Annotated in this window: 44 protein-coding genes, 1 pseudogene and 1 riboswitch (2 of these 46 only partly in view); of the genes and pseudogenes, 26 read left to right on the plus strand and 19 right to left on the minus strand. The window is 41.5% G+C overall.

What is annotated here, in order from left to right; translation table 11 throughout:
- Positions 1-1,296, plus strand: partial view of an amidohydrolase family protein gene (locus QTN47_RS13480; RefSeq protein WP_369329912.1) — the 3' portion only. The gene continues 123 nt to the left of window position 1, outside the view; only the last 1,296 of its 1,419 coding nucleotides appear in the window; the start codon falls outside the window, past its left edge; it ends in the stop codon at positions 1,294-1,296.
- A gap of 356 nt (positions 1,297-1,652) precedes the next feature.
- On the opposite strand, the gene QTN47_RS13485 is transcribed toward QTN47_RS13480, so the two are convergent.
- Complete coding sequence (locus QTN47_RS13485) at positions 1,653-3,437, minus strand: hypothetical protein (RefSeq protein ID WP_369329913.1); 1,785 nt, start codon at positions 3,435-3,437, stop codon at positions 1,653-1,655.
- Positions 3,438-3,854: 417 nt separating this feature from the next.
- Here QTN47_RS13485 and QTN47_RS13490 point away from each other — a divergent pair, with 417 nt between their 5' ends.
- From QTN47_RS13490 to QTN47_RS13510, 5 genes are all read left to right on the plus strand, one after another.
- Positions 3,855-6,461 (plus strand): glycoside hydrolase family 38 N-terminal domain-containing protein, encoded by a 2,607-nt coding sequence (locus QTN47_RS13490; RefSeq protein ID WP_369329914.1) that lies wholly within the window; start codon positions 3,855-3,857, stop codon positions 6,459-6,461.
- A 280-nt stretch (positions 6,462-6,741) separates the two neighbouring features.
- Positions 6,742-10,152 (plus strand): SusC/RagA family TonB-linked outer membrane protein, encoded by a 3,411-nt coding sequence (locus QTN47_RS13495; RefSeq protein ID WP_369329915.1) that lies wholly within the window; start codon positions 6,742-6,744, stop codon positions 10,150-10,152.
- Between the two features lie 71 nt (positions 10,153-10,223).
- Positions 10,224-11,819 (plus strand): SusD/RagB family nutrient-binding outer membrane lipoprotein, encoded by a 1,596-nt coding sequence (locus QTN47_RS13500; RefSeq protein WP_369329916.1) that lies wholly within the window; start codon positions 10,224-10,226, stop codon positions 11,817-11,819.
- A gap of 162 nt (positions 11,820-11,981) precedes the next feature.
- On the plus strand, positions 11,982-12,668 hold the full coding sequence (locus QTN47_RS13505) for a DJ-1/PfpI family protein (RefSeq protein WP_369329917.1): 687 nt from the start codon (positions 11,982-11,984) through the stop codon (positions 12,666-12,668).
- Between the two features lie 142 nt (positions 12,669-12,810).
- A complete protein-coding gene (locus QTN47_RS13510; protein WP_369329918.1) occupies positions 12,811-13,836 on the plus strand; it encodes a phosphotriesterase family protein in 1,026 nt (341 codons plus the stop codon).
- Positions 13,837-14,141: 305 nt separating this feature from the next.
- On the opposite strand, the gene QTN47_RS13515 is transcribed toward QTN47_RS13510, so the two are convergent.
- Positions 14,142-15,854 carry a tetratricopeptide repeat protein gene (locus QTN47_RS13515; protein WP_369329919.1) on the minus strand — a complete coding sequence of 571 codons (1,713 nt, stop codon included), beginning with the start codon at positions 15,852-15,854 and terminating at the stop codon, positions 14,142-14,144.
- A 266-nt stretch (positions 15,855-16,120) separates the two neighbouring features.
- Here QTN47_RS13515 and QTN47_RS13520 point away from each other — a divergent pair, with 266 nt between their 5' ends.
- Positions 16,121-16,600, plus strand: a complete 480-nt coding sequence (locus tag QTN47_RS13520; protein WP_369329920.1) for a group II truncated hemoglobin — start codon at positions 16,121-16,123, stop codon at positions 16,598-16,600.
- Between the two features lie 15 nt (positions 16,601-16,615).
- Here the strand turns inward: QTN47_RS13520 and QTN47_RS13525 are convergent, their stop codons facing one another.
- The 4 genes from QTN47_RS13525 to QTN47_RS13540 form a co-directional block, all read right to left on the minus strand.
- Positions 16,616-17,068: an ABA4-like family protein gene (locus tag QTN47_RS13525; protein ID WP_369329921.1), complete on the minus strand. Its 453-nt coding sequence runs from the start codon at positions 17,066-17,068 to the stop codon at positions 16,616-16,618.
- Between the two features lie 43 nt (positions 17,069-17,111).
- Positions 17,112-18,536 carry a Dyp-type peroxidase gene (locus tag QTN47_RS13530; RefSeq protein ID WP_369329922.1) on the minus strand — a complete coding sequence of 475 codons (1,425 nt, stop codon included), beginning with the start codon at positions 18,534-18,536 and terminating at the stop codon, positions 17,112-17,114.
- 53 nt (positions 18,537-18,589) lie between these two features.
- Positions 18,590-19,849: a hypothetical protein gene (locus QTN47_RS13535; RefSeq protein WP_369329923.1), complete on the minus strand. Its 1,260-nt coding sequence runs from the start codon at positions 19,847-19,849 to the stop codon at positions 18,590-18,592.
- A gap of 69 nt (positions 19,850-19,918) precedes the next feature.
- Positions 19,919-22,030 carry a cytochrome P450 gene (locus QTN47_RS13540; RefSeq protein ID WP_369329924.1) on the minus strand — a complete coding sequence of 704 codons (2,112 nt, stop codon included), beginning with the start codon at positions 22,028-22,030 and terminating at the stop codon, positions 19,919-19,921.
- A 269-nt stretch (positions 22,031-22,299) separates the two neighbouring features.
- Between QTN47_RS13540 and QTN47_RS13545 the strand changes: the two genes are divergently transcribed.
- Positions 22,300-22,695, plus strand: coding sequence for a YidH family protein (locus tag QTN47_RS13545; protein ID WP_369329925.1), 396 nt, complete (start codon positions 22,300-22,302; stop codon positions 22,693-22,695).
- Between the two features lie 779 nt (positions 22,696-23,474).
- Entirely contained in the window at positions 23,475-23,897 is a 423-nt protein-coding gene (locus tag QTN47_RS13550; RefSeq protein ID WP_369329926.1) for a hypothetical protein, read from the plus strand.
- Positions 23,898-23,912: 15 nt separating this feature from the next.
- Here the strand turns inward: QTN47_RS13550 and QTN47_RS13555 are convergent, their stop codons facing one another.
- Positions 23,913-24,659 carry a GNAT family N-acetyltransferase gene (locus tag QTN47_RS13555; protein WP_369329927.1) on the minus strand — a complete coding sequence of 249 codons (747 nt, stop codon included), beginning with the start codon at positions 24,657-24,659 and terminating at the stop codon, positions 23,913-23,915.
- 253 nt (positions 24,660-24,912) lie between these two features.
- Complete coding sequence (locus tag QTN47_RS13560; RefSeq protein ID WP_369329928.1) at positions 24,913-25,344, minus strand: hypothetical protein; 432 nt, start codon at positions 25,342-25,344, stop codon at positions 24,913-24,915.
- 147 nt (positions 25,345-25,491) lie between these two features.
- Here QTN47_RS13560 and QTN47_RS13565 point away from each other — a divergent pair, with 147 nt between their 5' ends.
- From QTN47_RS13565 to aspT, 5 genes are all read left to right on the plus strand, one after another.
- On the plus strand, positions 25,492-26,226 hold the full coding sequence (locus QTN47_RS13565) for a metallophosphoesterase family protein (RefSeq protein ID WP_369329929.1): 735 nt from the start codon (positions 25,492-25,494) through the stop codon (positions 26,224-26,226).
- 43 nt (positions 26,227-26,269) lie between these two features.
- Positions 26,270-27,016 carry an SDR family NAD(P)-dependent oxidoreductase gene (locus tag QTN47_RS13570; protein ID WP_369329930.1) on the plus strand — a complete coding sequence of 249 codons (747 nt, stop codon included), beginning with the start codon at positions 26,270-26,272 and terminating at the stop codon, positions 27,014-27,016.
- 382 nt (positions 27,017-27,398) lie between these two features.
- Entirely contained in the window at positions 27,399-28,388 is a 990-nt protein-coding gene (locus tag QTN47_RS13575; RefSeq protein WP_369329931.1) for a 3-hydroxyacyl-CoA dehydrogenase family protein, read from the plus strand.
- Between the two features lie 108 nt (positions 28,389-28,496).
- Positions 28,497-28,808, plus strand: a complete 312-nt coding sequence (locus QTN47_RS13580; RefSeq protein WP_369329932.1) for a GNAT family N-acetyltransferase — start codon at positions 28,497-28,499, stop codon at positions 28,806-28,808.
- Between the two features lie 116 nt (positions 28,809-28,924).
- Positions 28,925-30,607, plus strand: coding sequence for an aspartate-alanine antiporter (gene aspT / locus QTN47_RS13585; protein ID WP_369329933.1), 1,683 nt, complete (start codon positions 28,925-28,927; stop codon positions 30,605-30,607).
- A gap of 117 nt (positions 30,608-30,724) precedes the next feature.
- Here aspT and QTN47_RS13590 read toward each other — a convergent pair whose 3' ends face one another.
- A complete protein-coding gene (locus QTN47_RS13590) occupies positions 30,725-31,813 on the minus strand; it encodes a winged helix DNA-binding domain-containing protein (protein ID WP_369329934.1) in 1,089 nt (362 codons plus the stop codon).
- Positions 31,814-31,974: 161 nt separating this feature from the next.
- On the opposite strand from QTN47_RS13590, the gene QTN47_RS13595 reads away from it, so the two are divergent.
- From QTN47_RS13595 to QTN47_RS13625, 7 genes are all read left to right on the plus strand, one after another.
- On the plus strand, positions 31,975-32,382 hold the full coding sequence (locus QTN47_RS13595) for a hypothetical protein (RefSeq protein ID WP_369329935.1): 408 nt from the start codon (positions 31,975-31,977) through the stop codon (positions 32,380-32,382).
- Positions 32,379-32,717, plus strand: a complete 339-nt coding sequence (locus QTN47_RS13600) for an MmcQ/YjbR family DNA-binding protein (RefSeq protein ID WP_369329936.1) — start codon at positions 32,379-32,381, stop codon at positions 32,715-32,717. The genes QTN47_RS13595 and QTN47_RS13600 overlap by 4 nt, the downstream gene beginning before the upstream one ends.
- Positions 32,718-32,801: 84 nt before the next feature.
- Positions 32,802-33,872, plus strand: a complete 1,071-nt coding sequence (locus QTN47_RS13605; protein ID WP_369329937.1) for a sensor histidine kinase — start codon at positions 32,802-32,804, stop codon at positions 33,870-33,872.
- Between the two features lie 24 nt (positions 33,873-33,896).
- Positions 33,897-34,595: a LytR/AlgR family response regulator transcription factor gene (locus QTN47_RS13610; protein ID WP_369329938.1), complete on the plus strand. Its 699-nt coding sequence runs from the start codon at positions 33,897-33,899 to the stop codon at positions 34,593-34,595.
- Positions 34,596-34,768: 173 nt separating this feature from the next.
- Positions 34,769-37,399: a PKD domain-containing protein gene (locus tag QTN47_RS13615; protein WP_369329939.1), complete on the plus strand. Its 2,631-nt coding sequence runs from the start codon at positions 34,769-34,771 to the stop codon at positions 37,397-37,399.
- A gap of 651 nt (positions 37,400-38,050) precedes the next feature.
- Positions 38,051-38,785, plus strand: a complete 735-nt coding sequence (locus tag QTN47_RS13620; RefSeq protein ID WP_369329940.1) for an intradiol ring-cleavage dioxygenase — start codon at positions 38,051-38,053, stop codon at positions 38,783-38,785.
- 428 nt (positions 38,786-39,213) lie between these two features.
- The gene (locus tag QTN47_RS13625) at positions 39,214-40,242 is read left to right on the plus strand and encodes a substrate-binding domain-containing protein (protein ID WP_369329941.1); all 1,029 of its coding nucleotides are present in this window, start codon (positions 39,214-39,216) and stop codon (positions 40,240-40,242) included.
- A 307-nt stretch (positions 40,243-40,549) separates the two neighbouring features.
- On the opposite strand, the gene QTN47_RS13630 is transcribed toward QTN47_RS13625, so the two are convergent.
- From QTN47_RS13630 to uvrA, 3 genes are all read right to left on the minus strand, one after another.
- Positions 40,550-42,844 (minus strand): GH92 family glycosyl hydrolase, encoded by a 2,295-nt coding sequence (locus QTN47_RS13630; protein WP_369329942.1) that lies wholly within the window; start codon positions 42,842-42,844, stop codon positions 40,550-40,552.
- Between the two features lie 454 nt (positions 42,845-43,298).
- Positions 43,299-43,826: a 5' nucleotidase, NT5C type gene (locus QTN47_RS13635; RefSeq protein WP_369329943.1), complete on the minus strand. Its 528-nt coding sequence runs from the start codon at positions 43,824-43,826 to the stop codon at positions 43,299-43,301.
- 219 nt (positions 43,827-44,045) lie between these two features.
- Positions 44,046-46,982 carry an excinuclease ABC subunit UvrA gene (gene uvrA / locus QTN47_RS13640; RefSeq protein WP_369329944.1) on the minus strand — a complete coding sequence of 979 codons (2,937 nt, stop codon included), beginning with the start codon at positions 46,980-46,982 and terminating at the stop codon, positions 44,046-44,048.
- 339 nt (positions 46,983-47,321) lie between these two features.
- On the opposite strand from uvrA, the gene QTN47_RS13645 reads away from it, so the two are divergent.
- Positions 47,322-47,987, plus strand: coding sequence for a YiaD family glycine zipper/OmpA-like lipoprotein (locus QTN47_RS13645; RefSeq protein WP_369329945.1), 666 nt, complete (start codon positions 47,322-47,324; stop codon positions 47,985-47,987).
- A gap of 598 nt (positions 47,988-48,585) precedes the next feature.
- Here QTN47_RS13645 and bla read toward each other — a convergent pair.
- The 7 genes and pseudogenes from bla to QTN47_RS13680 form a co-directional block, all read right to left on the minus strand.
- Positions 48,586-49,311, minus strand: coding sequence for a BlaB/IND/MUS family subclass B1 metallo-beta-lactamase (gene bla, locus QTN47_RS13650; protein ID WP_369329946.1), 726 nt, complete (start codon positions 49,309-49,311; stop codon positions 48,586-48,588).
- 26 nt (positions 49,312-49,337) lie between these two features.
- Positions 49,338-49,634 carry a DNA-directed RNA polymerase subunit alpha C-terminal domain-containing protein gene (locus QTN47_RS13655; RefSeq protein ID WP_369329947.1) on the minus strand — a complete coding sequence of 99 codons (297 nt, stop codon included), beginning with the start codon at positions 49,632-49,634 and terminating at the stop codon, positions 49,338-49,340.
- Positions 49,631-50,023, minus strand: a complete 393-nt coding sequence (locus tag QTN47_RS13660; protein WP_369329948.1) for an iron chaperone — start codon at positions 50,021-50,023, stop codon at positions 49,631-49,633. The genes QTN47_RS13655 and QTN47_RS13660 overlap by 4 nt, the downstream gene beginning before the upstream one ends.
- Positions 50,024-50,116: 93 nt before the next feature.
- Positions 50,117-50,575 (minus strand): annotated as a pseudogene (locus QTN47_RS13665) (DinB family protein); the annotation flags it as partial.
- Positions 50,576-50,676: 101 nt separating this feature from the next.
- Positions 50,677-51,105: a hypothetical protein gene (locus tag QTN47_RS13670; protein ID WP_369329949.1), complete on the minus strand. Its 429-nt coding sequence runs from the start codon at positions 51,103-51,105 to the stop codon at positions 50,677-50,679.
- Between the two features lie 61 nt (positions 51,106-51,166).
- Entirely contained in the window at positions 51,167-52,249 is a 1,083-nt protein-coding gene (locus tag QTN47_RS13675) for a tetratricopeptide repeat protein (protein ID WP_369329950.1), read from the minus strand.
- Positions 52,250-52,298: 49 nt separating this feature from the next.
- On the minus strand, positions 52,299-52,601 hold the full coding sequence (locus QTN47_RS13680; protein ID WP_369329951.1) for a hypothetical protein: 303 nt from the start codon (positions 52,599-52,601) through the stop codon (positions 52,299-52,301).
- Between the two features lie 388 nt (positions 52,602-52,989).
- A riboswitch (SAM riboswitch) is annotated at positions 52,990-53,100 on the plus strand.
- Between the two features lie 247 nt (positions 53,101-53,347).
- Between QTN47_RS13680 and QTN47_RS13685 the strand changes: the two genes are divergently transcribed.
- The 4 genes from QTN47_RS13685 to QTN47_RS13700 all read left to right on the plus strand — a co-directional run.
- A complete protein-coding gene (locus QTN47_RS13685; protein WP_369329952.1) occupies positions 53,348-54,532 on the plus strand; it encodes a trans-sulfuration enzyme family protein in 1,185 nt (394 codons plus the stop codon).
- A 246-nt stretch (positions 54,533-54,778) separates the two neighbouring features.
- Positions 54,779-56,080 (plus strand): O-acetylhomoserine aminocarboxypropyltransferase/cysteine synthase family protein, encoded by a 1,302-nt coding sequence (locus QTN47_RS13690; RefSeq protein WP_369329953.1) that lies wholly within the window; start codon positions 54,779-54,781, stop codon positions 56,078-56,080.
- A 188-nt stretch (positions 56,081-56,268) separates the two neighbouring features.
- On the plus strand, positions 56,269-57,357 hold the full coding sequence (locus QTN47_RS13695) for a homoserine O-acetyltransferase family protein (RefSeq protein WP_369329954.1): 1,089 nt from the start codon (positions 56,269-56,271) through the stop codon (positions 57,355-57,357).
- 10 nt (positions 57,358-57,367) lie between these two features.
- Positions 57,368-57,671, plus strand: partial view of a homoserine dehydrogenase gene (locus tag QTN47_RS13700; RefSeq protein WP_369329955.1) — the 5' end (the start) only. 953 nt of this gene lie beyond the right edge of the window; only the first 304 of its 1,257 coding nucleotides appear in the window; it begins with the start codon at positions 57,368-57,370; its stop codon lies beyond the right edge, outside the window.

A 57,671-nucleotide genomic window follows, 5' to 3' on the forward strand; every position in this document is an offset into this window, starting at 1 on the left:
CAAATGCCTAAAGGCGGCGACCTGCACCACCATTACAGCGGATCTGTATACGCAGAAACATACATAGATTACATTGTTTCGAAGGATTATTATCTATCGCTCAATACGCTGAAGGTTGACAGTACTGCGAGTCTTGACAATGCCAAAATATCAACACTCATAAAGGCTGGCCAATGGCCCATGTATAAGGCAAAACTTCTTGAAAAATGGTCAGTAAAAGATTATGACGGAGTAAGTTATCCCAGTGACAAACAATTCTTTGATACATTCGGCTATTTTGATATTGCAAGCAGCCAGCAGTTGGATGTAGGTCTTCTCGAATTGAAGAACAGGGCCAAAGCTGAAAACGTAAGTTATATCGAAACTATGCTTAAAACTATACCACTTACGTCTGCGCTGAAAAACATCAATCGTTCTTACAATGAAAAATTGAGGCAGGCAGACTCATTGCAGGATGAAGTTCTATTAACAAAAATATTGGATTCATTGTACGCTACAATAATCGATAGCGGTGCAGTGGCCTGTGCCGACACTTTTAATCAAACAATCGAAGCATTGCACAAAAAAGCACTGATTGATGACGGTAGCTTTAAAATGCGTTACATGAACTATGCAACAAGGATAAAGCAACCACTGGACGTTTTTCGCAGCCTGGTATTATCATTTATTTCAGCAAGCCGAAGCAAATTGATCGTCGGAGTAAATATTGTCGCCCCCGAAAACGATAATGTTTCAATGCGGGATTACCGGTTGCATATGCTTATGTTCAAATATTGCCATAAGAAATATGATTCGGTGAAATATTCCATGCATGCAGGAGAACTGGTATTAGGCATGGTAAAGCCAGAAGAATTAAACTGGCACATCGATGCAGCGGTTCGTATGGCCGGAGCCAGTCGCATCGGGCATGGTGTTGACCTGCCTTATGAGCGGAATGCTTATGATCTGCTGCGATACATGGCTAGTAACAAAATTGCCGTTGAAATCAATTTATACAGCAATGAATTTATCCTGAAAGTAAAAGATGATCAACACCCTATCAGACTTTATTACACATCCAAAGTACCAATTGTGATTAGTACGGACGATGCAGGTGTGCTACGAACCAATCTGACCGAGCAGTTTGTCCTGCTTGCGAAGCGCTATCCTTATATCTCTTACCGAGATATAAAAAGTTTTGTTTACAACAGCATCGACTACAGCTTCATCAAAGAAGATGAAGTTAAAGAGCAGTTGAAGAAACAGCTGCAAAATTCCTTTACCGCCTTTGAGCGAAAAGTATTGGCAAACAAATAAACACTGCGTGCAGAGGGAACAGGTTCTACACATTGCTAAACAGCATCTACACTCTGGCAGCCTTTAAATGGCTGCCTGCCAGCGAAAAGCCGGAGGAGATGTTTTTAACATTTACCCGCCTTACTTATGTTGTTTTACCATTCGCATATTTTATTAAACAAATCAGGCTTATACCCCGCGTCAAAGAAGCACCGTGACGCAATCAGCGCCTTTATGTAGTATAATTTTCAGGAAGGGCGATTGCTATCCGTTAATATTTGGTCCTTTAGTTGCCAAATTAAGCAAGGTTTCCTGATACTATTTTGCATAATAACAATAGTATCTGCCGGGGCCGGACTTCTATGTCCGGCTCTTTTTTAGCCCAACGCAGCCAGTTGAAGTTCCAATTGTCGCAAATCCTCAGCAACATTAGTATGTTGAATATGTTGAATGATCGATTTGTAGTATGCAATTCCCTTATTCAGATTGGCTATAAATTTCCGGTAATAACGCGCGGAGCTCTCATTCAACAGATCTGCATCGTCTGCAATCTTTCTTTTGATATAGTCAATATACATTTTAAGCTCATTGATAAACATGTGCGGCCGGTATAGTGAATTGAGAATGTTTATACGACCGTAAATATGACCAACCATTTCTTTGAGTGAAAAAATACCCGAGAAATAGGCCAGGTTGGGCCCCGGACAAATTGCAACGGCTGTTAACTTATGCGGAAGCGATACTTCATTTTTTAGGCGGGCAGACGCTGTTAATCCCTCACATAAACAGTCCCGTTCTTTCATCCGGTCAAGTCTTGCCTGAAGAACGCTTTCAGAAAGTCCTGCTTCGCGTAGTTGCTTTTCTTTCAGGTGCTGGTATTGGCGGGATGCTGTACAAATCGGTATTTCGGTGAATTCTGTATCACTGCAAAGATATTTCAGGTAGCAAGGGCTACCGGCTCTGTTGTTTTCAATGCGGGTTTTACGCTGTGTTTCTGAACTACTGATTCTAAAATTATTGAATGGTACACCCAAAGGAGACGCATTACTCAGAAAATAATCATCCAGCTTTGCAGTAGCCATCTGTTGCAATGTACCTTTATCAACATTTGTTGCTTCAGGTACCAGCAGGAACGGGCTGCCCCAGCCAACACTGTCAAGTTGAAAATACTCGAGCAGAAAACCTTGCTCCTCTGTTGTGCCCACGCCGCCCTGAACTGATATTTTTTGAGACGGTAAGCTTGAAAAGACTGTTTTTCCTTTTGATTGAAGCGCATTGTTACAAAGCGCCAACAATTCCGCTGCAAGAACGGCCCTGTTAGTCTTAAACTCTTCCAATATCGGACCAAGCAACAGACCTTCGGTTGGGAAGGCATGCCCACCGCAATTTAATCCCGATTCTATTCTGAACTCGGATACCCAAAGACCTTTCTTTGCAAATATTTTTCCCTGAACCAAAGCCGAACGGTAATCGCTCACTTTCAGTATAATCTTCTTTTTAAGATCGCCTTGTCCATCAGGATAGAAATCATCAAAATGTTCTACATAGTTATATAATCGTGGATTATAGCCTGCAGAGAAAACTACGGATGCGGATAATTTGCTCTGCGCAAAACCGCGGAGTGCCGACAATGCATCAGAATATTCATCCGGCATTTTTTCACCGCTTGCTTTATACCGGTTATTATCAACCTTGGCCATAATATTTACATCAATAGAACCTGCGTGTACAAGTTCCCGCAGGCTGTTCTGTATTTGAATCTTTTCGTTCCCTTCTTCCATTGCACACATTTGCCGGAACAACATTTTTGCCCCGGATGTTTCGGGGAGCAGCTCAAAATATTTGTAAAGATCAGAACCGGGCGAAAAATGCATTCCCTTTAAGCCGGCCACCTGTTGCGCAACCAGGTAATGCAGAAGATTAAGATATGCTGTAATGCGCTTCGCGCGGAAGTCAGGTTCTTTTTCTGTGATAGCAACCCAGGACAAGTTGTTTTGCTTTGAATGAAGCACCCGCATATCTTCAATTAGCTCATCTTCCACAATAGAAACCACAGATGATATACCATACCGTGCTACTTTTAAAGGAGTATCAATACTAAACCCAAGCCCAAGTACAGGAATATGAAAAGAATGAACAGCTGAATGTTTTTCAGTATACATAGCAAATTATTAATGAGAAATGGGCAAAGGTGCGCTCATGCAAATCATCAAAACATGATGTTGATCATAAAAAAAATGCAGGATGTATATAAGACGTAGTATTTCAGGCTAACGATTGAGAAAAATCAACAGGATTGCGGAAACAGCTCCATCATTATCAAACAATTAACTCAGGCAACCGTCTGTTTAGCTTCTTCTTTCGCAAAAGCAATCATGCGTTAGTATTCCTATTATAAACTTCTCCCAAAAATTTGCACGACCTATTTCATTCAAACAATCAGGATAAAGCAATACATTTACAACTTATATATGTTCAGACATATGAACAATATAAATAAATAAAAACATTTTCTTCGCTGGTTTAATTAGCCCGGCGATTCTCTATTTAAATTTTCACTAAAAAGAAAGCTACGCCGCATGAATAAAAAGAAAGGCTTCACCCACTGCATAATTGCCTTACTAATCAGCACGAACTTATTTGCACAGGAAAATAATGGGATAGACACATCTGTTCAGGAAATTGTTGTTGTGTTCAAGTCACATTTTGATATTGGATATACCCACCTTGCAAGTGAAGTTGTACATGGATACCAGACAACTACCATTGACAATGCGCTGAAAGTTGTGGATGCAAACAAAAATCTTCCCAGGGAACAACAATTTGTATGGACGATACCCGGGTGGCCAATGAAAAAGATTATGGAAGACTGGCCAGGCCAAAATGCAGAAAGGAAATCAAAAATAGAACAGGCATTCCTCGACGGAAGATTTGCCGTACATGCACTGCCATTTACCATGCAGACAGAAATGCAGGCACCTGAGGCGCTGGTAAGAGGACTTGAATTTTCATCCGCCATCGCCCGCAAGGCAAACAAGCCAATACCAACCAGCGCAAAAATGACTGACGTACCAGAGCATTCGTGGATTATGCCCACACTGCTCAAACAAGCAGGCGTCAGATTTTTGCACCTTGGCTGTAATCCGGGCAGTACGCCTCCTGACGTTCCCGTTCTTTTCTGGTGGCAAGGTCCGGACGGATCGCGTGTTCTCACAATGTATTCGCGCTTGTATGGTTCAGCTATCTTCCCTCCTGCTGACTGGCATCACAAAACATGGTTGGCAATGATGATGCGTGGCGATAATGCAGGACCTCCTTCTCCTGAGGAAGTTAAAAATATCATGACCGAAATACGAAAGAAGCTGCCTAATGTAAAAATTACTGTAGGGCAACTGGATGACTTCGCGGACAGAATATTAAAAGAAGACTTGTCTTTGCCTGTTGTTGCAAGTGACATGCCTGATACATGGATCCACGGCATTATGTGCGACCCTGCAGGTGTGAAACTTTCACGCCAAACATTACCAGCCTTGTTTATGACAGAAGCTTTGAATACAACGCTTCAACACAATGGAGTTGCTGTCAAAAATATTTCTCAACCTATAGCTGACAGTTACGAAAATTCATTGCTTTATTACGAACATACCTGGGGTGGATCTATGGGATGGATCGCAGACTACCTGCAAACCAAAGATTATATGGGCCAGGTGTCTGACTGGAATTATGGTAAAAAATGGAAGCAGGATCTGGATGCCGGCCGTTTTAAAAGAAGTATCGCCTCATGGGAAGAGCACTCTGGTTATGCAAGAACCGCAAATAGCCTGGCATTGCCGTTACTCGGGGAACAGATGCAGCTTTTGGCCAATTCCGTTAATGCAAGCGGCAAAAGAACTGTTATTTATAACCCCCTACCGTGGCCACGCAATGGAATTCCTTCTATGGGTTACAAAACTTTCTCAGGCAACCAATTACCTTCCTCAGGTAAGGCTCCTGTGATCAATGCAGAAAAATATACGCTTGAAAACAAATACTTTAAAATCACGGCAGATCCTTCCAAAGGTTGTATAAGCTCAATTGTAGACAAAACCACCGGAAAAGAATTAGTAGATAATAAAGCAGCACAGGGTTTTGGACAATTCCTATACGAGCGGATGAGTGCAAATGAAGTACGTGAATATGACAGCAGCTATGTTCGCAAAGGCTCAGACAATTGGGCCTACATTGAAATAGGAAAACCCAACATGCCATCCGCATCTGAATTTCCATATAAAAGTTTCATGAACGGAAAAAGCACCGTTAGAGTGGCTAAGGATGGAAATAATGCATCACTGATACTGGACTACCTGCCACAAAGTGGAAAACTGAATTTCCCGGTTTCATTAAAGATCGGCCTGGATGGAGATTCCAAATACATCAATATGGATATAACGGTTGACAAGCCGGCAGATCCATGGCCAGAGGATGGATGGATCTGTTTCCCGTTCAACATACAGCAACCGCAATATCGTATTGGACGTAATGGCTCCGTAATAGATCCGGTGAAAGACATAAATGTGAGCGGCGTTAATCGTTATATGTATGCAGTGGAATCCGGTGTTGCCATATTCGGACAGGACCAGGAAGGCGCAGGTATTTGCAGTATGGATGCACCCCTGGTAAGCGTTGGCGTGCCAGGCGATTGGAAATTTGATAACACTTACGTTCCCACTAAACCAGTTTTCTATTTTAATTTATTCAACAATCACTGGAGCACAAACTACCGTTTTTGGAATGACGGCAAATGGAACTACCGCTTTAAAATCTGGGGCTTCTCAAAATACAACACGGCAGAAAGCCTTACAGAGCCGGCATTTGAGTCAAGATATCCGTTGCAGAGAGCAACAGCCGATGGCGCCGCAGGAAATCTTCCGCTCGAAAAAACGGGCATTCAGCTATCAAGAAAAGGAATTCTTGTAACTGCATTCGGCAAAGATCCTGATGGCAACGCAGGAACACTTCTAAGACTGTGGGAGCAATCAGGAACGTCAGGAAAACTGACCGTGACAATACCATCGGAACTAAATGCTAAAACTGCGACGCCAGTAAATTTAAGAGGAGAAAAAACAGGGAACGCAATTCCTGTATCATCAAATAAATTTGAATGTACGCTGAATGGCTTTGCGCCGGCAAGCTTTATTTTGGAATAGTACTCTTTTGGAATGTGTAGTATTTACTACGCATGTTTGTTTCTTTTCAGATATAGCAGTGAACCTGAAACAAAAGGCTGCCTCATCACATTTTGAGGTGGCCTTTTTGCATAGTAAAAATTGCCAACCGTATATTCATACATATCAACAAATTAAAAATCAATTAAATCCAATCAGTGTTCATTTTGTGGTATTAAACGACATTTTTCAGGTATTCAGCGCCAACCCCTCCCCAATATCTTTGGCCGCTATTTTTTCTTAAAACCAAAATTTTAATTGCATGAGATTACAAGCCAGAATTGTAATGGCTATGTGCTTGCTATTGCTACAAAGTGCAATATTGCTTGCTCAAGACAAAAGAACCGTATCCGGAAACGTAAAGGGGGCAGGAGACGCACCCCTTGAAGGGGTAAGTGTTACTGAAAAAGGCACTTCCAACAGAACTATCACGAATAACAAGGGAGCATTTGAGATCAGGGTTTCTCCCAAGGCAACAATCGTTTTTTCCTACATTGGTTATGCAAACCAGGAAGTAAGTGCAAACGCACCGGCTGAAGCATTTGAAATTTCTTTAAAAGAAGGCAATGCCGGCCTTAACGAAGTCGTAGTAACCGCGCTAGGCATTTCAAAGGATGCAAAAAAACTGGGTTACCAGGTTCAAAAAGTAAATGCTACAGATTTAATGAAAACCGCGCCACCAAACCTTTCGCAAGGTTTAATGGGTAAGGTGGCGGGTTTAAATGTAACCGTACCAAACGGTGTTGAAGGAAGTTCACAAAGAGTGGTTATCAGAGGTAACAACGTATTGTTTGGCAACAACCAGCCACTGTTTGTTGTTGATGGTGTTCAGCTTTCTGATGGACAAATGGGTACAAAACAAAGCAATGGCTCGGGCTTTGATGTAAAGACTGCTTCGTTTGGAACGCCTGATCTTGGCGGCACTCAAACAGATTGGGGCAGCCCGCTCAACTTCATCAACAGCGAAGACATTGAAGAGATTAACGTATTAAAAGGACCTACAGCCGCAGCTTTATATGGTGCCCGTGGTGCCAACGGTGTAGTATTAATCACTACTAAAAAAGGCAGCAAAAAAGGCGGCCTGGGCATTGAATACTCTTTGTCCAGTCGCTATACAACACCATACCTGTTCCAGAAATACCAGGATCAATACGGCAGCGGCGGAGCGATTGCCCTTTGGACAGCAGACGAAAGTCAAAAGCTTCCAAAAGATGCAGATGGCAATCTCCGTTATCCTGCAGAAGCACCATGGTCTGGTGCCGGCGTATCTGATAAATTTACGCAATTCGGTCCCTTACCAGGTGGTAAAAACTACTGGGATTATTTCAGCTGGCCAGGCGCAGGTTTATCATGGGGAGCTAAGATGACAGGACAGCCTGTTGTTTGGTGGGATGGCGTTACACGCCCATACAAAGCAGATCCCAGTGCTGCAAAATCATTCTTCAATACCGGTAATACCACTTCGCAGAACCTGGCATTTTCGACCGGAGGTGATTTCGGAAGTATGAGAGCTTCACTTAATCGCACAACCAACTCATCTATTATTCCAAACTCAGGTTTCAACCAGACTTCAGTAAATATTGGTTCTAACCTGAACATTAGTAAAAAGCTAAAAGCAGAAACGGTTGTAACCTACACTAAGTACAACCGCAAAAACACGCCGAGCCTTGGCGACAACAATAGCATCAGCAAATTTCTTACTTATGGATTCCCTGCGGACTATACACAAATTGAAAAGAATGTGTACAAGAATGCTGACGGATCTAAAAACAAGTTTGACAATGCTATGTATCCGCTTAGCTATCCTTACAGTAGCTACTCTAATATGTGGTGGCATATTTATGAGGAAAACACAACACTTGACAGAGATCAGTTAATCGGATCACTAAAACTAAGTGCAGATGTAACTCCATGGTTGAATGTAATGGGCAGAGCCGGACTTGATTATGCCGACAACAAGTTTGAAACAAAGAACACACCTATTGATGCGCAGGGTTACCAGGGAAGCTATGGTCTGGAAATGAACAAAAACAATACTTTCACAGGTGAGTTTCTGGCAACTGCACACAAGAGCAAATTATTCTCCGTGCTGGATGCAGGCCTTAGCGTAGGTACAAGTACATGGTACAACAAATTTGAAGGCTCTACAGCTACCAATAAAGGACCATTTGCTAACCCATACCTGTATTACCTGAACAACACAACTGCTACTGTTAACAACAGCTGGTTGCCAGAATATTACAGGCTGGAAAGCAAAATAAACTCAGTATACGGATTGATGAACCTTTCATACAAAAACTACTTGTTCCTTGAGTTAACAGGCCGTAATGACTGGTCTTCTACCCTCCCAATCAGCAACGCTTCTTATTTCTATCCTGCTGCAAGCTTAAGCTATGTATTTACAGAACATCTGAATTTGGGTAGCGCTGCAAGCTGGCTGGACTTTGGCAAAGTTAGATTTGCTTATGCAGGTAGTGCTAATGGTACAACGCCTTACAATACCACTGCCTTATATAACTCAGGAACTTTTGGCGGAGTTGTAACAAGATATCTCGAATCCAACCTGCGTCCAATTAACCTGGAACCGCAGCGCTCTAAATCAATTGAATTCGGAACGCAGCTTTCTTTCCTGCAAAACAGATTGTCCGTAGACTTTACTTATTACAAGATCAAGTCTACCAGCCAGATCCTGAGTGCTCCACTTGCGGTATCCTCAGGTTTTTCAAACAAAACGTTTAATACAGGGGCACTTGAGAACAACGGTATCGAATTTATCGTGAAAGGAACACCAATCAGAACAAAAGATTTTGAGTGGAACATTTCACTGAATGGTGCTCACAACTCAAACAAAGTATTGGCGTTATCTGAAGGTATTGACAAATACTATCTGGGTACAGTATTCGGTTCACGCACAGGTGCTGTGATGTATGCTAAAGTTGGCGACCAGTTTGGTACCATCTACGGTTTGGATTACCAATACAAGAACGGACAAAAAGTAGTAAGAAGATTAATGGACAATACAGGTACACAGGTAGTGGGCACACAATATGTAACCACTCCGGATGTAGTAGCTATCGGTAATGCAACTCCCTGGTTAACCGGTGGCCTTGGCAATGTATTCAAGTACAGAAACTTAAGTCTGTTCGTATTGACAGACTTTAAACTGGGTGGTGATATCTACTCATTTGACTATGCCAGCGCAATGGGTGAAGGTAAAGCACCTGAAACTGTTGTTGAACGTAACGGAGGCGGATTGCCGTACGTTTATCCTGATGGCAGCAAAGCTAATCATGGCGTAATACTGGATGGTGTGTTTGAAGATGGAACTAAAAACACAGATGTGGTAAACTATATGTTTAAATATGCGGGCCAATATGCAGCATGGTCAAATGTTGATATGCCACGCAGCAATGCTGTATTCGAAAACTCATGGATCAAATGCCGCGAAGTTTCTTTAACCTATGATCTTCCTGCAAAAATTACAAGAGGCTCTAAGTTTTTACAAGGCATGAGTGTCTCTATCATCGGAAGAGACCTCTTTTACTTCTACAAAACATTACCAGACAATCTGAATCCTGAAGGCGTATCCGGAACAGGTAACATACAAGGCTTTCAATGGGCATCTCTGCCAGGTACAAGATCCGTAGGATTTTCTGTAAGAGTGAAGCTATAAAATCCTGAGAACCAAGCCTCAGAAAGGCTTAGAAGTTCTATTCAATCAATTGCATTGTAAAACAAGAACAAATGAACAAAAGAATATTCGCAATATATATTTTAATCGCGCTGGCAGGAGGAATATTTATTTCTTCCTGCACCAAGGGGTTTGAAGACATGAACAAACCCTATAACAAACCAGGTTCCGCATCAATAGGAGACTTGTTCAACTATATGATCTCAACCTGCCAGAATACTTACCAGGAGCAGGCTACTTATCACTCCTTCGTTTATGAGATAACACAACAGGGTACACAATATGCCAGCTCCGGTTACAGGATGGAGAACGCATCTAATGAAATGTGGAGCTCCTATTATGCCATGCTTGTAAACTCAAGACAAATAGACACTTTAATTGCCACCGATGCCAATAAGGATAAAATGACCAACATTTTGGCGATGAATAAAGTGATCAGGGCATTCAGGACAATTAAAATGACTGAGAACTTTGGAAACATCCCTTATTTTGAAGCAGGCAGAGGTAAACAAGGCGCGGGCAATTATAAACCGGCCTATGACAAGCAGGAAGCCATCTACAAATCAAGCATTGCTGATCTTAAATGGGCAATAGACAATTTTTCAACAAGTGCCGACCAGGTTAGTCTGGGAAGCAGTGAAACATTGTTTAAAAACAACATTGCTTTATGGATAAAGTTTGCTAACTCCATTCGTCTGCGTGCAGCCATCACCATGTTTGATAAGGATAATGCATTTGCTGGTGCCCAGATTTCAGAAGCGCTCTCTCATCCATTAATCGCTGAAGGCGAAGATGTTGGCTTATGGCCAGCACAAATTCCCGGGCTTGTATTTGATATGCACGCATGGTCTTTTTCAGCTAACCAATACATCCGCTTAGGCACTACCATGTGGAGACAATTATCAGATAGCAACAGTGATGATGGCAGCGGAATTTTTGATCCTCGCTGCAAAATATTCTTTGAACCAAATAACGCCGGCAAATGGGCTGCATATCCGCAGAATCCAACTTCATCCACTCCGTCAGAAGGTGGCGATCCGTATAACCAGAACCGTTTCACAAGCTGGTCAGAAAAAGGTGCAGGTTGCATATATTCTCCTTTCAATTTCTATCATGAAGACAAAGTGTATATCCCTGAATTGTGGATGACGGCTGCACAGGTGCATTTCTACCTTGCAGAGGTTTACAACAGAGGACTTGGTGCTACAAAAGATGCAGCAAAAGCCAAAACACAATATGAAGCCGGCGTAAAAGCATCATGCAAATTCTGGGTTTCTATTGCGATGAACTGCAGCTCATGGACAAATAACAAACCTGCTCAATTACCGACGGATGCAGTATTAGATGCATTAATTGCAAATCCTAAAGTTGTATATAACACTGCGGATGAAGCAGGTGCTTTAAAACACATCTATACGCAGCTTTGGGTTGATGGATTGCGTCAGCCAAATGACATCTGGACCTTATTCAGAAGAACAGGTGGCAATCTTCCAAACGATCCAAGCAATGCTGCATACTGGCAAAACACTTATGGAATTTATCACCGCTATACTTATCCAACTTCAGAGCAGGATTACAACTTTGAAAGCTGGAGAACAGAAACGGGTGGAACAGATTCTTATGCTACTAAAACCTGGTTAGAGAAATAATAGCCGGATTGAAGTGCATAGAATATAGCGTAATAGTACAGATAGGAAAGCCGGGCTTCTGCCCGGTTTTTCTATTACAGCACATCAGGAATTGGGAAAAGGCCAACAAGATCCTTAAAAATTACACTTTGTAAGGATTCTTTAATTTTAAAATAAAAACACATGAGTACGCTTACAATTGGAATGCTGCTATTTCCTGAACTTACTATACAGGACTTTGTGGGGCCTTATGAAGTATTTACACGTGTTGAAAAATTCAGGGTATTGGTCGTTTCTGAAACTACCGGATTAATCAAAGCCGAGGGCGGTCTATCTGTACAAGCGGATTATAGTTTTGAAAACTGTCCGCAGATCGACATACTTTTTGTACCCGGTGGAAAGGGCATTACGCCATTGTTAGCAAATGATACGTATCTCGGTTTTCTGAACATGCAGGGAAAAAGCGCAAGCTATATAACTGCAGTATGCACTGGGTCAGTTTTACTTGGCGCGGCAGGCTTGTTAAACGGTTATAAAGCAACCACACACTGGCGATCACTTGACTTATTAAGAATGATGAATATTGAAGTGATTGAAGAGCGTGTTGTGATTGACAGAAACAGAGTTACCGGAGGTGGCATTACGGCAGGGATTGACTTTGGCTTAACACTTACGGCTTTGCTTGCCGGCGAAGATGTGGCAAAAGTGATTCAGTTAATGCTGGAATATGCACCGGAACCACCCTTTAATTCCGGATCTGCAAAAACAGCAGAGCCACATATCTTACAGAAAGCAAGAAATATAACACAACCGATGTTTGATGCAAGAGTAAAACAACTGCAAAGCCGTGGCTACCCAGCAAAGCCTTAAGAAAGGATTGAACATCCGCGAGTGTAATTTTGAACAGATTATTAAAACATCTTAGCCAGGTAATTGTCCAAACTTTTAATTAGCAGTGTGGATTGTCTGTCATTACTTTTTTGATTACATTGGTAATCCTTATCCATACGTAATGCTAACACGCAGAAAATTCATCCAACAAAGCGCCATCGCTACATTGACAGCCGGCATTGCTCCGTCACTTGCATCTACTAAAGAAGAAAACATTGTCATGACGGTGAACGGGCCCATACAACCCACACAGATGAAGTTCACTTTAACACATGAACACATCCTTGCAGATTTTATCGGAGCAGAACAATACAGTAAGGATCGCTACAATGCAGATGAAGTTTTTAATACTGCTTTACCCTTCTTGCTTGAAGTAAAAAAATTAGGCTGCACGACATTCATTGATTGCTCTCCGGCGTATTTGGGAAGAGATGTGCAACTGTTCAAAAGATTATCTAAAGCCAGTGGCTTAAACATCATCACCAATACGGGTTATTATGGCGCAGTAAATGAAAAATTCCTGCCCAAACATGTATACACAGAAACATCAGAGCAAATAGCCGCAAGGTGGATCAGTGAGTGGAAGAACGGCATTGACGGAACAGACATCAGACCAGGCTTTATGAAGACCAGTGTTGATAAAGCACCACTAACGCCGGCACAGCGTAAAATAATTGATGCAGCAGCGATCACACACCTGGCTACAGGACTAACCATTGGTGTACACACGGGCAACGGCGACGCAGCAAACGAACAACTGGAAATTTTGAAAGCGCGAAATGTGGCTCCTTCCGCACGTATCTGGATTCATGCGCAAAGTGAACCATCGGAAACCTATTACATAGAAACAGCAAAAAAAGGTGGCTGGGTTTCTTTTGATGGCGTCAATCCGGGTACGTTACAAGCAAATTTGAAGTACCTGCAACTGATGAAAAAGAACAACTTTCTCGATCTTGTTCTTGTATCACAGGATTCAGGCTGGTATCATGTAGGTGAACCCAAAGGCGGCGAGTACAAGAATTACAATTGCATCTTCACTGAATTCATCCCCCTGTTAAAACAAAATGGATTTACACAAAGTGAAATAGATAAGATCTTTATTACAAATCCGGCGAAAGCGTTTGAGATAAAAATAAGAACCCTGTGATGTACGATGTACGGTGTTAGATGTACGATGTTAGATGTACGATGTGATTTTGCCGTCAACGATCGTCAAGTACGGGTTACGAAGTACCCATGTTTAACAGCATTATTAATTGTTGAGTTCTTAAAAATCATAGACATCTATTCCAACTTCGAAAAACATGACAGATCTACATCGCAAACCTCTGTGTAGCTCTGTGTCTTCTCCTGCATTTCTCCGTGTAACAATAACTGCTGTTAAGTACCTGCAACAATTAGTTACACAGAGCTGCAGCAAAATATCCGAAGTATAACAGCCAAAGCTGACAGCTAGTATACAGACCCCGGCGGCACCTCGTCCGCCTCTGAAAACGAACGCATATAAAGTGGCTTCAACTGTTCCGCTTCTTTTGATTTATTTTGCGCACTGAGACTTTGGGCCAGCCCAAGCAATGACCATCCGTTACCCGGATTCCACACAAGATCTTCACGATACACTTTTTCAGCGTCGGCAGGCTTATCCATTTTTAACAGAAAAGCACCGAGGTATTGCCTTGCGGGCATCATCCAGTCCTTTGGCTCAACGTAGATCAAACTTTCTTCGGCGGAAATAGCTTTTTGTAAAGAGGTAACTGCGGGATCATATTCCTTCTTCATAAAATGAATAGTGGCTTCAAGTATATGCTCAGGAATGCGTGCTATGTCGACGGGACGATTGAATGGGATATTACGTTTGGACAATATACTGTCCTGCGCTTTTTGCTGCAGTTGTTCCAGGTAATTTTCGGCAATGGTTAGTTCTCCGGTGTGTGCATAAGCCATTCCCTTTGCAAAATAAAACAACACGAGCGCGTAAGGCCATTTACTATCCGGGGTTACCTTGTCGTTAATAATATCCTGCCACTTACCAAGTCGCACCCTTGCTATATCCGGCAACATGAACAGGTATTGATTGTACGTGTTCTCATAAACCGGTGTTACGCTACCCCTGCATCGAAAGGCAATAGGCATTCCCTTCTTGTACATGCCACCACTGAGTGCGCAATAAGTTTGCACGGCGAAATAATGCAGTGAGTGAGGAACAGGCGACAACCCTTTCACAAGAGAATCATATAACATCAGGTTTTGATCTGCTTTTTCGTTGACATCTACGCCTTTTGCATAAAGACCGTTCCGTTCGTATTCATGACTTGACATATGTACCATGTGCGCTACACCCGGCAAGAGATCTTTCAACACATCTGCGTTCGCAAGTCCTACTTCCGGGTGACGGGAAGCTTCCGTAAGATGGATATAATAATGCAATGCGCCCGGATGCATTTTATTGCTTTTGAGTACTTCTTCACACATAGCTACTACTTCCGGCGTCCATTCTTTAGGTGTTCCATCGTTATGCCAGAAATCCCACGCATGGATGAGCATAACGGCATCTATATAAAGTGTCTTGAGATCCACGTCATCAGGATGTGCCAAAGCAATCTTTCTCATTTGTTGAGCGTAAACTTTATTCAATTCCATCCGGCGACTGTCAGCACTGTCATTAATATCATAACGGACATTCATTGCCGCAATCAACTCCTTTTCTTTTTCTGATGCATTGGCAGCATGCGCATTCATTTCACGCAATGCTTCAGGAACCGGTTTGCGCATGGAGTAAGTATAGGTGAAATTATATCCTGGTCCCAAAGCAAGCGCCTGTCCCCAATAAGACATCGCTGAACTACTGTCAAATCTCGCTGATTCTTTAAAGGACAAAACAGCTTCTTTCCAGTGATAGCTGTAATAAAGCGTTAATCCCTGGTTGAAATAAAACTGTGCGCTGTCATTCTTTGTTGATATTCTATAAGAATAATCTCCCCACCCGGGCATCACCGTAATATTTTTTGCACCGGCCGGCACGTCAAGATCATCATAACTATCCGGACCACAGCCAACGATATTTTCGTGTTTAAGATTTCTTAAACCGGCATCATTGCTTACACCGGAAATAAATAATACCGGTACAAAAAAAGTAAAGGCGAGGTAAAAAGGATATTTTTTCATTTTCGCAGGTTGTTGATAGTTTACAGCATTGTTACTTAATGAAACTTACGGATCAGGCTTTATGCAGTTCTGTTAAGCAATTCCTCTTTTCTGCGGATCACAGTTAATATACCAAAAATTGTTGTTTTTGTAACTTAAAAGACTCTTAACACCTGGTACACCTGTAAATCGTGCTCATTTGCATTCAGTAATAGCCTTTTCCAATGCAAAACGGTCAGGCGGTTTTTAGTGCTATATTTATAGCAACAATCGCAACAATAATAATTATGGAACAGAAAACGCAAGTTCCCACGCTATATGACTGGGTGGGAGGACAGGCTACGCTTGAAAAGCTGACAGAGGTTTTCTATGACAAAGTTCTAAAAGATGAGCTATTATATCCTGTTTTCAAAAACATGGCAAGCGATCACAGCAGGCATGTTGCGCATTTTATTGGAGAAGTATTTGGCGGCCCGAAGGTTTATACTGAAAATGATAATGGTACCCACGCAATAATGGTTGCACATCACCTCGGAAAGATGCTGACTGAAACACAACGCAAAAGATGGATAGCATTGCTATTGGAAAGCGCAGATGAAATTGGTTTAGCAGACGATCCCGAATTCCGCTCTGCACTTGTAGGTTATCTTGAATGGGGAAGCCGCATTGCCGTGATCAACTCTACGACAACGGACAATCCCATTGATGAACATGCACCAATGCCCAAATGGGGCTGGGGAGAACCCGGAGGCCCTTACCAACCATAAACCGCTGTCGTGATGTTAGCTAGCAACAAAAGCGCTGCTTTGAGGAAAATACCTTCCCGTACAAAGCCACCTTGTTGCCATATAGATTAAAAAACCAAAGGGCCCAAGCAGGCATGTGAACACAAGCGCAGGAATAATCTTCCAATGACTAATACCGCGTTTAACTGAATCTCTTTTGATCCATACAGCCACCAGCAGATCGAAACATAAAATATGGCACCATGCCGCAGTGACTATTGGCCTGGATGAGAAAAGCTCCATTACACCATCTAACGATGAGAACTTCTGCATTAATTCAGTACGAAAATTAATTGCGTTAAGCGCGGTATACGAGGCCGCAATGATAACTGCAATAATGCCGCCTACTACTTTGTTATAATGCAGCCAAAAAGGACTTACGAACAGTAATATTATCCAGCCGATACCGGCGATCATTACTACCAGGTTGAAGAACTGATCAATATTCATCGGTTTAATTTAAGCTTGCTTGAATAGGTAGTTTTCCCTGGTACTAGATGGTGGTTAGGTAATTGATAGTTGTGATTGACGGAAAAAAGAAATACGCACCGCCCCTTACTGTTACAAAACTCTTCATGCCTGTTATATATTTATTCACAGGTTTGGCAGGTATTGTAAATGTTTGTTCTGTTCCCGGCGGGCACACTTCTCTTATTCCACTAACAGGATCAGGATCATTGTAGAGTTGCAAAAACTTTGGATAGTTGGCCCATGTATAGGAAATAAATTCAAACTGGCGCCCAATGTCAGCGTTAAAGCAGGTGAACATCAATCCTACTTCAGTTTCCGGCTTGTGATTGGTTGGCGAACCTGCAAAAGGTTGCCCATACAATCTTGCCCTGCGTATAATACGATGTCTCCTGGTAAGTTTGAATGATTTCTCCACGCCATTATCCTCGAACGCATCGCGTGGATTTGTGCGGCGTATATGTGAACCAAAAGGACATTTCAGACCTTCCTTGTCAGAATCCTGGTAGGTAAAATATGCTGTATAGTAATCAACTTCTTTATTGTCACCGGCAGGATCAGCATCAGGATAAAGCGATAATGGCGCGCCGCTTGGCCAGCGTCCCATCATCTTGCTTGCAAGCTTCACACTTTCCTGTACATTCATGCTTCCATCATCATTTTTTGTCTTTTCATTCATGAAGGTCCAGTAGCCGTCCACATCTTCCTGCAGTTGACGCATAACCATGTAGGAGCCATTGCGGCCAATGTCTTTTTTACCTGTGCCCATCGGATCATAGGGCAGGTCGGACATGTTACCCTGATCCTTTGTAAGAATGGGCGTATCAGGAAAGACATTGTATTCATTTTTATACCCCATAATAAACTCACCCGCATTCACATAATCCTGCTCAGGCCCCTTGCGGTCGCTGCCTTTAATAAGCGGCTGGGATATACCGTCCCTGAATCCAAAATGTTCTTTATTAAAAGGAAGCGTTTGACCATCCAGTTCAAAAACATTTTTGAGGCCTGCAGCAAGAAACTGTTGTTCAAGCTGTTTGTAATAATTGATTGCAGTGGCTTCATCAGCGCCAAACACCATTAACAGGATGTGCGCTTCTTCATTATTGGGACCACCCCAGCGCCATTTTTCAGGAGCACTGCTATCGTAGTCTGCCAGAATGCGCTGCCGGTGTGGTGTAGTCATTCCTTCATAAAATTCCCTGCGAAAATTGCTCAGGTTCTCTTCATTCATACCTAACGCCCGCAACCCTTGTGCCGTAAAGGCTATGTTGAGGCAATTGCTTTTGGGAAAATGGGTAACATTGGTTATGCTACCACTAATATCTTTTAAAAAGGTTTTGGCAGCCGCAGCATCTGTTACATGCAGCATAACATAACGCGAATACATCATGTGCTTATAGCCTCTTACTATATAACCCTGGATATCTGCTTCTTCAAGTTTTTCCATAAAATGAAGTTGATTTTTTATTGTACTGGTTTCAGTTGTGTTGAAGCATTTAATTAAAAGCGGTTTAAGAAACGTTGCGCTTCCGCTTCAGTAGTGTTCAGCATAAGTTCATTCCTGATATAGGTATTGTTCATTACATTCTTAATAGAAAGATTGGGATAAGCACAGTACCACACAGCGGTTGGTATTTGATAATAGCGGCTCCATGCAAGAAAATGTTCTTCGTCATACGCGCCGCCTGTAAACAGAAACCGGGTTGGCGGAAAGTTTACCGTATTGCTCCAGATGCCTGTTAATCCCCAACCGGACTTGTCTATAAAATCTCCGAGATACTGTTGCCAGCTTCCATCAAAATTGCTGAAGAAAAGCATACGCTTTTGATCATCCATCAACAACCACCGTGCGAAATGGATTGTTGGAATACCCATCAGCTTACCTTTTACAAACAGGTTTTTAACAAGCGACTTTGCAAACAACATTAAGCCCATCAACGTTATAAGCCGTATTTGCCCGGGCTTCATAATAAGAAGTTGTGTAAACTGGTTCTGATTATGAAAATCTTCATATTCTTCCAGCTTGCGGATATGTGCGCCATCTATCTGGCTGGAGGTAAGTCCCAGCGCTTTATCCTTGCGCTCATACAGAAAATGAATGACCAGTATCCATATAATAATAAACGGCAAAAGCACCAGCAGAATAAGCCCCAGCAATGCCATGCCAAGCCAGTTTTCCTTTGGCAGCTTTACACTCTCCCGCGCCCATTGAAACTCGGTTTTCGAAAGAACATCTGTTTTTATTGCGGCATGAATTTCTTTTGCAGATTGACTGCCCCATTTGCCGTTGCGAATTAAATTAAGGATGTATTCCCGTAGTTCGTTTTCCTTGCGGATCTGGACTAATGTACGTCCGGGGGCACCGGCAAAAAATGCTGACGCCTTTACGCGCCATTTTTCCAGGTATGCTTTTCTTGTTGCAGGATTTCTGTTAGCAGCATCAGGATAACCTTCGCAATTTTCATATAGCTTATCAATAAAATCACCGCAAGTAGTAGCAAGCGCTGTTAGCTGAGCATCTTCATCCCCATCGTAATCCGTACCCAACACGAATTTTGCGGGATAGCTGTTTCCTGATTCATCAGGCGGCTGGGCTTCCAGCAAAACAAGTCGCAGATAATGTATCGTGTCAACATTCTGAAAGGATTGCTGCACGCCGTTATCCAATCCCGATCTTATTTGCTTTAAAACTGTATCCAGGTTGTTGTAGGCCGAAGGAATTACTGGCGTAGCCAGTGTAAGCGGTTGTTGGCGAACCATGATATAATTGTTTACTGATTGTTTAGAAGGAACAGAAGGGTATACTTATAAAATGCGTTTACGAACGCCTTATTCATCGTCATCACTACCATCAAACGCCACAACAAAATTTGTAGGAAAAGGCCCCTGTTGTAAACCGGTCCTCATGCCCGCACGCCCGTCACCTCTTCTAACGTTCTTTAATCTTAAAACTGAAGCTACTAATTCAGAGATAGTGACAGCGTTAATGTATTTGCCATAGCACTCGTGCAAACCATAACCGTAGTTCATGTACACGGACGTTCTTTCCGGGTCAAATTTTTTGGGTTCGGGAAATGCAGCAGGATCGAACATGGCAGCAGCCGTTAACGCAAACACCTTTGTTTTGGCAGGGATGGTGTATGCCTTGTTTCCTTTGCCCCTGAGCTCCTGCTTTGTTTCTGAATAGCGTATAACACCGGGCTGTGCAGGATTAAAACGCAGCGCTTCGGAAACGTAACCATACATTTTCTTCATGTCCTTTGCGCGGGCTACTTCTTCTGCTCCCGGTAAAACGTCGGGACGGTTCAGCAGCTCATCCAGCACCAGCACAACAGCCTTATTTGTTGTTTCCAGAATACCTGTCAACAAGCCGCCAACGTTACGCTGCAATGTATCATCATCAAACCACTCGTTACCCGGTTGCTGCTGCATTAACAGCAGGCGGTTAAGAATATTATCGTCAAGTGTTTTTCCGTCTTTCAGCATTTGCTTGCGATCCTCAATCAGTTCCAGAATCCAGTCACGGCGCTGCAATGCTGCATCTACAGCAAGCTTGTGCTTGGCTGCATTACCCGTAAAATTGAGAAAGAGATCATAGAATAGTGCGCGGTGCCAAAGCTTCATTTTTTCTAAGGTTGGCGCCGGTACACCAAAATAAAAATCCAGCAGTTTAACCAGTACGGGATAGTTTAATGTATTTGGCACATCTATCCTTCCATAATCTTTTACGTTTGCGATTATTTCGTCAGCGGCATTTCTTACAAATCCTCTTATCAGTTCAAGATCATCTTTTTTTGTTGCTGCTCTTACAAAATTCCGTTCGCGATCAAACTGCGGGTTATCTCTATCCCAGCCAAGAAAAAACGCGCCGCGTTGATCGGCCATTTTTTTTGAGTTGATTTCCTCTACCGTAAAGTCAAGATCACGTTCCAGCAATTCTGTAACAAGATCATTCCTGTTTACAGTCATCAATTTCAACGGACCAAGCTTTAGAACGGGATATTTTTTTTGCAGGAAATAAAAGAGATTGGCTTTACTAATGTTCATGGATAGTTTCAGCCTGTCAACAATTGTTGCAAGCAGACCGGGCTCTTTCGGCATATCAGAAGGCAGACGCTTTGGCGGGCGGTCTTCCTGGTAAAGACGAAGCACAAACTGTCCTGCAGCGGTAGCTCTTAATTCATCTATTACAAGCCTGTAAGCATCCGGCACCTGGTTTATTTTAGGTGTAACACTGCCGCATTCTTCAGGCAATATTAATGGAGAAGAAATGGATGCAAAAGCAATATCAGCTAACGTAGGTGTATCGCCTGTAAGATATTTTCTGCCATCGGCCAGTAGTCCATTCACCCGGGCGAATGTTTTACGGATAAAGTCAAGTAACTGATCAGAGGAGCAACCAGACAGGTTATGATCACTCTTTAAAGCGGCGGAGATAGATCCGAATTTAAAACTATAATTCAGCCTTTCACCAATGGGTACATGGCGCGTGAATACAGCTTTTGCAAATGAGGCATTTGGCAGCATTTGCAGATAAACATATTTAGTTACAGCTTCTTCGTATTCGCCATTAAAAAGGTTATAAAGATCCAACACCTCTTTCTTCCTGCCTGTTTCAGCCGGAACCATTTTTTTCGAGCTCAGGCAATTCTGCTCGCAGTATTGTACAACGCTGTTGGTAGTATAAATAAGGCCATCATTCATCACTAAAACGGGATTGTTCCGTATGCCGTTATTATCAGTAAGTTTTTGTATTACCTTCTTATACAATCCTGGCGCATGCACCTCGTCTTTGTAAGGTATTCCGTTAAGATCCAGTATCCAGCGGGCTATTTCGTCCGTTCCCCCAATACTATTGCTTACAAATGTGGGAAATGTCTTGGAATAGTTGAATGACTTCCTGAAATAGATTTGATCAGGATCGTTGTATGGGTTAGTCATAAGTTTATGAACGGGGTGTTTAAATTATGGCAACAGAAGATTATCTTCTGTTGAAATCGTTTCAATATCAAAATAACAAATATTTTCGAGAAAAGAAAATGTGATTTACCGGATTACCGGGCGGATAAATCACAGCATAAAGCCAGCACCGTTGGGTTAACCAACAGCCTGAGCAAATAATCCTGGCAAACATGTTTGGACCATTAAACAAGGCCGCATTTACGATCGTTTTATCCGTTCTCACAGAAAAAAAAAGCAAAACGATTTTTATGACAGACTCCAATACCGATCAAAAGAATCTTGCTAAAGCAAGTGACCATCTGGCTAACGAGCGAACATTCCTGGCGTGGATACGTACCGCAATTGCCGCAATGGGATTTGGATTTGTGGTGGTAAAATTTTCGCTGTTTGTTAAACAGCTTTCGCTTGTGTTTACAGACAAGCCCATTGTTTCCACAAGCAAGGGTTATTCCGGAGCAATCGGTATTTCCCTCGTTTGCCTCGGCGCCCTGATTGCGGTTTTATCTTTCTTACGATATAAGCGAATTGAAAAAAGTCTCAAAAACAATGAGTTCTATCCTTCATCAAGATTGATTGTTATTTTGATGCTTGCGATATTGTTTGGAGGCTTCTTCCTGGTTCTGTATTTAGTGCCGAATATTTAGACACTGCACATCCAATCTCGTTTACTTGAGAAAGTATCTTCAACTTTGAGATGTCTTATCATTCCAATGACAGGTTTTATAACAGCAACAGATTTTCCCGTAGGGAATTAAGTTCAGTAGAAATGTTCGAATCGAGAACCTCATAGCCCGTTAGGGCTTTAACCAAATAAAAGGGATTAATGTCCTACGGACAAGAAAGGCCTTGTATGTTTTGTTTTCTATTGAGCTTAAAGTCCTACGGACTATCGATGAAAAATGTACTGTCGTCTCTTTTTGATTGTGGGCAACCAAATTTACTCCCCGACATGGCTATCCTGGCTTATCCTAAAAAGTAGTCACAGCAACACCAATAACGACTATATAATAATTTGGAAGTTTGCACCCGCATAGTCGCCTCGACTAGAGAATTTGGTCTGAACAGGCAAGACTGCGCAACTTTAGACCTCACAGCAATATTGCATTAAACTTTGAAAAACGCAAAGCCCACAATCGCCACCTGCTTAATTTCAGCTACTTTTAATTTCTTCACCTTGTCAACATCCTCCCAAACGCTAATCATGCCAATTAGCCGTTCACCCAAAAAGTATTCAGCAAATCAAAGAGCTTTGTAACTTAACAAAGACTTTCGCGACCCAACTGCGGAAAACCAGATCAACAGGCAGGTTTAAAATTCCCCAACAATTTACATTCCCGCCAAATAGCAGACTTACCATAAATTTTTATTGTAGCGCCATTTAATACGCTATGTGACTATTATATACACTTAAAAAATTAAACAGATGAAAAAGCATGCTATCCTCTTTTCTTTGCTGCTGATATGCGGCACAGCCACCTTTGCACAATGCGGTAAAAAACTCCTTCTTAATTCTGTGAAAACAGAATACCTGGATTCTACCAACACACTGCAACGATCTGTAGACGAAAACACATCTATTGAAATCAGCGACTCGGAAATTACTATCAAACCCGCGGACAACACAATAACGGGTGCCGTAAAGTCTCAAACCTGTAGCTGGAGCGTACCTTATAAAGAAGGGAAAAGTGTTATTAAAACATTACTGAAAACGCAAAATGACGAACGAAGCGCTACGCTTACGATTGAAGGCAAAAATGGAGTTGTGACCATGCTTGTGGAAATGGCAGAAGATCCAAACAAGAAAATCAGGGTTACACTTACCAGGTTCGAAGAGTTTCCGGGATAAAAGGGCACTCCATATTTATGAAAGATTCCCTTTCAGCATAAAGCCAACAATCTTCATTCCGGCTTTTATGAGGGTGGCTTTGGATGCTTTATTTTGCAGGTTACATCTTGCCGCCGGCACTTTGCCTGCCTGGTATGTAACTTTTTTCAACTCCTGTATTATATAAGCACCAAAGCCTTTTTTACGGCAGTTTTCTTTAACCTCCATGTACAGGTCTGCAAAAGGCGCGTTATAGTGCATTAGAAAGCCTCCTGTAGCAACTATTTCGTTATTCCATTCCACCACGTATTCGCCCTCGCCTTCAACATGATGCTCAAAAATTCTATCATCCGCTTTTTTTAGCCGGAAACTTGCACCAACGATGGAATGGTCAGTCAACATTCCATCTTCAAACAAAACAACCGTAGTTTTTATTTCGTGCGCAAATTCAAGCAGTGCAGCAGACGTGAAAGGATCATTACTTTGGCTTTCAATATACAGCGGGTGCGCAGTCTCGATAGCCGCCACAAAAAAGCGACTTGAAAAGCGATTATACTCCGGCAATACAAAAAACTCAAAAACAGTATCTTTTATATTCCGGTCATCTCCGCCACACAAAGCGATATAGCCTGCCGGCATATTATCATAGCGAAACATATAAACATCTGCCCAACCACGTTCGTGATATGCATTGTGAATGAACTGGCAATTGATCGCCCTTAAAAACAAATTCCGTAATGAAACTGTTTCGTGTTTGGTAGTTTTAGATACTTGCACTTTCATACTGAGGGACTTTACGTATTGTGGCTATTTTAGAGAATGTGAGTCGCGCTAAAGTACGATTTACGAAGCCTGCCCGTATGAAACATTCAGGCGGGTACGAAGTACTTAATTCCAAGACCCTACGGCTTTTTAACATACAATCGGATGTCATGCTTTCAATAAATATGAGTCCACACTAAGTACGATTTACAAAGGCTTGCTATTCTAACATCTGGTTAAAAGAGTAATATTGGAGATAGCCGGCAATCGCATGTCATGCCTTCAACAGCAATTTCTTAAACTTCTCCAGTTCTTTAACTTCGGTACTATTCAGCGTTTCGTTGTTATCGTATTTTGATTTTAAAAAAAGAACCCGCTTGTGCTGGGGATACTTCGCAAGGATTTCACTGATCAAAGAACCTGCATATTCATCTTTCACAAACATTGGAGCTGCTTCCACTACCTCCGATTTAAAACGGTTGGGCATCTTCAAAATGGTGGCTTCCAACGTGGCCAGCCAGTTCGGCGGCAGATCCTTTACTTTTTGTGCTTTTAAAAAAAGCCCCTGCAATTGCTTTTTACTCAGACTTCCACGTTCCTCGTACTGGTGCCATAGGCTTTGTATAAATATGGCATCCGGAAAAGCTTTATAGCATGCTTCCAGTATTTTATCAATTATGTCCAGGCCGGCCTTTTTCTTCTGCATCCCTTGTATTCGTTTACTTCACCCAAAGGTAAAAGCCCTCACTATCCATTGCAAATTGCAGCCAATAAAGTTTTACTGAATTAAATACAAAGTGAAAAATAGCATCTGCTTAATACCGATTTTTAGTTTAATAGCTTAAATTTATTCATGCCAACTACTTTTGTCATCGGCGATGTACACGGCGGGCTGAGGGCCCTGGAACAGGTGCTTAATATTGTTCCGGTATTCGAAGGAGATCTGTTGATATTCCTTGGCGATTATGTAGATGGATGGTCCCAATCTGCCCAAACAATCGATTATCTTATTCAACTTTCAACCACACACAATTGTGTATTTATTAAAGGTAATCATGATGTCTGGTGCGAAAAATGGCTGCTTGGCGAACCGCCCGATCCCAACTGGATGGCACACAATGGCGGGCTGACGATAAAAAGCTATCTTAATTATAGTAAAACGCAACAACAGGAGCATGCAGCTTTTTTTCAGCAAATGAAGCTTTACTATGTAGATGACAAGAACAGGCTGTTTGTTCATGCAGGATTTACTTCTATGCATGGCCCGGAAAAAGAAAGAGACCAGTCCAATTTTTATTGGGACAGAAGTCTTTGGGAAGTAGCGCTGGCAACCGGCAACTGTGTTCCTGAACAATCGAAGTATTATCCTAAAAGACTGTTGCTGTATGATGAGATCTTTATAGGGCACACACCAACAATTAACTATGATACGGATAAGCCCATCCACGCATCCAATCTCTGGAACATTGATACAGGTGCTGCTTTTTACGGCAAGCTGACAGTGATGGATGTAAATTCAAAAATTTATTGGCAGAGCGACACAGTAAGAGATCTGTATCCGGGTGAAACAGGAAGAAATGTGAGATAACATGCGTGAAACATTAACCAGTTAAACACATCCAAAAAACGATATGCTTATAGACTTCAACAACCAGGCAGGCATTATTACCGGCGCAGCATCTGGCCTGGGAACCGCCATTGCCGAACGACTGGCCACCTACAATATGCGACTCGCTTTGTTTGATAAAGACAAAGGAGCGCTACAGGCTTTGAAGAATGAACTTCCCTCCTGCTGCGAAGCATTTCCATTAGATATTACCAACGAAAAAGAAGTTCAGGAAGCAGTAAACGCTGCGGCCGGAATTTTTGGAAAAATTGATATACTCGTAAACAGTGCAGGCATCACCGGCAAAACAAATGTAAAGAGCCATGAAGTTGATACGGATAATCTTCAGCAAGTGTTCAACGTTAACTTCATGGGGAGCTACTATACGTCTAAATATGTGCTGCCGTGGATGCTGAAAAACAATTATGGCCGTATACTTCATATTGCTTCAATCGCAGGAAAGGAAGGCAATGTCGGCATGCTTGCGTATTCTGCATCTAAGGCTGCGGTTATCGGCATGACCAAAGTGCAGGGCAAAGAGTATGCAGAGACAGGCATTACCATCAACGCAATAGCGCCTGCCGTTATAAACACGCATCTTGTAGAAATGATGCCTGCTGAACAGGTGAAATATATGACGGACAAAATTCCCATGAAACGTTGTGGCACACTGGAAGAACTGGTTGATATGGCTTCTTATATTCTTTCTCCCAATAACAGTTTTACCACGGGCTTTACGTTTGATTTATCCGGAGGAAGAGCGACGTATTAGTGGAAAGTTGAAAATTGAGAATGTGCGAATATGCAAATGTGCAAATGTGCGGATTTGCAAATGAAAGGGCGAAGATTGGGAAGCTGACAAAAAATTAAAGAAATCAGTGATCAAAAAATCAGACATCAGACATAATAAAATCGATATGCAAATATGCGGATGAGAAAATGTGCAAAATGAAAAGCATAGTGTACCCAAAAGCTGACAAAAAATTAAAGAAATCAGAGATCAAAAAATCAGACATCAGACATAAATCGATATGCAAATGTGCGAATGAGAAAATGTGCAAATGAAAAGCACAGTGCACCGGAAAGCTGACAAAAAATTAAAGAAATCAGAGATCAAAAAATCAGACATCAGAGATCTGCTAAATTCTATTGCTATGAGTAACGAAACAAACGAAATAACTGTTGGCGTTGTGGGTTTGGGATTAATGGGTTGCAGTATTACTGCCTGTCTGCTGATGGCAGGGCATAATGTTGTGGCAGTGGCGCCTGTAAGTGCTGATCTTTTACATGCTGAAAACAGGATCAAAGAACATTTAAGAAAATCACAGGAAGAAGGGCTGACAATGAAGTCACCAGATTTCTATTTTAAGCATCTGGTAATAACAGAAGATTATTCAGCACTACACGATTGCAAGCTGGTAATTGAATGTACACTGGAAAATCTTGAGATTAAAAAAAACGTTTACGCAAAGGTCGAGTCCGTTATAAGTCCGCAAGCAATACTCGTAAGCAATACTTCTGCCATACCTATCAGCATATTGCAGCAACAAACAAAACATCCTGACAGATTTTTTGGATTACACTGGGCTGAGCCTTCACATACAACCAGGTTTCTGGAAGTTATTTGTGGCGAACAGAGTGATATTACAAAAGGAGAATACCTGTATGAATTGTCTCACAAATGGGGCAAGGAGCCTACGCTGGTTCGCAAAGACATCAGGGGATTTATTACCAACCGGCTTATGTATGCGTTATACAGAGAAGCCTTCTACCTGGTTGAAAACGGCTATGCAACTGTTGAAGATGTAGACAGGGCCTGCCGCAACAATGCAGGCTACTGGATGACACTCGTTGGTGCATTCAGGTGGATGGATTTAACAGGTGTACAAGCTTATCACAACGTAATGAAAGATCTTTTTCCTACACTTAGCAATTCAACCGATGTTCCAAAATTAATTGATGATATTGTTAAAGATGGAGGCCGCGGCGTGGCAAATGCAAAAGGATTTTACAATTACACGGAAGAAGAAGCCAGGCTTTGGGAACAGACTTTTACCGAATTTAGTTATGAGATAAGAAAACTCGCCTTAAAATATCCGGCGGATGTAGTAAAAAAGAAATTGGCTGAAAAAGAAAAGAGTTAACACGACCAACATCCGTTTACCAAATGAACCACTTTCTACCCGTGTAATTGTTAATGAAGGCAGCGTTTAATTATACTGCCGTATTTTTAATCATTCAATTCTGCGAACATGTCAAATAATTTACAACAAACGCCATTCTCCATTCTAAACAACAAAGAGAATATGCGTTTTGAAATACATGTAGAAGACGAGGTTGCTTACCTTGAATATCGCATGTACAAAAAGGATATCGCCTTTATGCACACTTTTGTTCCTGAAAAACTGGGTGGTAGAGGATTGGCATCTTCATTAGCCATATATGCCTTTGCTTATGCGAAAGAACACAATCTGCCGGTGATGGTTTATTGCCCCTATGTTGCCGGCTTCATAAAAAAATATCCCGAATACAAGGTTCAGTTAGATCCACAATATTATCATTGACCACCTTCGGCATTTTAATAGAGCAACAGCCCCTTTAAACAAAAAGCCAGTAACGGTTGTTTAGTCCTTTAATTGCTGCAATTCACTCATTTAATCACAATTGCACGAGGCTATCAATGGACTGGCTGATTCAAACACTTCGTCATTATCCTGAACTGGCAGTGTTCTTAACACTTGCAGTTGGTTTTGCTGTTGGCAAGCTGAACTTCGGCGGATTTCATCTTGGTCCCGTAACAGGGGTTCTTTTAGCGGGCATTTTGGTGGGTCAGTTAAACATAAAAGTCTCTGCAAATGTGGAGTCTGTTTTCTTTTTGCTTTTTCTATTCTCGGTTGGCTATGGAGTGGGTCCGCAATTTTTCGAGGGCCTTAAGAAAAATGGGCTGTCACAAGCATTGTTTTCTTTGATTTTATGTAGCCTCAGTTTAGCTACGGCTTACGTGCTCTCACTCATCCTGTCCTTCGATGCAGGAACAGGAGCCGGACTGCTTGCCGGCGCAAATACGAGCTCTACGATAATAGGCGTTTCTGTAGATACCATTGATCAGTTGAATTTGGCTGATGATCAAAAACAAATACTACTCAACCACGTACCTGTGGCTTACGCAGTCACTTATATTTTTGGTACAGCCGGAGTGGCCTGGTTTCTTGCTGTAGTAGCTCCTAAAATGCTTGGCGGCAATGTTAAAGAAAGATGTAAGGAGCTTGAAGCAAGCATGGAAGAAAAAGATGAGAATATTAAGTCAGCATACGATCGTGTTGCATTCAGGGCATTTCATGTAGAAAAAGAATGGTTTGCAGGAGGAAAAACAGCAAAAGAGTTGGAGCAATTCATGACTGAACGACACAAATATCTCCATGTGCTGAGCCTTCGACATGAAGGTGCAATTGTCGATGTAAACCCCGGAACAATTATCAAGCCCAATGATATTGTTGCTATGGGCGGCCAACGCAGCTTTATTATTGGAGCAGAAGAATTTATCGGCGATGAAATGGCGGATGCCGAGTTGCTCAATTTCCCGGTTGAATCACGTCGCGTGATCGTTACGAACAGCGCCCGTTCCGGACAAACCTTAATCTCAATAAGGCGGTTGGACTTTATCCATGGAATAAGCATCAGGAACCTGGAAAGAGGCGGGATTGACATGCCGTTGAAAGCTGCATTTCGTATTGAAAAAGGCGACATTCTTGAAATGGTCGGCTCAAAAAAAGAGCTTGATGTTGTTACTGACTATTTAGGTTTTGCAGAAAAAAAAGGAAACGAATCAGACATCATTTTCATAGCACTGGGCATTGTATTGGGCGGACTTCTTGGCGCATTAGCCGTTCGCATAAAGCATGTACCGTTAAGTCTGAGTACAAGTGGTGGCGCATTAATTTCCGGGTTATTACTCGGTTGGTTACGATCAAGAAAAAAACTCTTCGGCTATATACCTACGCCTTCGCAATGGCTCATGCGCACATTGGGACTGAATGTTTTTATCGCAGTTGTTGGTATAAGAGCAAGCCATGGGTTTGTTGAAGGATTAAAAGAACTCGGCCTTTCGTTATTTCTTGCAGGCATTGTTGTGAGTATGGTTCCCATGATCGTTGGCGTATTGCTCGGACGCTATGTGTTCAAATTTCACCCTGCTATTACTTTAGGCGCATGTGCAGGCGCACACAACGAATCTGCTGCATTGGGTGCGGTACAGGATGCTATGGATAGTAAAGTACCTGCTCTTGGTTATACAGTTACCTATGCCGTTGCTTGTATGTTGCTGGCAACATACGGCGTAATAATGGTGGCACTGTTACAATAAAAACGCCCAACGTTTTAACGGACATGGCTTTGCATGCCTCTGTGCAACTCAGTGCCTCTCCGTGAAGCTCTGTGTAATTGTATTTTTTTATTCCATGGACCGAAGACCAGCAGTTAATTATCCTTCACTAAAACTCGTCATTACCGGCATCTCCAAAAACTTACCAAACCGCTTTGATGCGGTTAAAATCTTCTTCTTTACAACTTCACTTGTATCACCGAACATGGCAAAATCAATATTCACTTTTTGCTTTTGAAAAGTCCGTTTCCAAACGCCGGCTACTTTACCATTTACAAGAACTGTATTATTAAAAATGCCGTTGCCCAATCCCATCACAGCTTTTACATGCTGCGGATGCAATACTGCACTTCTATCTTTATAAGCAACGATATATTCGTCAAATCCGGCCAAAAGAAATACTGCGGTTGATGTTTTGGGCAGTGCGGAATGCTCCTTCGGCATCCAATACAATTGTTCTTTTATTTTTACGCTTTGCAATTTTGAACCGCTCATTTCCAGGCCTCGTTTCACATCTGTTAATGTAAGTCCGGACCACCAGGCAAAATCCTGCATCGTGGCCGGACCGTGGCTGCCGAAATACCGCAGCGTCAATTTTTTTAAAGCCTCGTCATATTCCAATAACTCAGCCGGCTTAACCCATTCTTCTAATAACGTATGCGTATACTCTTTTCCCCGTCTTGGTCCAAAACAAATCAATCGCTCATAAGAAGCGTGCAATAACATAAAGGTTATCCGCATATCGTTCGTCGCAATCTTCTTCTTTTGCAAGGCAGTGGCAATTTCTTTTCTTGTCAGTTGCTTACCATCAATCAGCGTTTCTTCAATTATCTTCTTGCTTTTATTCAGGGTTTTCTTATCCAGTTCAAGTTTCCTGAAATGCGTTCCCATAATTCCTTCCAGTCTTGGGGAAAGAAAGCTCAACATCCAGTAAATATCACTTCGAGATAAGAAATGCAGCGTGCCCCGCATCGCCCAGGTTCTTATAATTTCTTTATCCGAAATAGCCTTTTCTATATCGGCATCGGTAGTTCCCGGCAGTCTTGAAGCAACGGACCATTTTGCGCCTGAATAATCCTGCGCCTGAACTGCGCCCAACCATTCAACCACTTCGCGCGGCTGCGTCATTTCAGTACTTGAAATTTGCTGATTATCCAGGCGTACGCTTATCAAGTCGGTTATAGTCATGAAAATTATTTAAGTCATTTGATTGATCATCGAAACAAAATAAACAAGCGATTGTGACAACGTTATGTCAGCAAGAAAAATACTATTTAATGCTGCAAGTCCCCAACAAAAAATATTAACTTGTACAAAACGAACAGGTTTCTAATCATACAAACATTGCTATGGCCGGTTATTCATCAACACCATTAGCCAAAAAGCTGGGCATAAAAGAGCACGATCACATTGCCGTAATTAACCAGCCGGAATATTATTTTTCCTTGTTTTCGGACCTGCCTTCAAGTATAGAACTCGTAACAGACAGCAAGGTCAGGAAGAACCTGATTCATTATTTTACTAATCAGACAAATAGCTATATAAAAGATCTGCCGAAGTTAAAAAAGCAAATCGAGCAGAATGGAATGATCTGGATCTCCTGGCCCAAAAAATCATCTAATATAGAGACTGATCTCAATGAAAATATTATCCGCAATTTTGCCCTGAAAAACGGATTGGTGGACGTAAAAGTTTGTGCAGTGGATGATATCTGGTCAGGACTTAAACTTGTGATTCCCGTAAAAGACAGAATATGATCTCGATAACCAAAGCAAGACAACTGGCACTCGCCTTCGAGGAAGCAGAAGAACTGCCGCACTTTGAGAAAGCTTCTTTCAGGGTTCGTAAAAAGATCTTTGCCACACTCGATGAAAAGAAGAATCAGTTAGTGATCAAACTGTCGCAGGTTGACCAGTCTGTGTTCCATGACTGGAACAGTGAAATAATCTTCCCTGTACCGGGCGGCTGGGGAAGACAGGGTTGGACAATTATTGATCTGAAAAAAGTGCCGGTCTCCGTGTTTAAAGATGCACTTTCTCTTTCCTATTGCCAAACAGCACCTGCCCAACTTGCAGCCAAATATTTAAAATGATTGCTGCCGGGGATTTCGTCTACTCATTAACCTGGTTCATCGGCAATCGGGCGGAATTGCAGGGTTAAAAATTTTTCTTTGCTCATGTTGAGATCCAAGACGTCAACCATAATTATACACCTGGCAGGCTGGCTCATATTTTTAAGCCTGCCGTTCCTGCTTTTTCCGGCACCACTCGGAAATCAAAATGTACTCAATTTACTTTCGTCGTTTAATTACTGGCTGTATTACTTTTTCTATGTCTTTCTGTTTTACTTCAACGCTTATTTTTTAATTCCCGCCATCTACTTTAAAAAGAAATACGCTTTATATGCGCTGGTCATCGCAGCATTATTTATCCTCGTTTACTTTTTAAAACAGCCAACGCATACGGAGCCGCCATTGCGCAGCTTTCGGCCAGAGCCCGGCATGGAAATGCGCGGACCGCCGCCAGGTTTTAACAGGGAAAGAAGGCCTCCGAGACCTTTTAGAGTGAATCTTGTGACAGTATTCCTGTTTACAATGGTATGGGCGTTAAGTACAGCCTTCCGTATTACACAGCAATGGACAGAAACTGAACGCAGGGCAGTGAAAGCCGAGGCTGATAAAGCCAATGCCGAACTCTCTTTTCTAAAGGCACAGATCAATCCTCATTTTCTTTTTAATACGCTGAACAATATTTACTTACTGGCAATTAAAAAGAATGAAAACACCCCTGCCAGCATTATGAAATTGTCCAATCTAATGCGGTACGTGACGGAGGATACCAATCAGCATTTTGTTCCGCTCGACGAAGAAATCAATTGTATAAGGGACTATATTGATTTACAACGATTAAGGCTAAGCAATAAGGTTAATCTGGATTTCCAGGTTGAGGGCAAGACGGAGAACAAAGTCGTTCCACCGCTACTCTTCATCACTTTTATTGAAAATGTTTTTAAATATGGCATCAGCAATCACGAGCTTTCCACTATTAATATTCACATTTATTCGGACGACAAAAGCATTACGTTTTACTGCAGGAATAGAATCTTTCAAACCAAACCTCAGGAACGGACCGGAATTGGAATTGAAAATACAAGAAAGCGCTTAGGCCACCTTTATGCCGGAAAACACGTATTAAATATAACCACGGAAAAAGATTATTTTACAGTAGAATTAATACTGCCCGTTTAAACCTCATTTGTAAAACCTGGAAACATGAGCTTTACGTGTATAGCTATTGATGATGAGCCGCTTGCCCTTGAACTGGTTGAGGAATACGTTGCAGCGTTTCCGCGATTGCAGCTTGCGCATACGTTTGATGATGCCATATCTACCGCGGAATTTTTACGTGTGAACCCCGTTGATATTCTGTTTGTTGATATTAATATGCCGGATATTACCGGGATTGAACTCATAAAATCCCTGGATTACAAACCGGCCGTAATTTTTACCACTGCCTACAAAAAATTTGCATTTGAAGGTTTTGAAGTGGAGGCAGTTGACTACCTGTTAAAGCCATTAAATTTTGATCGTTTTAGCAGAGCTGTAAATAAGGCCATTACACAGATAGAACAGAAGAGAAACAATAACAACGCAAAAGAAGAAAACCTGTTTGTGCGCTCCGAATACAGGTTGATAAAGATTAATATACAGGATATCGAATTCATTGAAAGTCTTGAAGACTATATCAAAATCCACCTCACAAATGAAAAGCCCATTCTTACTCTAATGCCTCTGAAAACCGTTTTGGAAAAATTACCACAGGACAAATTTAAAAGGATACACCGCAGCTATGTTGTTGCACTTAACAAAGTAAGGTCGGTGCTTAACCGTAAGGTTTTGCTGTTGTCTTCAACTGAATTGCCGGTAAGCGACAAATACGCAGGCTTTGTAGATGAATGGAAAAAGGGCTGACGAAAAAGGTGGCGATACATTCGCCCGCCTGAGCGAGAATTTGTGCATGGATGATTGCTTGCTTACTAGTTTTGAAGCAGAAAGTGCAATAATAATGAGGTTATGAAAGTTAGCTGTAGTCCCGGCTAAAGCCGGGGTTACAGCTTTCCCCTATATATCGATTATTGTACACAATGAAAAGACTGATTCCCCTTTTTCTGCTTCTGAGCATGGTTGTGGGCGCCTATGCGCGTCACGGCAAGGGAGGATCGTTAAGTTATACTTACCTCGGCGTCGGCTCATCGCCCAACACATCAAAATACAGTGTGGTTGTTCAGCATTACGTCAACTGTGATCTGATCGGAAATGAACTTTTCAATATTATTCTTGGTGTATATGATGCAGGATCTTCCATTCTTTTAAGAACCATTTCTGTTTCACGTTCCTCGGCGCAAACAATTCAAAAACAGCAGTTCAATGGCTGCATAAACCCGGTGCCCGTTATCTGTTTTTACCTGGCAACTTATTCTACAGTTATTGAATTGCCCGATAATAATGCAGGTTATGTTTTAACAGAACAGGAATGTTGCCGCGCGGCCGTAATCTTAAACATTAGTAATCCTACATCCGTCGGCTTTACTTATATGAATACCATTCCCGGTGTAATTAATGGTGTTGTATACCGCAACAACAGCAGCCCTATTCTTGCGCTAAAAGATACCGCCGTTATTTGCCACAATGCGCCTTTTATGATTGACTTTGGAGCGACAGATAAAGATCATGATTCACTCTCTTATTCTTTTTGCGAAGCCTTTGCTTCCGGTGTTCAACAACAACGCCAGGCAGACCCGCCGTTGCCGCCGCCGTATGCATCAGTGCCTTATAATGCAGGCTTTTCAGGATCATCACCCATGGGAAATAGTGTTCGTATCAATTCAAAAACAGGAATTATCTCCGGCACCGCGCCGGCAACTACAGGAGCTTACGTAATTGCCGTATGTATTGATGAATTCAGAAAGGGCGTGCAAATAGGTTCTACAAAAAAGGAAGTACTGATCACAGTTGCTGATTGCAGCCTTACCGCAGCAGCACTGGATCCACTTTATATAAACTGCAGTAACAGTACTTTCAATTTTGAAAATCAGTCGATGGCCAGCAACATTACTGCCTATTACTGGGATTTTGGCGTAAAAGCCAGCACAAGCGACACGTCCTCTGAACCTACACCAACTTATACTTATAAAGATACCGGCACTTATATATTGAAACTTAGAGTAAGCAGCTCGTCTGGCTGCAGTGACTCAACCACTTCTACCGTAAAAGTGTACCCCGGATTTACACCTGCATTCAGTTTTACGGGCAGTTGTTACCAGGCTCCTTTCAATTTTAGTGACAGGAGCTATGCTGCTTACGGATCTATTAACAGCTGGTTCTGGGATTTTGGAGATGAATCATCTTCGCTTAATACTGCCACCACCCAAAATGCAACGCACCAGTATACAGCGTCTGGCACCAGAACCGCTACACTGCAGGTAACCAGTACAAAAGGTTGCAGCGGGTCAGCCAGCAAAAACATAACGGTGAACGATAAACCGGAGATATTACTTCCTTTTAAAGACACACTGATCTGTGCCGACGACAAATTGCCCATAGTTGTTACAAGCACCGGCAACATTGCGACATGGACTCCCAACTATAACATCATCAATACTTCGTCGCTATCAACAGTAGTATATCCAACTGATACAACTGTTTATACGATAACGGTGAGAGAACTTGGCTGTGTAGACAGTGCATCTCTTAAGGTAAATGTGGTCGATCACATTACCGTTAAACTTTCACCAGACACTTCATTCTGCAAAGGCGATAGTTCATTCCTCCATCCTGTAAGTGACGCATTAGCATATAACTGGCAATCTTCTGATAACGGAGCATCCATTTATGACAGTCATGTAAAACAACCATTGATCTTTCCGTCGGCAACCACTACTTATCATGTCGCTGCCAGTCTTGGACATTGCAAAGACAGCGGCAGTATAACAGTAAATGTTTCGCCGTATCCATCTGTAATCGCGGGTAATGACACTACCATTTGTCATGGAACCGGCGCAGTCTTATCCGCAGTAACCAATGCTGCTTACTTTTCCTGGAACGAAGATCCATACCTGTTGCACAGGACATCTTTGACACCAGATGCGTATCCACAGGTTACAACGGCTTATATAGTCACTGTAAAAGATACTTTCTTTTGCCCAAAGCCTGTTAGTGATACAATGATCGTAACAGTCGTTCCTCCAATAGTTGTGAATGCCGGTAACGATACATCCGTGGTAATTAATCAGCCGCTGCAACTCAATGCAACATCCAGCACCAATTCTGTAAACTTTACCTGGACGCCGTCAGTCTTCTTAAATAATCCTCTCGTGGCAAACCCGGTTGCCGTTATTGGTTCTGACGAAGTTGAATGGGTGGAATATCATGTAACCGCTTCCACCAACGCCGGATGCAAAGGGTCGGACAGCATTCTTGTAAAGATATTTTCAACCCAGCCTGAATTATTTGTTCCTTCTGCATTTACGCCAAACGGCGACGGACGGAATGATCTGATCAAACCGATCCCTGCCGGAATTGCTCATTTTAACTATTTCAGAATTTACAACAGGTGGGGACAATTGATGTTTGCCACTACGCAACCCGGAGCTGGCTGGGACGGTACACTGAACGGCAGCAAACAACCTACTGCCACTTATATTTATGCTGCCGAAGGAACGGACTACAAAGGACGTGTTATTTCACGCAAAGGAACGATTGTACTGATACGTTAGCACACAACGGAACATTTATTAAGTACGATTTACGAGGCCCGCCCGCGCCGAATGCGCATTCGGACGGGTACGAAGTACTTAGAGCGATCAGGTTTTGTTTTATTCAACATCTTAATTAAGCAGTTAGCAAAGGGTTTCACGCAGAGAGCGCCAAGAAGCAGCGGCGCGACGAAAGCATTGTCAACAATTACCTGACTTTTGAATTCAAATAATTTGTTCGTCAACATTTGCTGCACTGAAGCGGAACGACAATATAAAAGTTACAAATAAAATATAAAACAGGCTTGCAATTTTCAATGGAAAAACCAACACTTTTCTAATCACAATCGCGTCTCTCTAGTCGGCCCTGAAGGGCGCTGGCATTAGCACAGGGCATCGCCCTGTGAATCAAAATCACATACAGAAAGCCGAAGGGGCGAAAGCCAACAGCCAAATTAATAGAGTGTGTATTTTCTGTTATAGCCAACACCAAACCAGACCACAAAATTTATCGGTACAAATATTCCAACGATCTATATTTTTTGAGATTGCCCTGGACAATAAGCAGCTTTATTGTACAGATGATTTCATCGTATCCATACTATTTATTACATCATTTAAATCAAGTGCTATAGCTGACTTCTACACATTCTTATTCTACAACAAAAAACTATGAAACACACCAGGGAGAAATTTTTAAAGCACTTGATAGTTGGGGCTTCATCGCTGCCAATATTAATCGAAGCATGTACTAAATCTTCAGATGCGCAGTCAACAAGTACAGATACCACATCATCCACAGGATCTGGCAAAGATTGTATTGTAAGTCCCGAAGAAACAGCAGGTCCATATCCATATGATCTCAGCAAAGATTCCAAGATGTTCCGCGTTGATATTACAGAGGGCAAAACAGGCATTCCGCTTGGACTAACTATCACCGTTGTAAATACCAACGACAACTGCAGTGCCGTTAGCAATGCGCGTGTTGATATATGGCACTGTGATAAGGATGGCTACTATTCTGAATTTGCTGAACCAGGATATCTTGGAACGCAGGATTATAGAGGAAAAACTTTTCTACGGGGTATTCAGCTCACTGATAGCAACGGACAAGTGAAATTCACCACAATTTATCCTGGCTGGTACAGCGGTAGAGTAACACACATACATGCAGAAGTATTCGTAAACAATGTACTTAAGAAAACAACACAGATGGCATTTCCGGATGACATAAACAGTGCTGTATACAAAACAGCTCTCTATTCCGCACATGGCCAAAACTCTTCTGTAGCAAACAATGCAGCAGATAACATATTCGCAGATTCATTGGATGATGAACTACTAACTCTTTCAGGAGATACAACCAGTGGTTTCACCGGCACCTTTACAATTGGTATTGAACCATAGCTAATTAGCTAACTCAAAATCGACGCTGCTATTTTATTGTCCCCTCAGTCAAACAAAAAGCCCTGACCGGCTTTATTAGCTGATCAGCGGCTTTATTGTATGTTTAATGCTGGTGAGCATTTCTTAAACAAGAATTTAAGGAAAATTTGATTCCGGAGGGAATTCATTTAGCGTTAAATTAATTGCCGGAATTTATCTTAAAACCCTTGTTTATCAGTCACTGTATTAGACTAGTGTACTCAAACGCTGCTATAAAACGATTCAGCAAAATTTAAGGTTTGTCATTTTAGCTAAAAATATTTTAGCAGTTTTCTTGAAAAATCCGCGAAATGCTTATCTTGATGCCTGAACCTGCTTTGAAAAAGTTTATAACCAGTGCGCTAAATAAGCCGTAACCTTTACAGTTTGTTTTTACAGCTATTATCGTCATGAAAAGAATTTCTATAAAAGACATTGCAAAAATTGCCGGCACTTCTCCTACCACAGTTTCTTTTGTATTGAATGGCAAAGCCAAAGAAATGCGTATAAGTGATGCCATCACGAAGAAAATATTGTCTACAACAAAAAAGTACGGATACAAGCCCAACCAGATTGCCGTCACATTGCGCACAGGACAATCAAAGATCATTGGGTTAATTGTTGAAAGTGTGGGCGGCGCTTTTTTCGGAGCCCTGGCAAAAGTGATAGAAGCAGAAGCACAGAAATATGGATACAGGGTAGTGTATTGTAGCACAGAGAATGATCCGGAGAAAGGAAAAGAAATGATCAAAATGCTAGCTCATCAGCAGGTTGACGGATACATTATTACGCCTGCAGCCGGAATGAAGGATGATATAGAAGACCTGATAAAGCAGGATAAACCGGTGGTATTAATGGATAGTTTTATTCCTTCTTTAAATGTTCCTTATGTACTTGTTGATAACTATCTCGGAGTAAAAGAAGGGATTGAATCGTTGATAAATGCCGGCTATAAAAACATCGGTTTCGTGACTGTTAATTTGGATTTGATCCAGATAAGCGAGCGTCTTCGCGGTTACAATGAAACGCTGAAGCAGCACAAAATAAAAGTTGACAAAAAAAATATCCTTCAACTCTCCTACCAGGATTCCAAAGAACAGATCGTACAAAAAATTACAGCTTTTCTTGAGAAGAATACACAACTGGATGCGATCTTCTTCGCTACAAACTATCTTGGCACAAGCGGTTTGCAGGCAATAAAGAAATTGCGCATGCGCATCCCCGAAGATATTGCTATGATCAGTTTTGACGAACATGAGATCTTCAGCCTTTATCCTCCCGGCATTTCTACAATACAGCAACCAGTGGAGGAAATAGGTAGTACGGCTATGAATTTACTGCTTACTCAAATGGGCAAGAAAGAAAAATCATCCAACGAGAATAAAATACAGATAGCTCCAACGTTGATAAACAGGGCATCTTCGCAAGCGCATAATTAATTGAAAGTTGATAATTGATAACAGAAAATGAGGAAGTCTTCCGCATCTTGCGATGAAACAAATACAGTTACATAGACCCACTGAGAAGACACTGAGTTTCACAGAGATTTCCAACTCACTATAACTTTATATTTTCTATATAAAAGGCCAGGCGTTTTCTGCGGCCTCTGTGAAAAAAACCCTGTGTTTTCTGTGGTTAAACCAAGCCTCCCCGTGGTAAAAAATCTGTGCTTCTGGGCTTCAGTGGCAATAAAAAAAGGAGGATAAAAATCCCCCCTGTTAACAAACCAAAAACTAAAAACATATTTTACTTGTGCTTAGCACTCATATAGTAGGTTATTTTTCCACCCTGCATAATCTCGTCATGCGTAATGTAATTGCGTTGTAGCGGTTTGCCATTCAACAACACTTTTTGTACATATACATTTTTTTCGCTCTGATTGACAGCTTCCACTTCAAACGTCTTCCCGTTTTCAAGTTTCAAGGTAGCAGCGTTTACTGCAGGACTTCCCAATGCATACTGATCAGAAGCCGGTGCTACAGGATAGAATCCTAATGTGGTGAAAATATACCAGGCACTCATCTGTCCGCAATCATCATTACCACCTAAGCCGTCGGGTCTTGATGCATACATTTTTGGAAGGATCATTCGCACTTTCTCCTGCGTCTTCCATGGCTGATCTGTCCAGTTGTATAAGTAAGCCACATGGTGCGAAGGTTCATTACCATGCACATAGTTTCCGATAATACCATCGCGCGTGATGTCTTCTGTCTCTGCAAAATATTTATCAGGCAGCTCCATATTAAATAACGAATCCAGGCGCTGAACAAATTTTTTCTTTCCACCCATCAACTCAACCAATGACGCTGGGTCTTGCGGAACAAAGAAGCTAAAGTTCCAGGAGTTACCTTCAATGAATCCCTGGTTGTGTGTACTAAGCACATCGAATTCTTTTTTGAAAGAACCGTCACTCAGCCTGGGACGCATGAAATTGATAGAAGGGTCAAATACGTTCTTATAATTCTGCGACCGCTTGATATAGGTATTATACACATCCATTCTTCCAAGCTTTTTTGCAGCCTGGGCAATGGCCCAGTCATCATAAGCATATTCAAGCGTGGTAGACACTGAGGTACCGTTCTTTTCAGCAGGAATAAAGCCCATATCCATATAATATCCCAGTCCATCAAAGCTCCTGTGTGTTGAAGTCGCAAGACAGGCATCCAATGCCTTGTTTGCATCAAAAGGAGCATTCCCTTTTACAATTGCGTCAGCAATAACGGACGCGCTGTGATAACCAGACATACACCAGTTTTCATTCGCGTAATGCGCCCAAACCGGAAGCATATGTTGCACGCTTTGATCGTAATGCGCCATCATTGACTGGATCATATCCGCATTGCGCTTTGGCTGAATCATATTGAACAGCGGGTGCAATGCACGATAAGTATCCCAAAGAGAAAATGTCGTATAATTTGTAAACCCGTTCGCTTTATGGATGTTCTGGTCGAGTCCGCGGTAAGACCCATCCACATCCATAAATGTTGTTGGATTGATAAACGCGTGATACATGGATGTATAGAAATTTTCCTTTTCCTCTTTGCTTTCAGACTGAATAACTATACGGGAAAGTTCTTTCTGCCATGCGTTCTGTGCCTGTTGCTTAACGTCTTCAAAATTCCATCCGGGAGCCTCTGTTCTTAAATTCAACAGCGCGCCCTCTGTACTTACAGGCGACAATGCAAATTTTATCCTGATCTTTTCCGCATCTTCCGTTTTGAAATTGAAATACATTCTGATCTGGCGACCGGCTATTTCAGGAAAATTATGGGCCTGGTCAAACTTGCCCCAGAAACCGCGATAAACCTGCTTTTTTGAAAGATTCGCGGTGCCGTAAGTCGTAATGGGTTTTGAAAAACTCATGGCAAAATAAACAAGACGTGTTCTTCCCCATCCGCTTGTCTGGCGATAACCTGTTACAAGCGTATCGTTTTCAACACGAACGAATGTCCACACGTTTTTATCTTCATAATTGTAGATGCCGTACATCAAATCAAGAATGATGTGTGCGCTATCCGTTTTTGGAAAGGTATACTGATGAAATCCAACCCTGTTTGTAGCGGTAAGCTCCGCCGTTACATTATACTTGTCCAGCTTTACTTTATAATAACCCGCTTCAGCAGTTTCGTTATCGTGTGAGAAAGAAGATCTGAATCCGGTTGATGGATCGCTTGCAACACCGGGATTTAGTTTTAAGGAACCAACGGTCGGCATGATCAAAAAATCTCCCAGATCAGAGTGTCCGGTACCGCTGAAATGTGTGTGGCTGAATCCTACAATCGTTTTGTCATCATACTGATAGCCAGCGCAATATTTATACATGTCTCCGTTGTATTTCCCATCCTTTTCGTATGACAGGGTATCAGTATCGGGGCTAAGCTGCACCATCCCAAACGGATAGGTAGCGCCCGGGTAAACGTGGCCCATGCGTTGTGTACCGATAATAGGTTTTACATATTGCACCAAATTCTCCCCGGATTGCTGAGCTGTAGCTTCAGCGCCGGTAGCAAGCAGTAGCAGTGCGGATAATAATTTTCTCATTAAAAACTAGCATTTATTATCCTTCAAAAGTAAAACGTTTTAGCAATATTGCCATAAGAAAAACATAAGATGCCTAATTTCCGGTATAAAAGGAATAAAAGCGTCATGGACTGTCCTGTGGGGGAAGAAGTGAATAGTGAATGGTCAATAGTGAAAGGTGGAGCGGGTTAAGTGGTTGGGTATCATCGTTTAGGTGCAGGAGTTCCGGCCGTAGATTATATGACCTGCATCTATCTTACAGATTAGGTGGGGAGTGAATAGTGAATGGTCAATAGTGCAGGGAGGAGCGGGTTAAGTGGTTCTGGTCCGGGAGTCCTGGTCGTAGATTATCTGTCCTACATCTTTGAGATGTAGGACAGATAATCTACGAAACGGCACCTGCAAATATTGACTTCCTACATTTCTAAAATGCAGGACACATAATTTTACGAAATGACATCCGGTTAAATTTTGGCTACACCAGGAATATTTTTGCTGCATCCTCCCAGCTGTTCAAGCGTTCATATTCTGTAACGTTCAAATTATGTGGTGTGGTAAAAATGTATGGCTTCCCTTTAAAATGCATTAGATTTTTAACATGATCATCGATCATATAATCGCCATGAATTAATCTTTTGTCGCCACACAACACTACCTGCTTCCATGTAAGGAAGGGAAAATTATCCTGCAGCCATTCCAGTTTTTCTTTTAATGAATTGGGGAATTCAGTTGCCGCTGACACAATAAAAACTTCATAACGATTGTTCAGTTCCCTGATCACATCCACTGCATCTTTCATAACCGGAAGATCCCTGAAAAAACCTGGAGCCAGCAATCTGTTCCAGATCATTTCCTGGTGATGTTCAGGAAAACCTTTTACCCAACCTGTTCCAAGCATGCGATTGTAATCAATAGGAAGCCCATGTTCTTTCTCATACCATTCAATCATTCCTCCCATCGTGTCGGACATCACTTCGTCCATGTCAATAATAATTCTTTCCATATCTTATTTTTTTCGCCACAAAGTCGCAAAGACAAAAAGTGGCACTAAGTTTTTTGAAAGTCGGAGCCTTTTTGATAAGGCAATTTTTGACGTATCTCAAGTACGATTTACGAAGTACGAAGTACGCAGCTTTAACCACGCTCAGAGTTTCAAACACGCAAGAAGCGAACCTGAAATATCAACTGTAGTCACACGTTGTCAACTGTCAATTTTCAATTGTCAATTATTGCTTCCGTTCATCTCTATCTTCAAATACTTCGCAGTATGACTGGTTTTATCTTTGATCATCTCCTCCGGCGTTCCTTCAAACAAAATGGTTCCGCCGCCATCACCGCCTTCAGGACCAAGATCAATGATATGATCAGCCACTTTTATTACATCAAGATTGTGCTCAATCACCAGCACACTATTGCCACGGTCAACAAGCTTATTCAGCACATCAAGCAAATGCTGAATATCCTGGAAATGCAATCCTGTTGTAGGTTCATCCAGGATATAAAATGTTTTGCCGGTGTCCTTCTTCGCCAGCTCTGTCGCCAATTTCACACGCTGTGCTTCACCACCGCTTAAGGTTACTGCAGACTGACCAAGTGTGATATAACCAAGACCAACATCCTGTAACACTTTTATTTTGCGATAGAGAAACGGTACAGGCTGAAAGAACTCGCATGCTTCATCAACAGTCATATCCAGCACATCACTGATTGATTTACCCTTATATCTTATCTCAAGCGTTTCGCGGTTATACCGTTTGCCGTTGCACTTTTCACAATGCACATACACATCCGGCAAAAAATTCATTTCTATAACACGCATGCCTCCGCCTTCACAAAGGTCGCATCTTCCATTCTTTACATTAAAAGAAAAACGGCCAGCATTATAACCACGGATCTTTGCTTCCGGTACTGACGCAAACAAGGTTCTGATTTCGGTAAAGAAACCACAATATGTCGCGGGATTGCTCCGGGGTGTTCTACCAATAGGGGACTGATCAATTTCAATCACTTTATCAATATGCTCCAATCCTTTCACTGTCTTATAATCCATCGGCGTTGTACGCGAATTATAAGCATGTTTGCTCAGTATCGGATAAAGTGTTTCATTGATCAACGTTGATTTACCGCTACCGCTAACGCCGGTAACAACGATCAGTTTGCCCAATGGAAATTTTACAGAAACATCTTTCAGGTTATTCCCTTTCGCACCTTTTAACTCCAATATCTTGCCATTGCCTTTCCTTCTTTCGCCCGGAACAGCAATTGCTTTTTTGCCGCTCAGGTAATGCGCTGTATCAGAATCAATTTTAAGGACTTCATCCGGAGTGCCTGCAGCGACAATCTCGCCACCGTGCTTACCTGCGCGGGGACCAATATCAACCAGGTGATCAGCCGCAAGCATAATATCTTTATCGTGTTCTACAACCAACACACTATTGCCAATGTCGCGCAAATTCTGCAAGGCAGTGATCAACCGATGGTTATCGCGTTGATGCAAACCAATAGAAGGTTCATCCAAAATATAAGTAATACCCTGCAATTGCGATCCTATTTGTGTTGCCAGTCTTATGCGTTGAGACTCGCCACCGCTTAATGTTCTGGAAGGGCGGTTCAGCGTGAGGTATGTTAACCCAACATCCAGCATAAATTGTAGCCGTTCACGAATTTCTTTCAACACATCTTTTGCTATAACATTCTGCTTATTGCTCAATCTCTTTTCAACATCACTGAACCAAACCATTAATTTGTCAAGATTCAAATCGCTCAGTTCAGATATATTTTTCTCATCAACTTTAAACCATAAGCTTTCAGTCTTCAATCTCGCGCCGTTACACGTGGGGCAGGTTTTCAGCTCCATAAATTTCTCCACCCACTCACGCATACTTTCTGTACTTCCCGACCCCGCGAACCATCTCTTCAACATCGGAATAATTCCTTCAAATGCACCTTCATACGGACTGGCATTTGCGTTGTCATCAAAATCTATATCGTCAACACTTCCACCATTTTCATTACCGTATAGCAAAATATTCAATGCTTTTTCAGGAAGATCTTTCAGCGGTTTATCGAGATTGATCTTATGCTTTCTCGCAAGCTGTTCAACACTGCGGTACATATAGGCTTCACGCTCCTCACCCAGTGGCGCAATACCACCTTCCTTAATGCTTTTTGTATTGTCAGGAATTACAGTATCCATGCTTACTGCATACACAACTCCAAGCCCTTTACAGGTAGGACATGCACCGTAAGGCGAGTTAAAAGAAAATGAATTTGGAGAAGGTTCTTCATAACTGATGCCTGTAACATCACACATTAATTGCTTGCTATATTGCACTACTTCCGATTCGCCGTTATCTTTCTTGCTGTTTTTACCCTTTGCATCACCCGCAGATTCAACAAGTAAGAACATCAGGTCCTTACCCATCTTCAATGTTTGCTGAACACTCTGGCTTATGCGTACTTTAAATTCATCTTCAACTTTCAGGCGATCAATCACAACTTCAATATCGTGAATCTTGTAACGGTCAACCTGCATACGTGGCGTTAAATCCAACACTTCACCGTCGACACGAACCTTTACAAAACCTTTTTTGCGAATATCTTCAAACAGCTCACGATAGTGACCTTTACGTCCGCGAACCAAAGGAGCCAGCAGCGTTATTTTTTTCCCATTGTATTTTTTGAAGATGTTGGTCACTATTTCCTCTTCGCTAAATTTCACCATTTTTCTTCCGGTGTTATAGCTGTATGCTTCACCGATACGTGCATATAACAAACGCAGAAAGTCATATATCTCCGTTATTGTACCAACCGTAGAACGGGGATTCTTGTTCGTTGTTTTTTGTTCAATGGAAATTACCGGAGAAAGCCCTGTGATCTTGTCAACATCAGGCCTTTCCATGTCGCCAATAAACTGACGTGCATAAGCACTAAAGCTCTCCATATAACGGCGTTGCCCTTCATTATAGATGGTATCAAATGCCAATGAAGATTTGCCGCTGCCACTAACACCGGTAAAAACAACCAACTTATTTTTTGGAATGGAAATATCGAAATTCTTCAGGTTATGTTCTCTTGCGCCAAAAATCTCTATGCGCTCATTTAAATCCTTTTCTACCAGATCCGTAACTCCGTTTGTTTCACGAATTTTCTTTGCCATAATAATTACTCTTCCTCTGAGTTTTAGCACAAGCCATCAGAACATAAATGAAGTAAGTGGTGCTCCTGTGTCTGCCTGTTTGCGGTGCAGAATTGAGACTAACATTGCACATTTTTGACTGAACAGGTTTGAAGAACAAACACAACCGCTTACGGTGCCGGGCTTATGCAAATTATCTTCAAATGTAACGATAGTTTCGCTTTTTTAAACTAAATATTTTAGTACACAATTAACATCGAAACAATATTCACAATTCACAAATCACTAATATTGCACCCCATTTGGCATAGCTTTTGGCTTTTTACATATTAAGCAATTATAAATTAAAACATAAGATGTATGAAAAAAGGATTATTGATGAGCATCGCAGCAGTAGCAATTATGATAAGCAGTTGCAAAACATGGAACAATACACAGAAAGGTTCTGCAATTGGTGCTGGTAGTGGTGCTGTAGTGGGTGGCGTTGTTGGGAAAATGGCAGGCAATACTGCGCTGGGAGCGATTATCGGTGCAACTGTGGGTGGTGCAACGGGCGCAATCATCGGAAAGAAAATGGACAAACAGGCGGCGGAAATTAAACAGGAAATACCCGGTGCAAAAGTAGAACGTGTGGAAGAAGGCATTGTAGTTGAGTTTAATAACAAAATTTTATTTGGATTTGATAGCTACGCTTTATCAAGTGCTTCCACAACATCATTAAATGATCTGATCACTATTCTAAATAAATATCCGGATACAAATATTGAAGTACAGGGGCATACAGATAATACAGGTACCGATGCGTATAATCAGACCTTGTCTGAAAAAAGAGCTGGTTCAGTAGCTACTTACCTTAAATCACATGGTATTAGTTCTTCAAGAGTTACTACCAAAGGATTTGGCAAAACCGCGCCGAAGTATGATAACAATACAGAGGAAGGACGCTCACAAAACAGACGCGTAGAGTTCCTGATTTCAGCGAACGAAAAAATGAAAGCGGATGCAAAGCAACAGAGCCAGCAGTAACAATAAAACAGGCTGAGTTTTAATAAAAAGCGGATAACAATTGAATTGTTATCCGCTTTTTGTTTGCAATATTTAAACCATATAAGTAAGGAGTTGGCCACGCCAACGTTTCACAGTAAACAACTTATAAGGCTTAAAGCAGACCTAAGCGAAGTTTTTTAAACCATATAAGGCATATAAGAGCACATAAGAATTTTGCCTGCGATAATAATTGCACTTAATGACTTTACATTTACTTAGTCAGACCGGCTCTCACCATTGACTATTGACTATTCACCAGTTGTATAGAAGTAAGGTGTCGGCCGCGCCAACGTTTCTTTGTTAACAACTGATTAAGCTTAAAGCCCAAAGCCTAAAGCCTAAAGCTGACCGAAGCGAAGTTTTTTAAACCATATAAGGCATATAAGAGCAAATAAGAGCTTTTGCCCAGGATAATAGTAACACTTAAACGACAATATATTTACTTAACCAGCTCGGACCTTCACCATTGACCATTCACTATTCACTAGTTGTATAGAAGGCTATAAGGATATTGAAGAGCTTGAAATAAAACTTATATTTTCTTATATGTCTTATATGGTTAAAAACCTGGCTTCACTTATTTATTATTAGCTTTCAACAAATCCAATGTATGCTCTAGAGATGCCTTATTTTTCCAATCATCATGCCCAGGAATAACATAAGCCGGATCAGGAAATGCCTTCTGCAATTTTTTTATGGAAGCCGGCCAGTCGTTTACTTTGGCTTCACCTACATAACCCAGGTCTGTTGCTTCAGTACTTTTAATAAAGCAGCCGCCATACAACACTTTATCTTTAGGGAACCACACAACAATATTATCTACAGTATGTCCGGGGCCGGGATAAAAAGTTTGAAAAGAATATTGACCAATTTTGAATGCAGTGTCTTTCATCATTAAAAATTCAGCGCGCTTTTCATGACTGACCTTGCTGATTTGATCTGTTTGAACGGTACTGTAAGTCTTTACACCATGCTTTGTGTAAAACTCCAGCCCGGCTGTTCTGTCAGCGTGCGAGTGCGTCGCGATATACATTACCACTTTCTTGTGATGTTTTATCCGAATACTGTCCAGCAAAGGCTGAAACTGAGTTGAATCCCACGGACAATCAATCATTACAACCCCTTCGTTCGTCACCAAATAAAGTGCATTAGCCGGAACAGGAGTGCCCTTAAAGAAATTGTAGGTTGTATAAACATAAAAATCACCGGTAAGATGTTTTATTTCAAGAGGCTTTGTTTGTGCTTGCGCAGAATAAATTGCATTAAAAGAAAATGCAAGTAGCAGCATTAAAACTGTTCTCATGTGCTGAATGTATTTCAACAAAAGTATCAATCATTTTTAAATGACAGTCCTTTGCTATGCAAAGCATCTTTCAGCTTTGGAATTGAAGTCTTGCCCATGCCGTGAAGTTGCAAAATTTCTTTCTCACTATGCTTCGACAGATCTTTCAGGGTTTTGATATTGATGCTTTCTAAAGCCCGCCGCGCAGGAGCCGACAACACAGCGAAAAAAGCCGCTGTCGGTTCGCGTTCTCTTTCGCAAACAGGACAGGTAGGACAAACACTGCTTTTATAAAACTTGTGCCCTTTGCTACATGTCTTCAATATCTTTTTTAAAACCGTCATTTGGCTTTCTTTTTTGGAGATTTTTCTTTGGCCTTCTCCAGGTTCTCCCTCACCCTGAACTTTACAATTTTTGTGATCAATGATAACGGCATTGGCTGGTCTAGCGGAAACTGTGCTGAGCCTTTTCCGGACTTATAAACTGACAATTCTTTTTGAAAAGAATCTGTTCCCGAAGGTGTGGGATAAAAACCAATGTGATTTTTAAAAGCGGCAAAGTACACGAGGTTCCCTTCCAGGTAAAACGTGGGCATTTGGTAGCTGATCTTCTCCGTTGCTTTGGGTGCAGCTTTTTGAATGGTTGTTCTTACAGATTGCAAAACTTCCTGAACATCCTGTGGAAAGCCGGCGATGTACTCATCGACGGTAGCGGCAGGGGATTTTTTGTCCATTGTCGTATAGTTGAACTTAGGATTTATTGATGTAACCTAAAAGTATGACTAAAGTTTTATTCTTACAATGGGCTACAGGTTAACACATCGTGCTTAGCCTCTCTTCAAACCAAAATCAAATCGCTCATCCACTACTCTTTTAATCAGCCCGATTTGCCCGCAATGCCACATTGTGTGCTTAATATTCCAGTCCAAGGCTTCGAGCTTATTTTTTGCTATGGGATGTGGCGTGGGCGAAGGCATCAGCTCTTTTGCGAGAACATCTTCCACCAAATTATCAATCACTTCCAGTGACTTCTGCTGCATTATTTGCAGATGTTCAAACAAAACCTTAGGATCAATCTTGGCAACAGTATCCCGCGGCGCAGTGTCTGTAAAAAGTGCATCATATTCACGCAACGGAACTTTTTGCAGGATATCTTTTTGATGTCCTGCAATAACCATAATTGAATGAAAGTAAAAACTCATGATCAGATGGCCTACCTGCCAGCTGATGCTTGATTCTACAATGTCCGGAACAAGATCCCACTTTTCAACAGGAACAGAATTAAGAAGTTTGTTTGTCTAGGAATAAGCATTATCTGTTTGCCAGCGTAAAAGTTCGAGTTGAGTCATATCAATATTGCTTTAAATTCAAATCCTAATTTCAGTAGCTATACCGCAAATGACTGCTTTAATAACAAAACAATTATTACTCCGCCTCCAAGCAACATCATTAATCTACCTAAGCGTCTTGTTTCTTCATCGTACGCGAAATATTCTTTGTTGTCATCGGTTCTGATTTTTGACTGACTGTATACATATCCTGCGTAAATACCCAACAAACCTCCGGCCAGAGCTAATATAAAACAAAAGAAAATGAAAAGCGGGCTGCCTTTTTTACCTTTTTCAAGTTGCCTTAGTTCAACATGGCTTATTGTCTGGCGGACCTGCTTGCTTTTGTCCAAATTTATATTTCGCTTAGTAAGTTCAAGCTCTGCCAGGGCTACAAGGTCGGGATTGTAATCTTTAGGATGGATGAATATTTCCATTAGTTCCTGGTTAGTCTTCTGCCTGACAGTTTCGGTGAAATCAAACTTCATAGTTTAAGTAGTTGAAAAATTTTAAGGATTTCATTTATTGATTAGACGCTCGTTCTAAGACCTAATATTGTGCCCTATAAAATTTGTGATTATCATCAAGTGCAAGCTTGTTCTCGTCAAACCAGTTTATAAATTCCATCCACCTGGCCTTATTTTCATCCTGCCATTTTAGAAAACCAGCTTCATCGCCTTTCATTAATATCCAATGATTGTAAGCATCCAGAAATCCTGCGTTCTTTATCTTTTGCTGATAATCAAATAACACATTCGGATATTTTGAAAATTTGTTACCGTTAAAGTAAAATGTAACAAACCCGGTGCGAATAGAATCGAGCGTATTTAAGTCCACTGACTTAAACCCTGCAACAGCCATTATTGTAACCATCTCATAGCATCCGGTTCCAAATGGAAGTTTAAAATTACCGCTGAGCAAATCACTTGCATTGATAGTGTTGTTTTTGCTGAAGCTAACACTAATAGAAGTGTCAGACTTAAGCACAATTGCCTTTTGATAGGTGTCAAATAACAATTTGCTGATTTCTGCAGTACGTTTCGAGTTTCGCTCCAGGTTCATAAATATCTCGCCGTAAATCATTCCCCAAACTCTTTCTGATGAGCCGCAAAATATTTTAGCTGCCCAATAATAGTTAGAGGGATATGCAGGATCTACTTCAATTCCTTTTTCATAATACGTTAAAGCCTTATTGTAGTCCTGTGCACTAACGTTCATATTACCAAGCTCGAGGTACAGCTCTCCGGCATCGGGAAATTTCTTCAAGCCATCTTCATAAGCCTGCATTGCTTTTTTGGGTTTGCCTGAATAATCATATGCATTACCCAGTGCATGATAAATTTGCGCATACACATCTTTATGTTTCAAAAGCTTTTCCAGGATATCGATTGCTTTCTTGTAGTCCTTTTTCCCCTGGTAAGCGTAGGACAACTCGTATGGATAAGTTATACTTTCAGGATCGAGATTCTGCGCTTCTTGCAATAATTCTATTGCAGCGTCAAAACGTCCTTCTTCATCTTCAATTCGGATAGCTTCTTTAGCTTTTGCTTCAGCCAGCTCCTTATTGCTTTGCGCGTAGGAAATATTGGCAGCAAAAAGGCACAGGATAAAAAACTTGATTGTCTTTTTCATGTTTATGTTATAAGGTGTATAAATTTGGTTGTAAAAAAAATTCGAGGGTTTATTCATTCATTCCGATTGAGGATACTTCTGCGAAATTCTTCTCTTCCGCAAGTTTTTTAGATCGTTTGTCTATCCAATAGATAAGCGCTAATGCTACAATATTTATGGTTACAATATGATTTTCCGGTTCGTTATTTATGCTCAAATCGTATTTTGATATACCCAAACCAAAATTCACTTCAAATGAATCAGAAATATCCAATCCCACAGATAAATATAATCCTGCGACATAGCTAAAAGCAAATCCGGAAAATGCAACACCGATAAGCTGGAGAAACTGGTTAACAAATGAGAGTTTCATTGCTAACCGATGATCTTTTAAACAAAGTATCCCGCATAAAATAGAATACCCGAATAAGGCTGCGATAAAACTTAACAAGGCCAAAGACTGCCAGACCAAATTTGAAATTATAAAAACAGTGTAAAGAATTACTGTAAGTCCGATGACTGCGCCGATAATTTGATATAAACCAAGGTAAAGTAGGTCAGATCGAAATTGTTTCATGGGATTGAGGTGCGTTCAGAGTTTTTTTAAAAAAATTTAGGTTGATTGTTAAGCAAACAAAATTATCAGTTTATTGGTCTCACAAACATAATTAGCAAACTTATGGCAGTTCGCCAAAAACGAAATCAAAAAAAAATTTTGCTCATTTAAATTTCCCGCACCTATCTTTGCGCCAGTTCTTTACATCTTATCAAGAAAGGCAGAGGGATTTGGCCCGATGAAGCCTTGGCAACCTCACCTACGGGTGGAAGGTGCCAACTCCAACTGTACCATAACAGGTGCAGACAGATAAGTCAGCGTAATGGTTTGATTTAAAAGCGATAACATCGCCTAATAATATTCAGCCCGCCTGGCTTACAGGTGGGCTTTTTTATTTTCTGGTTCAGCCGGCGAAACAGAAAAAACAACTTATCTTCTTTCTTCTTATAAGCTGTCAAAAACATTGTCTAATCAAATTTTATCATTCCCGAAAAAGGATGATTGCAGAAAGCAAAAAGTAATCTTCTGTTTAAGTCATCCGGGAAAACAAAAAATGTCTAATCATGAGCACAGCAACTCAAATCATTCACAGCATCCCGGTTGATGCACAAACAGGCTCAATAGCCGTTCCAATTTATCAGACCAGCACTTTTGTTCAGGAAGCACCCGGCGTTAATAAAGGTTATGATTATTCAAGAACCAATAACCCTACAAGAGCAACGCTGGAAAGCATTATTGCAGAACTGGAACAAGGCGCAACAGGCGTAGCTTTTGCCAGCGGTCTTGCAGCTATTGATGCCGTAGTTAAATTACTTGAAAGCGGCGACGAGATACTTGCCGTAGATGATATTTATGGCGGTGCATTTCGCCTTTTCACACATGTCTACCAGAAGTTTGGTATCACTGTCAACTACGTTGATACGACTAATGTTGAAAATGTTTTTAATGCAGTAACGCCTAAAACAAAATTGATCTGGATTGAAACACCAACCAATCCTACATTAAAGATCTCAGACATAGAAGCAATCGCGAAAATTGCCAAAGCGAATAACTGTTTGCTTTGTGTGGACAATACCTTTGCATCACCAGTGTTGCAAAAGCCATTGACGCTTGGTGCTGATATCGTTGTTCATTCAGCGACAAAATATCTTGGTGGTCATAGTGATCTCATTGCAGGTGTTGTTGTAGCTAAAGATGCCGAACTTGGCGCGAAACTGAAATTTATTCAAAACGCCAGCGGTGCTGTACTTGCGCCGTTTGACAGCTGGCTGATCATTCGCGGAATTGAAACTTTACAGCTACGTGTTAAACAGCATAGCATAAATGCACAGACCGTTGCTGAGTTTTTGGAGCAGCATCCACAGGTTGAAAAAGTTTATTATCCTGGTCTTCCATCTCACCCAAATCACCTTATTGCAAAAAAACAGGCAAAAGGCTTTGGCGGAGTGGTGTCCTTCACATTAAAAAATGACACGGAAGAAGTAGCCATTGCTTTTGTAACCAACACCAAATTATTTAAACTGGCGGAAAGCCTGGGCGGCGTTAAAAGTTTATTGTGCCACCCGGCAAATATGACGCATAAATCTATTCCTGCTGAAAAGCGCAGAAGTGCAGGTGTTGCAGACAGCTTAATTCGCCTGTCTGTAGGACTGGAAGACGCAGAAGATTTGATAAATGACCTGAAACAAGTGTTTGATCACCTTAAAAGCATAAAGCCGGCAACGGTTAGCGAGGTGACTGAAAATTAAATTGTTATAAAGAAGTAAAAAAATGCACAACAACAGCAATTGTCTATTAAATTTGTGGAATACCCGGTATGAGTATCATCACACATACATACACATTGCATCTGTTGATTGCCCGTTACACAGGCTGTTGTTGTATGTTGTAAAGCATACTCAACGCATTTCCCATTGCGCAATTTCAAGCGCAGTACTTCTTTCGGCCATTACATTTTTCAACATATTAAATCATTTATCAAACACAATTTTACCATGAGCCTACACTTTGAAACGCTGCAATTACATGCAGGCCAACAAATCGACCCAACTACAAAATCACGCGCCGTACCTATTTACCAGACTACATCTTATGGCTTTGATAGTGCAGAACACGCTGCTAACCTGTTTGGCTTAAAGCAGTTCGGCAACATCTACACAAGAATTATGAACCCCACCACCGACGTTTTCGAACAACGCCTTGCGGCTTTGGAAGGTGGTGTGGCAGCACTTGCAACAAGTAGCGGACAATCCGCTCAATTCCTCGCTATCAGTAATATTCTGCAGGCGGGAGATAATTTTGTAAGTACATCTTACTTATATGGCGGCACTTACAATCAATTTAAAGTGTCTTTTAAAAGATTAGGAATTGATGCAAGATTTGCAGAAGGAGATGATGTGGAAAGCTTCAGATCGCTGATTGATGGTAAAACAAAAGCTATTTACCTTGAAACTATTGGTAACCCAAGGTTGAATATTCCGGATTTTGAAAAATTCGCTGCGCTGGCGAAAGAATTTGATCTGCCTTTGATCGTTGACAATACTTTTGGCGCCGGTGGCTACCTTTGCGCCCCGATTAAATGGGGAGCAAATATCGTAGTTGAATCTGCAACAAAATGGATCGGCGGTCACGGGACCAGCATTGGCGGCGTTATTGTTGACGGCGGTAACTATAACTGGGGCAATGGTAAATTTCCACAGTTTACAGAACCTTCTGAAGGTTATCACGGACTGAAATTCTGGGAAGTTTTTGGTGAAGGTAACCCACTGGGCTTGCCAAACATTGCTTTCATTATCAGAGCACGGGTAGAAGGCCTGAGGGATTTTGGCGCAGCGCTTAGTCCATTTAATTCATTCCTGTTGTTACAGGGCGTTGAAACCTTATCGCTGCGTGCGGAGCGCCATTCACAGAATGCGCTGGCATTAGCACAATGGTTGGAAAAACACCCTTCAGTTGATTTCGTTTGGTATCCGGGATTGGAAAGCAGTCCGTACAATGCTTTGGCTAAAAAATACCTGCCGAACGGATTTGGCGGCGTATTACAGTTTGGCGTTAAAGGCGGAAAAGAAAAAGCAGCTCAATTGATCAATGAATTAAAACTGGCGAGTCACCTGGCGAATGTTGGTGATGCAAAAACACTGGTAATTCATCCGGCATCAACAACACACGAACAGCTAAGTGAAGAAGAACAAATTGCCAGCGGTGTATTACCTAACGTAGTACGCATTAGTGCAGGCATTGAACATATAAACGATATTAAAGCTGATTTTGAACAAGCATTTGAAAAAATAAAATAGAGAGAAGTCAAAATTCAAAAGTCAAAATTCAAAAATGCAGGACGACAAAGAATTCGCGACCTCTCATCTAACCAGAAATATTAGACAGGAAATTACATAAGATAAAAGTCTTAAGAGATGATCGAGCCTTAGCAGGCTTTCGGACATCGAAGTTTTGACTTTTGAATTTTTGACTTTTGAATTTTATTATGCATCCGAAGGTTTTTACATACAACAACACATTTACACTGGAAAGTGGCAGAACACTTTCGCAACTACATCTTGCGTACACAACAATCGGCGAACTAAACGCTGATAAAAGCAATGTAGTCTGGATTTTTCACGCGCTAACCGCAAACAGCAATCCCGTTGAATGGTGGGCAGGGTTAGTAGGCGAAGGAAAACTCTTCAACGAGGAAGAACATTTTGTTATTTGCGTTAACATGCCGGGAAGTTGTTACGGCAGTCTATGCCCGTTAGATAATGATCCCGAGACCGGTAGCCCTTATTATCATAACTTCCCTCTCTTTACCACAAGGGATATGGTTCGCGCCTATCGTCTTCTAAAAAAAGATTTAGGAATTGAAAAAATTTTTATTGGCGTCGGCGGTTCCATGGGTGGCCAGCAACTGCTGGAGTGGGCAATTGAAGAGCCTGAATTATTTGAATATATATTCCCTATTGCAACCAATGCAGAACATTCATCGTGGGGCGTAGCATTTAATGCATCGCAACGCTGGTGTATTGAAAGTGATGCTACATGGAAAGAAAAGCATGCCGAAGCAGGCATCGAGGGTATGAAAGCTGCGAGATCCATTGCACTTATCTCCTACAGGCACTACGAAACCTATTTTAAATCGCAACACGGCTTTACAACTGAAACAGAGGGCGCAAGCATAGATAAGCAGGTATTTAAAGCTGAATCATACCAACGTTACCAGGGCGAAAAGCTGGCCAAACGTTTTAATGCATTCAGCTATTACTTTTTAAGCCAGGGCATGGACAAGCACAATGTGGGACGGGGCAGGGATTCGGTTCGTGCCGCATTGCAGAGCATAAAGGCTAAGACGTTGGTTATAAGTATTTCATCAGATATCCTGTTCCCCACAAGCGAGCAGGAATTGATTGCTGCTTATATTCCTAACGCACAGCTATCTGTAATAGATTCTTACTATGGTCATGATGGTTTTTTACTGGAGTTTGAAACAATTGAAACGCTTGTAAAAGAATTTATTGATCAGCAAAAAAAAGACAACAACAAGGCTTCGCTGGCTAACACTGAAGCTTCAAAATATTAATACACACAATATGAGTACGGATAAAAAACTGGTTATTGGTTTGTTTGGATTTGGCGTGGTTGGAGAAGGTTTATACCATGTATTACACCAGACCCCTTCATTAAAAGCAGAGATAAGAAGAGTTTGTATTAAACATCCCGGGAAAAAAAGAAACGCCCCTGCAGAACTTTTTACAACCGATAAAGATGAATTACTTTTCGACAAAGAGATCAATGTAATCGTTGAAGTAATTGACGATTCTGTTGCTGCTTTCGACATCGTTCACACTGCATTCAAAAACGGAAAAGCTGTTGTTAGTGCGAGCAAGAAAATGA

Origin of the sequence: Danxiaibacter flavus, from assembly GCF_041060425.1 — a bacterium.
GTDB classification, from domain to species: Bacteria; Bacteroidota; Bacteroidia; order Chitinophagales; family Chitinophagaceae; genus Danxiaibacter; species Danxiaibacter flavus.

Coding starts and splice junctions, on each gene's coding strand:
- uvrA (WP_369329944.1), bottom strand. CDS start 46,982: ATGGCAAAGAAAATTCGTGAAACAAACGGAGTTACGGATCTGGTAGAA.
- aspT (WP_369329933.1), top strand. CDS start 28,925: ATGGACTGGCTGATTCAAACACTTCGTCATTATCCTGAACTGGCAGTG.
- QTN47_RS13685 (WP_369329952.1), top strand. CDS start 53,348: ATGAGCACAGCAACTCAAATCATTCACAGCATCCCGGTTGATGCACAA.
- QTN47_RS13680 (WP_369329951.1), bottom strand. CDS start 52,601: ATGAAACTCTCATTTGTTAACCAGTTTCTCCAGCTTATCGGTGTTGCA.
- QTN47_RS13590 (WP_369329934.1), bottom strand. CDS start 31,813: ATGACTATAACCGACTTGATAAGCGTACGCCTGGATAATCAGCAAATT.
- QTN47_RS13485 (WP_369329913.1), bottom strand. CDS start 3,437: ATGTATACTGAAAAACATTCAGCTGTTCATTCTTTTCATATTCCTGTA.
- QTN47_RS13610 (WP_369329938.1), top strand. CDS start 33,897: ATGAGCTTTACGTGTATAGCTATTGATGATGAGCCGCTTGCCCTTGAA.
- QTN47_RS13695 (WP_369329954.1), top strand. CDS start 56,269: ATGCATCCGAAGGTTTTTACATACAACAACACATTTACACTGGAAAGT.
- QTN47_RS13500 (WP_369329916.1), top strand. CDS start 10,224: ATGAACAAAAGAATATTCGCAATATATATTTTAATCGCGCTGGCAGGA.
- QTN47_RS13505 (WP_369329917.1), top strand. CDS start 11,982: ATGAGTACGCTTACAATTGGAATGCTGCTATTTCCTGAACTTACTATA.
- QTN47_RS13555 (WP_369329927.1), bottom strand. CDS start 24,659: ATGAAAGTGCAAGTATCTAAAACTACCAAACACGAAACAGTTTCATTA.
- QTN47_RS13490 (WP_369329914.1), top strand. CDS start 3,855: ATGAATAAAAAGAAAGGCTTCACCCACTGCATAATTGCCTTACTAATC.
- QTN47_RS13620 (WP_369329940.1), top strand. CDS start 38,051: ATGAAACACACCAGGGAGAAATTTTTAAAGCACTTGATAGTTGGGGCT.
- QTN47_RS13520 (WP_369329920.1), top strand. CDS start 16,121: ATGGAACAGAAAACGCAAGTTCCCACGCTATATGACTGGGTGGGAGGA.
- bla (WP_369329946.1), bottom strand. CDS start 49,311: ATGAGAACAGTTTTAATGCTGCTACTTGCATTTTCTTTTAATGCAATT.
- QTN47_RS13605 (WP_369329937.1), top strand. CDS start 32,802: ATGTTGAGATCCAAGACGTCAACCATAATTATACACCTGGCAGGCTGG.
- QTN47_RS13625 (WP_369329941.1), top strand. CDS start 39,214: ATGAAAAGAATTTCTATAAAAGACATTGCAAAAATTGCCGGCACTTCT.
- QTN47_RS13570 (WP_369329930.1), top strand. CDS start 26,270: ATGCTTATAGACTTCAACAACCAGGCAGGCATTATTACCGGCGCAGCA.
- QTN47_RS13580 (WP_369329932.1), top strand. CDS start 28,497: ATGTCAAATAATTTACAACAAACGCCATTCTCCATTCTAAACAACAAA.
- QTN47_RS13560 (WP_369329928.1), bottom strand. CDS start 25,344: ATGCAGAAGAAAAAGGCCGGCCTGGACATAATTGATAAAATACTGGAA.
- QTN47_RS13660 (WP_369329948.1), bottom strand. CDS start 50,023: ATGGACAAAAAATCCCCTGCCGCTACCGTCGATGAGTACATCGCCGGC.
- QTN47_RS13675 (WP_369329950.1), bottom strand. CDS start 52,249: ATGAAAAAGACAATCAAGTTTTTTATCCTGTGCCTTTTTGCTGCCAAT.
- QTN47_RS13525 (WP_369329921.1), bottom strand. CDS start 17,068: ATGAATATTGATCAGTTCTTCAACCTGGTAGTAATGATCGCCGGTATC.
- QTN47_RS13535 (WP_369329923.1), bottom strand. CDS start 19,849: ATGGTTCGCCAACAACCGCTTACACTGGCTACGCCAGTAATTCCTTCG.
- QTN47_RS13575 (WP_369329931.1), top strand. CDS start 27,399: ATGAGTAACGAAACAAACGAAATAACTGTTGGCGTTGTGGGTTTGGGA.
- QTN47_RS13690 (WP_369329953.1), top strand. CDS start 54,779: ATGAGCCTACACTTTGAAACGCTGCAATTACATGCAGGCCAACAAATC.
- QTN47_RS13645 (WP_369329945.1), top strand. CDS start 47,322: ATGAAAAAAGGATTATTGATGAGCATCGCAGCAGTAGCAATTATGATA.
- QTN47_RS13540 (WP_369329924.1), bottom strand. CDS start 22,030: ATGACTAACCCATACAACGATCCTGATCAAATCTATTTCAGGAAGTCA.
- QTN47_RS13595 (WP_369329935.1), top strand. CDS start 31,975: ATGGCCGGTTATTCATCAACACCATTAGCCAAAAAGCTGGGCATAAAA.
- QTN47_RS13565 (WP_369329929.1), top strand. CDS start 25,492: ATGCCAACTACTTTTGTCATCGGCGATGTACACGGCGGGCTGAGGGCC.
- QTN47_RS13510 (WP_369329918.1), top strand. CDS start 12,811: ATGCTAACACGCAGAAAATTCATCCAACAAAGCGCCATCGCTACATTG.
- QTN47_RS13615 (WP_369329939.1), top strand. CDS start 34,769: ATGAAAAGACTGATTCCCCTTTTTCTGCTTCTGAGCATGGTTGTGGGC.
- QTN47_RS13515 (WP_369329919.1), bottom strand. CDS start 15,854: ATGAAAAAATATCCTTTTTACCTCGCCTTTACTTTTTTTGTACCGGTA.
- QTN47_RS13600 (WP_369329936.1), top strand. CDS start 32,379: ATGATCTCGATAACCAAAGCAAGACAACTGGCACTCGCCTTCGAGGAA.
- QTN47_RS13550 (WP_369329926.1), top strand. CDS start 23,475: ATGAAAAAGCATGCTATCCTCTTTTCTTTGCTGCTGATATGCGGCACA.
- QTN47_RS13630 (WP_369329942.1), bottom strand. CDS start 42,844: ATGAGAAAATTATTATCCGCACTGCTACTGCTTGCTACCGGCGCTGAA.
- QTN47_RS13530 (WP_369329922.1), bottom strand. CDS start 18,536: ATGGAAAAACTTGAAGAAGCAGATATCCAGGGTTATATAGTAAGAGGC.
- QTN47_RS13655 (WP_369329947.1), bottom strand. CDS start 49,634: ATGACGGTTTTAAAAAAGATATTGAAGACATGTAGCAAAGGGCACAAG.
- QTN47_RS13670 (WP_369329949.1), bottom strand. CDS start 51,105: ATGAAGTTTGATTTCACCGAAACTGTCAGGCAGAAGACTAACCAGGAA.
- QTN47_RS13545 (WP_369329925.1), top strand. CDS start 22,300: ATGACAGACTCCAATACCGATCAAAAGAATCTTGCTAAAGCAAGTGAC.
- QTN47_RS13495 (WP_369329915.1), top strand. CDS start 6,742: ATGAGATTACAAGCCAGAATTGTAATGGCTATGTGCTTGCTATTGCTA.
- QTN47_RS13635 (WP_369329943.1), bottom strand. CDS start 43,826: ATGGAAAGAATTATTATTGACATGGACGAAGTGATGTCCGACACGATG.